The organism is Dorea sp. AM58-8 (assembly GCF_003464045.1).
Classification (GTDB): domain Bacteria; phylum Bacillota; class Clostridia; order Lachnospirales; family Lachnospiraceae; genus Claveliimonas; species Claveliimonas ammoniilytica.
Genome location: NZ_QSDM01000001.1, coordinates 1 through 57,671, shown reverse-complemented (window position 1 = coordinate 57,671; position 57,671 = coordinate 1). Strand labels below are relative to the sequence as shown.

54 protein-coding genes and 5 pseudogenes (1 of these 59 running past the window's edge) are annotated in these 57,671 nt (G+C 38.8%); 7 read left to right on the top strand and 52 right to left on the bottom strand.

What is annotated here, in order from left to right; genetic code table 11:
* The 8 genes and pseudogenes from DXA18_RS00290 to DXA18_RS00250 form a co-directional block, all read right to left on the bottom strand.
* Positions 1–52 carry the beginning of an ATP-binding protein gene (locus tag DXA18_RS00290; RefSeq protein ID WP_118382187.1) on the bottom strand. The gene continues 764 nt to the left of window position 1, outside the view, so 52 of the gene's 816 nt are visible here — the first part of the coding sequence; it begins with the start codon at positions 50–52; its stop codon lies beyond the left edge, outside the window.
* Positions 52–578: pseudogene (locus DXA18_RS00285) on the bottom strand (replication initiator protein A). The gene DXA18_RS00290 and the pseudogene DXA18_RS00285 overlap by 1 nt, the downstream one beginning before the upstream one ends.
* Positions 579–1,557: 979 nt before the next feature.
* Entirely contained in the window at positions 1,558–2,235 is a 678-nt protein-coding gene (locus DXA18_RS00270) for a sensor histidine kinase (protein ID WP_243006973.1), read from the bottom strand.
* Complete coding sequence (locus DXA18_RS15915; protein ID WP_243006972.1) at positions 2,219–2,581, bottom strand: hypothetical protein; 363 nt, start codon at positions 2,579–2,581, stop codon at positions 2,219–2,221. Before DXA18_RS15915 ends, DXA18_RS00270 begins: the two co-directional genes overlap by 17 nt.
* Positions 2,578–3,255, bottom strand: coding sequence for a response regulator transcription factor (locus DXA18_RS00265; protein WP_055228678.1), 678 nt, complete (start codon positions 3,253–3,255; stop codon positions 2,578–2,580). Before DXA18_RS00265 ends, DXA18_RS15915 begins: the two co-directional genes overlap by 4 nt.
* Before the next feature lie 19 nt (positions 3,256–3,274).
* Positions 3,275–5,203: an ABC transporter permease gene (locus DXA18_RS00260; RefSeq protein WP_330424348.1), complete on the bottom strand. Its 1,929-nt coding sequence runs from the start codon at positions 5,201–5,203 to the stop codon at positions 3,275–3,277.
* Between the two features lie 133 nt (positions 5,204–5,336).
* Entirely contained in the window at positions 5,337–6,104 is a 768-nt protein-coding gene (locus DXA18_RS00255; RefSeq protein WP_117900524.1) for an ABC transporter ATP-binding protein, read from the bottom strand.
* 649 nt (positions 6,105–6,753) lie between these two features.
* Positions 6,754–7,299: a hypothetical protein gene (locus DXA18_RS00250; RefSeq protein WP_147345555.1), complete on the bottom strand. Its 546-nt coding sequence runs from the start codon at positions 7,297–7,299 to the stop codon at positions 6,754–6,756.
* Between the two features lie 236 nt (positions 7,300–7,535).
* Here DXA18_RS00250 and DXA18_RS15490 point away from each other — a divergent pair, with 236 nt between their 5' ends.
* Both DXA18_RS15490 and DXA18_RS00245 read left to right on the top strand, forming a co-directional pair.
* Positions 7,536–7,892, top strand: a complete 357-nt coding sequence (locus tag DXA18_RS15490; protein WP_147345554.1) for a hypothetical protein — start codon at positions 7,536–7,538, stop codon at positions 7,890–7,892.
* A 12-nt stretch (positions 7,893–7,904) separates the two neighbouring features.
* Positions 7,905–8,681: an ATP-binding protein gene (locus tag DXA18_RS00245; RefSeq protein ID WP_118382184.1), complete on the top strand. Its 777-nt coding sequence runs from the start codon at positions 7,905–7,907 to the stop codon at positions 8,679–8,681.
* Between the two features lie 490 nt (positions 8,682–9,171).
* Here the strand turns inward: DXA18_RS00245 and DXA18_RS00240 are convergent, their stop codons facing one another.
* The 20 genes and pseudogenes from DXA18_RS00240 to DXA18_RS17220 all read right to left on the bottom strand — a co-directional run bounded on the left by DXA18_RS00240 (position 9,172) and on the right by DXA18_RS17220 (position 35,196).
* Entirely contained in the window at positions 9,172–12,030 is a 2,859-nt protein-coding gene (locus tag DXA18_RS00240) for a DUF6650 family protein (RefSeq protein ID WP_118382183.1), read from the bottom strand.
* 892 nt (positions 12,031–12,922) lie between these two features.
* Positions 12,923–14,458, bottom strand: a complete 1,536-nt coding sequence (locus DXA18_RS00235) for an ATP-grasp domain-containing protein (protein ID WP_243006971.1) — start codon at positions 14,456–14,458, stop codon at positions 12,923–12,925.
* A 259-nt stretch (positions 14,459–14,717) separates the two neighbouring features.
* On the bottom strand, positions 14,718–17,768 hold the full coding sequence (locus tag DXA18_RS00230) for a DEAD/DEAH box helicase (RefSeq protein ID WP_118382182.1): 3,051 nt from the start codon (positions 17,766–17,768) through the stop codon (positions 14,718–14,720).
* Entirely contained in the window at positions 17,765–18,571 is an 807-nt protein-coding gene (locus tag DXA18_RS00225; protein ID WP_118382181.1) for a Hachiman antiphage defense system protein HamA, read from the bottom strand. The genes DXA18_RS00230 and DXA18_RS00225 overlap by 4 nt, the downstream gene beginning before the upstream one ends.
* Before the next feature lie 14 nt (positions 18,572–18,585).
* The gene (locus DXA18_RS00220; RefSeq protein ID WP_118382180.1) at positions 18,586–20,073 is read right to left on the bottom strand and encodes a hypothetical protein; all 1,488 of its coding nucleotides are present in this window, start codon (positions 20,071–20,073) and stop codon (positions 18,586–18,588) included.
* Positions 20,074–20,076: 3 nt separating this feature from the next.
* Positions 20,077–21,921: a DNA-methyltransferase gene (locus DXA18_RS00215; protein WP_118382179.1), complete on the bottom strand. Its 1,845-nt coding sequence runs from the start codon at positions 21,919–21,921 to the stop codon at positions 20,077–20,079.
* Positions 21,921–22,127, bottom strand: a complete 207-nt coding sequence (locus DXA18_RS00210) for a hypothetical protein (RefSeq protein WP_009243564.1) — start codon at positions 22,125–22,127, stop codon at positions 21,921–21,923. The genes DXA18_RS00215 and DXA18_RS00210 overlap by 1 nt, the downstream gene beginning before the upstream one ends.
* Positions 22,127–23,734: a hypothetical protein gene (locus tag DXA18_RS15910; protein WP_243006970.1), complete on the bottom strand. Its 1,608-nt coding sequence runs from the start codon at positions 23,732–23,734 to the stop codon at positions 22,127–22,129. Before DXA18_RS15910 ends, DXA18_RS00210 begins: the two co-directional genes overlap by 1 nt.
* 119 nt (positions 23,735–23,853) lie before the next feature.
* Positions 23,854–24,996 carry a DEAD/DEAH box helicase family protein gene (locus tag DXA18_RS15905; RefSeq protein ID WP_243006969.1) on the bottom strand — a complete coding sequence of 381 codons (1,143 nt, stop codon included), beginning with the start codon at positions 24,994–24,996 and terminating at the stop codon, positions 23,854–23,856.
* A gap of 74 nt (positions 24,997–25,070) precedes the next feature.
* Positions 25,071–25,961: a Fic family protein gene (locus DXA18_RS00200; protein ID WP_118382178.1), complete on the bottom strand. Its 891-nt coding sequence runs from the start codon at positions 25,959–25,961 to the stop codon at positions 25,071–25,073.
* A gap of 309 nt (positions 25,962–26,270) precedes the next feature.
* The gene (locus DXA18_RS00195; protein WP_243006968.1) at positions 26,271–26,513 is read right to left on the bottom strand and encodes a TnpV protein; all 243 of its coding nucleotides are present in this window, start codon (positions 26,511–26,513) and stop codon (positions 26,271–26,273) included.
* 20 nt (positions 26,514–26,533) lie between these two features.
* On the bottom strand, positions 26,534–26,659 hold the full coding sequence (locus DXA18_RS16275; RefSeq protein WP_278337050.1) for a hypothetical protein: 126 nt from the start codon (positions 26,657–26,659) through the stop codon (positions 26,534–26,536).
* A gap of 393 nt (positions 26,660–27,052) precedes the next feature.
* Positions 27,053–28,870, bottom strand: a complete 1,818-nt coding sequence (locus tag DXA18_RS00185) for a DUF6320 domain-containing protein (RefSeq protein ID WP_118382177.1) — start codon at positions 28,868–28,870, stop codon at positions 27,053–27,055.
* A pseudogene (locus tag DXA18_RS00180) lies at positions 28,867–29,815 on the bottom strand (alpha/beta hydrolase). The gene DXA18_RS00185 and the pseudogene DXA18_RS00180 overlap by 4 nt, the downstream one beginning before the upstream one ends.
* A 143-nt stretch (positions 29,816–29,958) precedes the next feature.
* Positions 29,959–31,107 (bottom strand): beta-aspartyl-peptidase, encoded by a 1,149-nt coding sequence (iadA, locus tag DXA18_RS00175; protein ID WP_118382373.1) that lies wholly within the window; start codon positions 31,105–31,107, stop codon positions 29,959–29,961.
* Positions 31,108–31,139: 32 nt separating this feature from the next.
* Positions 31,140–32,660: a putative basic amino acid antiporter YfcC gene (gene yfcC, locus DXA18_RS00170; protein WP_118382176.1), complete on the bottom strand. Its 1,521-nt coding sequence runs from the start codon at positions 32,658–32,660 to the stop codon at positions 31,140–31,142.
* 241 nt (positions 32,661–32,901) lie between these two features.
* The gene (locus DXA18_RS00165; RefSeq protein ID WP_118382175.1) at positions 32,902–33,276 is read right to left on the bottom strand and encodes a desulfoferrodoxin family protein; all 375 of its coding nucleotides are present in this window, start codon (positions 33,274–33,276) and stop codon (positions 32,902–32,904) included.
* 31 nt (positions 33,277–33,307) lie between these two features.
* A complete protein-coding gene (gene rbr / locus DXA18_RS00160; protein ID WP_118382174.1) occupies positions 33,308–33,850 on the bottom strand; it encodes a rubrerythrin in 543 nt (180 codons plus the stop codon).
* A gap of 22 nt (positions 33,851–33,872) precedes the next feature.
* On the bottom strand, positions 33,873–34,913 hold the full coding sequence (locus DXA18_RS00155) for an alcohol dehydrogenase (protein ID WP_118382173.1): 1,041 nt from the start codon (positions 34,911–34,913) through the stop codon (positions 33,873–33,875).
* A 178-nt stretch (positions 34,914–35,091) separates the two neighbouring features.
* A complete protein-coding gene (locus DXA18_RS17220) occupies positions 35,092–35,196 on the bottom strand; it encodes a DUF4130 domain-containing protein (protein WP_243006967.1) in 105 nt (34 codons plus the stop codon).
* Between the two features lie 111 nt (positions 35,197–35,307).
* On the opposite strand from DXA18_RS17220, the gene DXA18_RS00145 reads away from it, so the two are divergent.
* Positions 35,308–36,375, top strand: coding sequence for a P1 family peptidase (locus DXA18_RS00145; protein WP_118382172.1), 1,068 nt, complete (start codon positions 35,308–35,310; stop codon positions 36,373–36,375).
* A 24-nt stretch (positions 36,376–36,399) separates the two neighbouring features.
* Here the strand turns inward: DXA18_RS00145 and DXA18_RS00140 are convergent, their stop codons facing one another.
* The gene (locus tag DXA18_RS00140; protein WP_118382171.1) at positions 36,400–37,416 is read right to left on the bottom strand and encodes a macro domain-containing protein; all 1,017 of its coding nucleotides are present in this window, start codon (positions 37,414–37,416) and stop codon (positions 36,400–36,402) included.
* A 268-nt stretch (positions 37,417–37,684) separates the two neighbouring features.
* Here DXA18_RS00140 and DXA18_RS15570 point away from each other — a divergent pair, with 268 nt between their 5' ends.
* Both DXA18_RS15570 and DXA18_RS00135 read left to right on the top strand, forming a co-directional pair.
* Positions 37,685–37,840, top strand: a complete 156-nt coding sequence (locus tag DXA18_RS15570) for a hypothetical protein (protein WP_158567060.1) — start codon at positions 37,685–37,687, stop codon at positions 37,838–37,840.
* Positions 37,841–38,010: 170 nt separating this feature from the next.
* Positions 38,011–38,568: a TetR/AcrR family transcriptional regulator gene (locus tag DXA18_RS00135; RefSeq protein WP_158567059.1), complete on the top strand. Its 558-nt coding sequence runs from the start codon at positions 38,011–38,013 to the stop codon at positions 38,566–38,568.
* Positions 38,569–38,635: 67 nt separating this feature from the next.
* Here the strand turns inward: DXA18_RS00135 and crcB are convergent, their stop codons facing one another.
* Entirely contained in the window at positions 38,636–39,001 is a 366-nt protein-coding gene (crcB, locus tag DXA18_RS00130; RefSeq protein WP_118382169.1) for a fluoride efflux transporter CrcB, read from the bottom strand.
* A gap of 168 nt (positions 39,002–39,169) precedes the next feature.
* Here crcB and DXA18_RS00125 point away from each other — a divergent pair, with 168 nt between their 5' ends.
* The gene (locus tag DXA18_RS00125; protein WP_118382168.1) at positions 39,170–39,535 is read left to right on the top strand and encodes a hypothetical protein; all 366 of its coding nucleotides are present in this window, start codon (positions 39,170–39,172) and stop codon (positions 39,533–39,535) included.
* Here DXA18_RS00125 and DXA18_RS17565 read toward each other — a convergent pair.
* The 20 genes and pseudogenes from DXA18_RS17565 to DXA18_RS00020 all read right to left on the bottom strand — a co-directional run bounded on the left by DXA18_RS17565 (position 39,532) and on the right by DXA18_RS00020 (position 56,147).
* Positions 39,532–39,759 carry a hypothetical protein gene (locus DXA18_RS17565; RefSeq protein ID WP_118382372.1) on the bottom strand — a complete coding sequence of 76 codons (228 nt, stop codon included), beginning with the start codon at positions 39,757–39,759 and terminating at the stop codon, positions 39,532–39,534. The two genes, DXA18_RS00125 and DXA18_RS17565, sit on opposite strands and share 4 nt — an antisense overlap.
* Positions 39,666–40,439 (bottom strand): hypothetical protein, encoded by a 774-nt coding sequence (locus DXA18_RS00115; protein ID WP_147345553.1) that lies wholly within the window; start codon positions 40,437–40,439, stop codon positions 39,666–39,668. The genes DXA18_RS17565 and DXA18_RS00115 overlap by 94 nt, the downstream gene beginning before the upstream one ends.
* Before the next feature lie 66 nt (positions 40,440–40,505).
* A pseudogene (locus DXA18_RS00110) lies at positions 40,506–41,032 on the bottom strand (O-acetyl-ADP-ribose deacetylase).
* Between the two features lie 371 nt (positions 41,033–41,403).
* Complete coding sequence (locus tag DXA18_RS00105; RefSeq protein WP_118382166.1) at positions 41,404–42,066, bottom strand: hypothetical protein; 663 nt, start codon at positions 42,064–42,066, stop codon at positions 41,404–41,406.
* A gap of 119 nt (positions 42,067–42,185) precedes the next feature.
* Positions 42,186–42,488, bottom strand: a complete 303-nt coding sequence (locus tag DXA18_RS00100) for a helix-turn-helix domain-containing protein (RefSeq protein ID WP_118382165.1) — start codon at positions 42,486–42,488, stop codon at positions 42,186–42,188.
* Positions 42,489–42,515: 27 nt separating this feature from the next.
* On the bottom strand, positions 42,516–43,199 hold the full coding sequence (locus DXA18_RS00095) for a 3'-5' exonuclease (RefSeq protein ID WP_118382164.1): 684 nt from the start codon (positions 43,197–43,199) through the stop codon (positions 42,516–42,518).
* A 9-nt stretch (positions 43,200–43,208) separates the two neighbouring features.
* Positions 43,209–43,733: a nitroreductase gene (locus DXA18_RS00090; protein WP_118382163.1), complete on the bottom strand. Its 525-nt coding sequence runs from the start codon at positions 43,731–43,733 to the stop codon at positions 43,209–43,211.
* Between the two features lie 58 nt (positions 43,734–43,791).
* Positions 43,792–44,922: a nucleoside 2-deoxyribosyltransferase gene (locus tag DXA18_RS00085; RefSeq protein ID WP_118382162.1), complete on the bottom strand. Its 1,131-nt coding sequence runs from the start codon at positions 44,920–44,922 to the stop codon at positions 43,792–43,794.
* Positions 44,923–45,150: 228 nt separating this feature from the next.
* Positions 45,151–45,562 (bottom strand): annotated as a pseudogene (locus DXA18_RS17215) (IS66 family transposase zinc-finger binding domain-containing protein); the annotation flags it as partial.
* Positions 45,539–45,754: pseudogene (locus tag DXA18_RS17560) on the bottom strand (HKD family nuclease); the annotation flags it as partial. The pseudogenes DXA18_RS17560 and DXA18_RS17215, both read right to left, overlap by 24 nt.
* A gap of 49 nt (positions 45,755–45,803) precedes the next feature.
* On the bottom strand, positions 45,804–46,265 hold the full coding sequence (locus DXA18_RS00070) for a YaiI/YqxD family protein (protein ID WP_118382161.1): 462 nt from the start codon (positions 46,263–46,265) through the stop codon (positions 45,804–45,806).
* Between the two features lie 295 nt (positions 46,266–46,560).
* Positions 46,561–47,496, bottom strand: coding sequence for a nucleoside 2-deoxyribosyltransferase (locus DXA18_RS00065; protein ID WP_118382160.1), 936 nt, complete (start codon positions 47,494–47,496; stop codon positions 46,561–46,563).
* Between the two features lie 297 nt (positions 47,497–47,793).
* Positions 47,794–48,423 (bottom strand): hypothetical protein, encoded by a 630-nt coding sequence (locus DXA18_RS00060; RefSeq protein ID WP_118382159.1) that lies wholly within the window; start codon positions 48,421–48,423, stop codon positions 47,794–47,796.
* A gap of 283 nt (positions 48,424–48,706) precedes the next feature.
* Positions 48,707–49,480: an NAD(+) synthase gene (nadE, locus tag DXA18_RS00050; RefSeq protein ID WP_118382371.1), complete on the bottom strand. Its 774-nt coding sequence runs from the start codon at positions 49,478–49,480 to the stop codon at positions 48,707–48,709.
* Positions 49,481–49,595: 115 nt separating this feature from the next.
* Positions 49,596–50,297 carry a hypothetical protein gene (locus DXA18_RS00045; RefSeq protein ID WP_118382157.1) on the bottom strand — a complete coding sequence of 234 codons (702 nt, stop codon included), beginning with the start codon at positions 50,295–50,297 and terminating at the stop codon, positions 49,596–49,598.
* A 51-nt stretch (positions 50,298–50,348) separates the two neighbouring features.
* Positions 50,349–51,182 (bottom strand): C39 family peptidase, encoded by an 834-nt coding sequence (locus tag DXA18_RS00040; RefSeq protein ID WP_118382156.1) that lies wholly within the window; start codon positions 51,180–51,182, stop codon positions 50,349–50,351.
* Positions 51,183–51,215: 33 nt separating this feature from the next.
* The gene (locus DXA18_RS00035; protein WP_118382155.1) at positions 51,216–52,076 is read right to left on the bottom strand and encodes a TrmH family RNA methyltransferase; all 861 of its coding nucleotides are present in this window, start codon (positions 52,074–52,076) and stop codon (positions 51,216–51,218) included.
* Positions 52,077–52,092: 16 nt separating this feature from the next.
* A complete protein-coding gene (locus DXA18_RS00030; protein WP_118382154.1) occupies positions 52,093–53,790 on the bottom strand; it encodes an acyl-CoA dehydratase activase in 1,698 nt (565 codons plus the stop codon).
* The gene (locus DXA18_RS00025) at positions 53,771–55,066 is read right to left on the bottom strand and encodes a 2-hydroxyacyl-CoA dehydratase subunit D (RefSeq protein ID WP_118382153.1); all 1,296 of its coding nucleotides are present in this window, start codon (positions 55,064–55,066) and stop codon (positions 53,771–53,773) included. Before DXA18_RS00025 ends, DXA18_RS00030 begins: the two co-directional genes overlap by 20 nt.
* Before the next feature lie 43 nt (positions 55,067–55,109).
* The gene (locus DXA18_RS00020) at positions 55,110–56,147 is read right to left on the bottom strand and encodes a YeiH family protein (RefSeq protein ID WP_118382152.1); all 1,038 of its coding nucleotides are present in this window, start codon (positions 56,145–56,147) and stop codon (positions 55,110–55,112) included.
* A 186-nt stretch (positions 56,148–56,333) separates the two neighbouring features.
* Here DXA18_RS00020 and DXA18_RS00015 point away from each other — a divergent pair, with 186 nt between their 5' ends.
* Positions 56,334–57,113, top strand: coding sequence for a DUF134 domain-containing protein (locus tag DXA18_RS00015; protein WP_118382151.1), 780 nt, complete (start codon positions 56,334–56,336; stop codon positions 57,111–57,113).
* A gap of 74 nt (positions 57,114–57,187) precedes the next feature.
* Here the strand turns inward: DXA18_RS00015 and DXA18_RS00010 are convergent, their stop codons facing one another.
* Both DXA18_RS00010 and DXA18_RS00005 read right to left on the bottom strand, forming a co-directional pair.
* A complete protein-coding gene (locus tag DXA18_RS00010; RefSeq protein ID WP_330424320.1) occupies positions 57,188–57,469 on the bottom strand; it encodes a hypothetical protein in 282 nt (93 codons plus the stop codon).
* A 108-nt stretch (positions 57,470–57,577) separates the two neighbouring features.
* Positions 57,578–57,671, bottom strand: a 94-nt coding sequence (locus DXA18_RS00005; RefSeq protein ID WP_147345552.1) for a zinc ribbon domain-containing protein, incomplete at its 5' end; no start/stop codon positions are given.

Sequence of the window (57,671 nt, the reverse complement as noted above, 5' to 3'; positions counted from 1 at the left end):
TACAGTATTGCAAACCATCACTGCCTACACATACAGTATCTTCTTCTCTCATCACAAACTCTCTCCTTCCCCATAGCAATAATTTACTTCATGATATTTATTTCTTTTATATTTCTCAGTTACTTTACTAGGTGCCACATTTCCGACTCCTGCACAGCCATTTTTACGACCAGATGAGGTTGCTTTTCCGACTCTGTTGCAACCATCTTTTCAACCGCCTTATTCTCAACCAGCTGTAAACCAATCTCATCAGATGGAATTTTTACATATAAATGATTGGGTTTTGAAAAACCACCAGATCTGCGAACCAATAGTCCCACATCATCTAATTCCTTCAATGCTGTTTTTACAGAAGATTTACATTTGCCGATTTGAGCAGACAATTCCTCTATCGGAAAAATCAGATAAACATTTCCATACTTGTCTATCCAGCTATTCTTTCTCGATATCCGTGCCCGGTCATACAAAATCATATAAAGAAATTTTGCAGTTTGGGAAATGCGCAGTTTGAGCAAAAACTTCGGAAACTGGAAGTACTGAAGCATCTGCTCTGACTCCTTCATGTATTCATATTTCATTCTTTTCTCGCCTCGTTTCTGTTTCTAATTGTTGTAAAAATCATTTTTATACCGGCTCAAAAATGTCCTTACACATATTCAAAAGATGAAGGGCATAAATACAGGTTCTTGATAAAAATTTTTTAAATTTTTCCTGTCCAAAATACCCTTACATAAAACGAAACGCTGAGAGGCATTTTTACAGCCCCCTAATGAAATTTTTTTAATTTTTTTGATTAATTGAATATTTGAAAACAAAAAAACACTCACCTATTCCAGGTGAATGCCTTATCAAAATTTCCTTATTTTGTTGTCTATGACGCTTATTCAGATATGCCTGCATATCTGCTAAAATGTAATTGCCAGCAATTATATTTTCACGTGGGTATGGGGACGTAATCCCCATCAAGTCTGCCACTCGTAAGTAATACAATATTGTCAAAATGACAATACTGTAATACACGGGTGGATCTTGCTCTGGTTGTAACGTATGAATTCATACAATAATAGGCCCAAATGGGCACTTTCACCATTTGAGCCTATATATTATATATGTCTTTCAAATGATAGCTTAAAAAATAGCTGTCTAGACGGTATGTTTTTAACGTAGAATTGATTTTATGGAAGACAAGGCATGGAATGCTTTGTACCTTTAATGGAAAAATTTAATGATATTTACCATGTACAAAAAAGAAACGACAGATAAAAAACATCACACGAATCCTTATCGTGCTGTAAACTATATAAGAGATGAGAACGGAAATCCTATATGCCCTAATGGACGTAAATTTCTTTTCAAACGAAAACAACATGTAAGATATAAAAAATATGGACGTACAGAAGAAATCTATCCAAGCTTATTAAGTGTACCCTTTTTACATAAAACAGTGACGATTTTCAAAAAACATATATTAATGTAAAGAAACGCCAGAACCAGCATTTGTCGGAACTAGCGTTTCTTTAGCAGAGACTTATTTTACAGCCCCGTTTTTTGCTTATATTATTTTCCTCCGTTGGATTTCAATTTTGGAAAGAAGATGACTATCTTAAAGCCCTTTTCCCACGGGGAAGCAGCTTCCAGACGAAGGTTTAGATCGTCAGCCATCTTCTTAACCAGGTAAAGCCCTATACCGGTAGCTTTCTTTCTGCTGTCAGTAGAATCCCCGGTAAAGCCCTTTTGAAAAATATACGGCAGATCATATTTTTTTACACCGATGCCATTATCCTCAACTGAAAGGACATCTGCGATCTCCGAATGTATCATAGAGATTGTTAGCATGGGACTATCGCTGCTATATTTTATGGCATTGCTCACGATCTGTCCCAACATAAACTGAAGTCCTCTACGGTCTGTATAGACTGTTTCAGATTGCAGTTTGTTGAGAATGACAAAATGCTTCTCTTCAAGAAGTGGGGCATAGTCCTCCAGAACTTCACCCAAGCAGTCATTCAAATTGACATCCTCAAATCGGTAATCCTTTGTACTGCTCTTCAACCGGGCATAGTACAGCATCTGCGTGACATCCTCCTGAAGCTGACTGCGGACATAATCCAGCTTTGCTTGCAGGGAAGGAGAGATTTCATCGTTCCGGTTATCCAAGAGCATGGTCAGCAACGATAGGGGCGTTTTCGCTTCATGTGCCCAGCCCTCCACGTATTCTTCATAGTCCCGTAGCATCCGCCATATTGTTACTCTCGTTTTTGTATTCCCGTAAAACCGAAGCCAAAAATCGGACAGATTCTCCTTCTTTCTGACTAATGGCACTGAGCAGCCGTTCTTCATTGCAGATGGTAGGATCACTGAGGAAATCTCGGAACAGTTCCATGTGGGTGTTCTCCCTCTTGTTTAGTACAAACAGAATCGCTGAAAACAAAAGGATGCTCGTCAGAACTACTAACCCGATCAAGGTTTGAAATACCTGAATGTCAGAAATCCAAAGAATGACAGCGCAAAAGCAATCCACGCCCAGCAGCAACAGAAGCCAGGGGTAGTACCGTTCTATCATGTGCCAAAGCTGCTTCATAGAGACACCTCCGCTTCCAAACGGTAGCCCATTCCTCGAACTGCAACGATTCGCTGCTTCATTTCAAGGGCGGACATCGTTTTTTTCAGCCGGGTTAGGTTAACCTGCAAGGCATTTTCATCTATGTATTCCGTGGTTCCCCATAGTGCCATGCAAAGCTGCTCCGTCGTGACCAGAGCATCGCCGCCGGACAAAAGAGCGACCAACAGTTTTCCCTGATTTTTTGGAAGCACCACAGAGGTATTATGAATATAAAGCGTGTAGGTCTGCTGGTCTAACAGGAAATCTGGTCCCTCTATGAGATTGGTACGGCCTTCATACCTTTTGAGAATATTGGATACCCTGGCAAGAAGTCGATCTTTTCTGCACGGCTTCGTCAAATATTCATCGGCACCCAACTGGAACGCTTGCAGTTCATCCTTTACCTGATCTCTGGAAGTCAGCACCAGGACGGGGATAGCAGTTTTATTCTTTAGCTCCTGGCAGATTTGAAAGCCACTGATCTCCGGCAAGTTCAGGTCTAAGATCACAAGGTCAGGGCGGAGGGCTGCCAAGAGCCGAGCGGCATCTTCAAACTCGGTAATTGCCTCCACAAGATAGCCGTCCTTTTGGAGCATATCGCAGAGTTCTTCCCGCATATAGACTTCATCTTCCACAACAGCAATTCTTTTCATGACAGCACCTCCTTCCAAATTATTCTTCTCTCTGCGGCTGCATCAGTGTCAGCAAATACCGATCACTGGAGCGCTTGACCACTCTCATATAAATATATTCTATCACGCAAAGTAGTAAAATCATAGCAGCAGATACAAGCAGCATTTCAGACACTGTCCCACGGGTTCGGGACGAGAGTATCCCTGTAAATAACGCCCTGACTCCAAACAGACTGCTGACAGCCGCAACCAATACAGGAAGTCCCATAAACCAGGTAATTTGCTTTCCAGCAGACTGGCAAAGGGTTTCGTAAGTAGCTCCCAGGCGGATCAGGGTCTGGTATCTGCGCCCGGTTTTCTGCTGACTCATCAGGAACTGAACACCCACGATGGTGTTGGCAACTACCAGGAAAACAATCGCAAGATAGAGGGTAATATAACTGGATGCTATGGTGTAGAAAAGCTGACGACCTATATTCTGAAGATAGCTTTCATATTCAATGCCAGTTTCGTCCAGCTTCTCGTTCAAATCCAAATATGCAGTCATAAGGCTATTTCCATCCAGAGCCTGCTCACTGAGCACCGCATTGACATAGGTATCATACATTCCCTGGCTATAATATAGGAATGCTTCATCCGGAAGAATCAATGCAAAGGACAAGGTTATAGAACGGTCCGTGACCAAATTCACAGACTGAACCTCTCCTGTAAGATGAATCGGACTACCATCCAGTTCCACCTTGGGCTGTCCGGCCAATACTTGGTTCAGCATTGTGGTACGACTTACCGTAGTAAACTCTGTATCAATATAGACAGCGGCCTCCTTTTCGCCTAATTGGAGAGCCGGTTTGCCGGACAATTCCAACAAACGATTATAGTCCGATAAACAAATCAAATATGGGTATGTGGCATAACCAAGATTGTTCAGAAGGACATCCCGGTCTTCCGACTGGGGCAGGCTCCGAAGAGAGTCCATAACAGCGTCCATGCTGTAGGCATTATCATAATCTTCTGTGGTGCGAATACGCCCAACCCTCATTTCAAAAAGCTCTGAAAATTGATTTTCCAAACCGTTTTCTTTCAGGGCTGCCTTTATATTCGGAAGAACCTGCGATGAATCTTCTGCAGTATGATCTTCAAAAGTATAGTCGATTACATGGCCAGAAGACAGGCTATTCGTTCCTGCAATTCCTACGCCCGCACCAAAACAACACAGCGCCGCCAGAATCAGCAGGGAGCTGATGGCCATGGAGGTTGACTGATGAATAACATTCTCCTGAATCTGCCGGAAGGTAAATACATGAAGCTGCTTATTTCCTTTTCCTTTCTTAACAATCAAAGCAATCAGCGCACGCATCCCATAGAAAAGCAGCATCGTACCAACTATGCCCAACAGCAAAGTCAGTCCCATCATACTTACCTTTGTCCATGCAATTCCCTGAATCGCCATGTAGTAAGCCACTGCCAACATCACACTTCCGCATATAGCAGCCAGTCCATAGATAACAGATGGCATTTGCTTTTTGGGGCGGTTCGTTGGCTGGGATAGCAAAGTACCGATCTCCTGGCGGCTGATTCGTCCACTCAAAATCAGAAGTGCCGTCAGCTTAATTGCCAGAAATCCTGCCAGCGTCCATTCAATTGCAGACCAGGATAAAGAAAACTGATGACCGATGATCCCCATGCCTACCAGCTTGGCGGTGACAAGACTGACAATTTCTGAAAGCACCACAGCCACAGGTAAGCCTATGAGCATGGCAAGAATACTGGTCAGGAAATCTTCCGCCAGAAGCATACCAAACAGTTTACTTCTACGCATCCCCAACATTAGATAAACACCAAACTCATGCCGTCTGCGCTCGAACTGATACTTGCAGGCAAAATAGATCAAAAAGAACAGAATACCGAGGGTCATCCCATAAAACGCAGGAATCAGAAGCAGGAGTTCGTCAACTGCGTCACTCTCCATTTTCTGCAAAAAGAGCATCACATCTTGAGTGGAGATGGAAAGAATCATGTAAAAGGCAACAATAGAAATCACCAGGGAGCTGAAAAACAGACCGTTTTCCTTTCGGCTGCGGTGGCTGTTCCGAAGAATGAGATTAGAGAACATTTGCGCTGCCCCCTCCCAGTTGCGCCATCACCTTCAGGATGCGCCCGTAGAACTCCTGCTGGCTTTCGTCTCCACGCCGAAGCTCATGAAAGATCACGCCGTCCTGGATGAACAGAATGCGCTTGCAAAAGCTGGCGGCATTGGAATCATGGGTTACCATCAGGATCGTAGCTTGTTCGTCACGATTCAGGCCGGACAGCTTCTCCATAAGACTTCTTGCGTTCTTAGAATCCAGCGCACCCGTCGGTTCATCGGCAAGGATCATTTGGGGATGTAAGATCAGAGCCCTTGCTGCCGCAACACGCTGACGCTGGCCGCCGGACATCTTGGACGGAAACTTATCCAGAACATCAGTGATTTCCAGATAGTCAGCCAACTGCTTCAGCCGCTGGCTGCTTTCTGCTTCGGATACCCCATGCAAGGAAGTCGGGAGCAGGATGTTTTCCCTGCCAGTCAGGTTGTCCAGCAATTCAAAGTTCTGGAATAGATAACCAACTTTTTTGCCACGGTACTCTGCAAGAGCCTTTCCCTTGAGGGATTGCAGAGTATCTCCCTCCACCTGAATGCTTCCACCTGTAGGCTGAATCACAGTTGCAATACAGTTGAGAAGCGTGGATTTGCCGGAACCACTGCTTCCCATAATACCGAGAAACTCTCCCGGCATGACCTGAAAAGTGATTCCGTTCAGTGCTCTCGTCTGGTTTGGCAACGTCCCATAGACTTTGGTAAGATTTTCAATATTCAAAATTGGTTTCATGTGAATGCCTCCTATCCATTTCTGGGTAAATGATAGCACAGAAGCACAATAAATAACACTTACAGTCGCTGTAAGGATTCTGTTCCTGTTTTCAGAACAAGAATGACGCATCAAGCGGAATAAGTATATGTTTTGTAAAAACGTCGGGTGACAATGAAAAAATATGCTGGACTACCGGATTGGCTAACTTGCATTTCTTTGTCAATTCTGGTAACCGCTTCAAACATGGAAGTTTCTGTTCTTACTTTTATTATACTCAATCAATAAAATCAACACGGTTCAGCAAATTTTAATTATTTCCAATATGACAAAATTGCTTCCTGTTATATTTATCTATTTCTTTATTTCTCTATTATTCCGATCCGTTCTTCCAAAGGTATAAATAAGGTGTAAATTATTCGTCAATCATCAAAAAATCCTTTAAAGCCTAGGCTTTCACAGCATCCATTAAACACTGCCGTGGCAAATAAAAAGCACTTTAATCATTATCAAAACTCCTTCAAAAATGAAATATTAGACGCGTTTTGTCACCGATTTTACGGGCCTCTGTACTACCGCTGACTGGTACAGAAATGGTCAAATACGGCAAAATGCTTCAAAGCGTAGACGTCAAAAGTAGTAAAAAGGTAATAAAATAGTCAGTGTTTTACTACCACCCGTTTGGAACAACCAGGCCTTCCTTCAATCCCAGATAGTTACCTATTTGTATTGCCAACTTTTCAAGTTGCGCATAAATTGATTCTTTTACAACCATATATTCTGCTCCAAGGATATGTTCTGTTAGTCCGAACATGATGTCGTCATGTAGCAAGTCCTTATTTTTCAGCGCAACTCCCAGTTTGTAATGCGCCATTGCATTTCTAAACTTATCATTCTTCCATTGGACATCTAGAATAAAGCAGGTACCTAACTTATCATTAATTTGAGGAATAACGTTAAGTAATGAATAATACAGCAAGTATGCGAATCGCAATTTAGCAGGCATCTCTTCTTTTATCCATCGATCAATGCAAAATATCAAAAAATTGATTTGGCATAGTATCGAGAAAAGCACAAATCTATCACTAAAATCATTGCCCACTGGAGATTTAACAAATCCTCCGTAATCACGCACATCAAAGTTTAATGTGTCATCTACCTGATATTCTCTTAATGCATTAAACAAAGCAATGTATCCACCGCCAATTTTAGCCATAGATTTTACATATTCACCGTTGTTACCATCATATTGAAAGAACAGTGAATAATATCTGCATAATATCGTATTTCCACACAGAGCCCCATTCACAGTATCAACACCATAAATATCATATAAATGTAGATTTTGGGCTATCGGTTTGCATATGCTTCCAAAATAGTGATCGCTTTCGGGACCGTTTTAAGTTTTGTGTAAACGCTAAAAACTGATATAAGATTTGTGAATAGTTACGAATGGGCAGAGCCGATTTTCCGGGTTTCTGCCCATATCTGCATTATACAGAAGTTTTTGGGCATGTCAATAAGACCTGCCCAAAACAAGCCATGTCGGAATTGATTGATCGAATCCTAAAATCTTCTAAGCACGAAGAGCAAGCATTCAATGCATGTGCCGGGATACTACATCGAGTAAAAGCAATCCCTAAAGGCATTGCAGAAGAAGCCGCTCGTAAATGCATTGAAATGAACTCCTGTCGCTACTCGACGTACAGGCAGGTGCTTAAAAAGATAGAGTGCGATGAGCATCCAGAATCATCACCGGAATCACTTCCATCTCATGAAAACATCAGAGGAAAGGATTACTACAAGTAAAGGTGAATGATTATGGCATACAGACAGAAAGAATACAATTATAACGACAAACTTACAAAGGATCAAAATCTTCTTATGGACAAACTCTATAAGATGCGTATGTCCGGCATGGCAGAAGCCTTTGAAAATCAACTTATGAATCCGAATTCGGGATTAGAGAGCTTTGAAACAAGGTTCTCTGAAATCATCAACCATGAGTGGTCAGGGAGAGAAAACAAGAAGTTCAATCGGCTTTTAAAACAAGCAACACTAAAATATCCGGCAGCTGACCTTGATAGTTCTCTTTATGATCCAGAGAGGCAGTTAAACACACATGTCATTGAATTACTGGCCCAAGGTGATTGGATTGATGAACCGAACAATCTTTTGATTACAGGTGGAGCAGGAGCTGGCAAAACGCATGTTGCATATGCACTTTGCGTCACGGCACTACATCAAATGAGGACTGTTAAACATATCCGTGCGAATTATCTGCTTCAAGAATCCGCCCATGCGCATAGTGAAGATAATTACTATGAGTATTCAAACAAGATGGCCGGTTATGATCTTCTTGTTATAGATGATTTTGGATTGATGGACTTAAATCTCGACAAGTGCCGTGATCTCTTTGAAATCATCGAAGCTAGAGATTGCCGAAAATCAACAGTCATCATCTCGCAGATGCCAGTAGTGAACTGGTACCAATTGTTTGGTGATAACACATATGCAGATGCATGCCTCAGCCGCATGACCTCTAAAGCATATCGATTAGACTTTCCAGGTCGCGATAGACGTGTAGAAAGCAAGTAACTTTATTAACCAACAGGGCAATGATCCGTTCCTAGCGGAACAGCGCTCCGCTCATGCGGAGCGAGTGCTCTGTTTTTGCGGAATATGCATCAGCGTACATACAAAGCAAAAAATATAACTATTACAAAGAAATGTCTCCCAGAAGAACTCCTTAATGAAATTGATTCTTCCCTTTTTGAAAACTAAAGTGATAGATTTGCTCTTTAATGAATAATTTTTGTGAATTGACGACTCCGTTGCCATCATACATAACACAGCAAAATGCATTTCAAATTCATTTTCTCATATAATAATAAGACGTGAGATTTCTCCCACGCCTTTACATTATTTCAGCTATTCCGATTCAATCTCCCAAAGGTATAAATTATTCAATAATTCTCAAAAAAGCCCATAAAATCAAGATTTTCGCAACGTTCTTTAAACATTGCCGTAGCACAATAAGAGTTCTCCACATACACTAAACAATACCTACATAAAAAGTTTCAAAAATCTACTCTTCATTTACACCTTTTTCAACTTCATCACAAACCATTCTAACAACGAAATTGGCATCATGTTTACATTTTGACATAACATACTCTTTTGTTCCATCAGTAATCCCTTTTATTTTGTGAAGATGTCGCATAATCAAATTTTTGATATATACACTATTAGAATCAATAAGATTCACCAACTGGTGGTTTACGATACCGCAATTCTCTGGATTCCGAGACATGGTAAGAAGAATGCGTGTGGCATTCCATCTGATATCTGTGTATTCAGAACGTAGCCACTGTAAAACATTCTGAAGGATAATCGCCTCCACTCTGGCTGGTAACATAACATCGTCTGAATTCTCCAAATATTTAATGATCAGTTGAGTTACTGCGATTGTTGTTGCAACATCGTCTTGAATATACGGCATCAACTCGAGGATATCAGTATATACATCTTTCCCCATAGAAATATATAATAATTGCAATCCAATCTTCAAGGAAATGCTATCGATATTAGATGAAATAATCGAATTTTCAGCAACTTCAATGGCCTTCTGCTGCTCAAACAGTTTCTCATATACATCTTTATTTCTTGTATAATCTTCGGGATATTTTATTGCAATGTAAATAAGCAGTGCTATCGCATCAAGTTTTGTGGAAATATCTTCCTTGGAAATCAAAAGGGTATCTGTAACTACGGATACAAGCGTGTCCATAATATCTGCATCACATATATATTCTTTTCCCAACAAAATAGCTCTAACGGTTGCAATTTCACATGTACCATGCCCGAAATACACGCCATCTTTCCCCTGCACTTCATTATTTTTTCTAATACGATCTACATATTCTCGCACAAATACAGGCATATCTTGTTTTTCATCTTCTGTAGTTTCTAATTTATAGATATCTCCATAATAGTTTGGTAAATATTCAGCTATCTTTTTATCCATTTCCTCTGTAAAAGTACGATTTTGCTTTCTAAGAACACATAAAAAGAAAGGAGAATAATTTATCTGCTTTCGTTCCTCTTCACTATCAAGCACACGATTAATATGCTCAATTAATGCTTTTGCGGAATCATTACTCATTTTTCGAAGATCTATGCAATTAGCGATGAACTCAAACATATCCATATACCAGCGACTATAATGCCTTTCAATGAATTGACAACATATTTCGCTCAGCGTATCTTGCGACATACGATAGGCCACACCTGAAAGACACTTGAATATGTTTTGACCTACAGACACAACAGAAGTATCGCTACTCAACCAAGATTTAATTTCGGCAACAATGGATTTTTCATAATAATCATAACGCTTATCATCCAGAAAATAGCCTACTGAACCAAATGACAGCAGTTGGCTGCTTAATCTTTGATGTTTTATTGGATAATTTAGACAAAAATCCATAATTGATGCTGCTTCATCAGCATTCAAGTTATTAAGAACCTCCGGATAGGAGTCCTGAATACCCTTAATTTCCTTTTCTTTTCCCGCAAAAATTGCAAGTTTGTACAAATTAAGTCTGAGATTCCAATCATCATATTTACAACTCAAATAAAATACAAAGTCCCTGATTTTCTCATAAATAAGCAAGATATGCGTCAATGAGCCATTATACATAGATACAATAAGCGAACTTGCAAGCATTTCACCATATTGATCTAAGTTATTGCCTATGGTGACTGCATAAGGTGATCCTGTTTTCTTTTTATACAAACCCTCTATGTATTTTTCATGTAGCGATTCATGGATGCGATCAAGAATCGGATAATAGAGTTCTTCACTACTTTCTGTTAATTCCTTTTGTGCCGGTGGATCAGAACACTCATTTCTTACAATGCAACGAGTCCAATGCTGATTGCGCAGATCCACCAGAATATCTTTTATGACCCAAGTAGGTTGATTTGTTTCTTTTGCACAATTTAAAGCCGTTTCAAGATACTCGATACATTTTTCGATATCTCCAGCAAAATATGCTTGAATTGCTTGCCAACGAATTTGAACCACTCGATAATGGTCTTCATCTTGTTGCGTTTTTAACGCATCCAGATACATTGCAATATTGAAGTGTTTAATAGATCTACCTTCAAATAATATTGGAAGAAACTGGATTCCCCATTCATCAAATTCGCTAGTTTTTTCCGTTTCACCTGTGTATCTACCTCGGGAATATCCAAGCACAAACTTCAACAAATAATCTCTGCATTTATCCACATTTTTTAATGTAGATTTAGGAATTGTAGGAAGCTGGTATTTTTCAGTACCAACAACATCTACCGCTTGAACTTCATCATTCTCGCCAGAGTTCAAAACTATTCTGCCAGTACAATAATAATGATATATAGCAATGATATCATCTATCAATGCTTGAGCTCCATCTTGGACTAATTCTTCAAAACGGTGAACGACTTTACTTTTGGCAAAATGTGCTCCCATTAAGCTTTGTTCAAGTGCCGTTTTTTCTTTTTGTATTTCATCACAGAAATAATACAAAGCCTTAATATTATGTTTTTTAACAGTGTCGATTTCTTTCTGTACTCCTGGCGTAATTCCGTCTTCATTATCTATTAAGAAAATGCAGATATCGCTATCTTCCAATGCCAATATATAGTGATCACCAGCTGGCAACGTGGACGCACCGTTACTCTCAAAAGTGTATACATCAGCTAACTGCGTACTTTCAATAGCACTTTTTAAGTCAGCTCGTACTTTATCATATTTCTCCACACCACATATTGAGCTGATAAAAACCTTTATTTTTTGCCCTGGTGAAATCATCAACGGAATATTTTGCTTCTCAGACTTAGTATATTCCCATGAAAGTCCACCGACAGGCGTGCTTATTCCTGTAACCCTAATCCCCATGACGTTTCTCCTTATCTTCGCTTACGCAACCTCTTTTAATTTCTTGATATCATTTTTACCAAACTCTTCACAGAACAGCATATCACATCATTCATTGCAAGTTCACTTGCAATAATAGAGATATAACACCTCATACGTAAAAAGGAGTGTGATACTTAACCACACTCCTCTAAGAATTTCTTTTAAAAAGAGTTTTCTGCTGGTTGTCAGCCTCGATATCCAGTTAAGATATCAATAACGACGTGGAAATCATTAAGTCCCCCACGTGGACTACAACTTCATCCAAGTTGCCAGGCTCGATATCCAGTTAAGACATCTAATGAGATGGAAGTTTATCCTGCTCCATCTGCAGCTCAACTTTTAACGATGCTCTTACATCGAGAACATTTCTATTCTTGCTTTTATTATACTCAATCATTAAAAAAATTCAACACAAACCAGCATATTCTAAATATTTCCAATGCCAAAATCGTTTCCTGTTAATTTGATCTATCTCTTTATTTTTTATGTTATTCCGATCCGGTCTTCCAAAGGTATAAATAAGGTGTAAATTATTCAATAATCCACAAAAGTCCAATAAAATCAAGGCTTTCACGGCATCCATTAAACATTGCCGTGGCAGATGAATAATACTTTTATCATTGTTGCATAACCTCGCATTTCTTAGTTTTTCTTGGTATTTCGGACTTTGTGAGCCTTTGTGAATGTTTACTTTTTGGCATAACCTGGTTTATTTTCGCATAATATTGTCCGCAAAAGGTGTAAAATAAGGTGTATGTTTTTATCGGAAAATTGGTTTTATAGAAGACTGTGTAGATTCTGATTTGCTAATACTTGGACACTTTATCTCTGTTCTAACACATACAAAAGCACTATCTTACAGCCACATTATTTATTCTAACTTAATCCACCATCCGTCTCCATCTTTATAGCCATACTTCTTCATAAAGCTTTCAAGCTGTTTGACAGTTCCGGAATTGAGCTGACGTTCTGCAAGAAGTCCTTCTTTCTTTGCTGCAACCATAATCTTTTTGTCGAGCAAATCCATTATTTCACCCCAAGCTTCCACAATTTCTTTTACTCTGATATACTCTTCGGATTCTTCTTCATAATCATACAAATCATCTTCAATATACCAGAACTTATTGTGTACCTGTACATAAACATCAACCAGTTCTTGAGTACTACTGATGCTTGCAATATCTAATTGCATTTGCTCAACTGACTTATCCGGCATTGGATCTCCAACCAATATTGCAGTTCCGTCTGTAAAAAGCTCTTTAGCCGAAATGCGTTCTTCTTGTTCAAATGATTGATAAAAATCCTTTGCTTCGATTTGCTGTAATCCAGAAACTTGACCATCACCAAATTCCATGATCATTAGCTCTCCGTCATCTTTCCGTGCTATATCAATTGTTACAAAGTTGCTTCTAACTTTTTTTGCAATGCATTCTATCCAACTAATTTCAGCGTCGGATAATCTTACATCCTCTTTTTCCGTCCAGTAGTTATCCATTATCAGAATTTTTCCAGCGTAAACGAATATTCTATATTCTTCTGATATAGGCATTCCACTTCTTTCATGAAATCCAATTTGATGTAAGTCCATAAATTTTCGTAGAACGATTCCGCCTACCAATGAATCACCTTGACGTTCTACAAAATTTCTGATTACTCTTGTTGTATTCGCAATATCCGAAATATTTTTTTTAAAACATGCATCATACCATTCATGTTTTCTGCTCTTAACATAGTCTTTTACAATATAAGGACCATTTAATTGTTTAGCCTTCAACAATATATTTTCAACATTTCCCTCAGCCTCCCATACTGACTGCGCAGTTTCTTCTGCAAAGTCATCATACCATCCAGGTAACGTGTGATACCTCTCATATTCCTCTGGAGTATTAATCAGATAAATTCCTTTCTGTTCCAGTAACTTATAGAAATCCGAATACATTTCCGGCTTCATCATCCAACCACGATAAATTGTAAGACCAGATATCTCTTCTCCAAACAATGAAAGCTTACCTCTTTCCATGTCTTCATAGCTGAATAATGCACAAGAGTGATGTAACCCAGCCTCTTGATACTCATCTTCATAGTCTTCATCAACTTTTCTTTGATACAGCGGATGATTACAAAAAATGAATTTAATCTCCTTCAGATTTTTAACAAGTATATTTCCAAAGGGATCCTCGCCGTTTATTTGCTTAAGCATTAATCCAAGAGGCATATCTTCAAAAGTCTTTCCTTCCGGTATCTTTCTTCTAAACATTTCGATTCCACTAACTTCAAATCTATTTCCCCTAAGATCAGACAGAAGATCTCCCATGTGAACATTTGCACCTTTACTGATTTTTACTGTATAAATAACGCCATGGCCTGTTATTTTAAATCGATCTACTATTCTTAATACATCACCCATAATATATAAAATGTCCTCTTCATTCAATCTATTATAATTAACTTCTGAAAGAATGCTATTAATAGCGTTACGATACTCTTCGTTCTTACGTAAAATAGCTAAATTCTTCCATATGCGGGTTCGTATATCAGCTAATTCATCAGTGTACCCAAGTGTCATCCTTACAAAATTGACAGATCTGCTATTTCTAATTTCTTGTGTAAAAGAAATTTCTATTTTTAATGCACATTCAGCAATCTGTAAATACAGTATGCTACCTTTATTTCATCAACACAGATAATCTATCCTTGAAATATTCCGGATACGAATCAAGACAACTAAAGATTTCTTCACTATGAGCTTTCAACATATTAAGTATCTTGTCCGTTCCAATATTCGCATCAGATAAAATTTGAGCTAATTCTATAGCTAATAGACGATCATTAAAAATACTCTCACAAATAGAAATTGCTGTCATATTTGGAACGCCATATTTTACTTTCTTTTGTAACAATGTCAAGATGTTCCTTTGATCAACTTGCTCCTCATTTTCTTCGTCAACTTCTATCAGATCACAGATATTGCCGATAAGAAAATTCATTTCATATGAAATTCTTTTATTACATAATGATTCTACTTCTGCAATTCCAATAGTTTCTTTGTTGTTAATTTCCGTTGGAGTCTGGCCATCAATCCATTTTTTACAAATGCTTTGTATATGCTCTTGGTATCTAAAGTCTCCACAGATTTGCAGATACAATTCTGCAATAACAGATAACAGTTCTGTTTCTGTATATATCTTCTCTGTAAGTTCATTCTGAACAATCCATTCCTCTATTAGAGAAGACAAACCTATTCCTGACATTGCATTAGAATATCTGCTCAATTTTTCAACAGAATATTGTTGAATATTCTCTTCTATCTTCTGAAAAACTTTAATCAGTAATTCTTTCTCTTTTTCTGTTGCCATAGCATACGCCAATGTATTTGTACAAATATCCACAGCACTTTTCTTACTATCATTGACCAATGTTTCTGCGGAACGTACTAAACACAAATAATTTTCTATATTTGATATAATATCCTGACGCAATAATATTTCCTGCACAATCAGATTTTGTGTTCTTTTGGGATTGGTTTTTAAGTATGCTTTTTCTAACTTCTTTGCGTAATCAAGCAAGAAATCTCTTTCGTCAAGGTGATCTATCACTCTATCAATAAATTTCTCACCACTTACGGTCACATCATAATCTATGTTAAAATTCTGGACTAACGAAAGAATAGAACTGCCACAAGGTTCTGTCAATTTTGCATCAAATAGCTTCACACAATCATTCCATAAATATCCTCCACCATTTTTCCAGTTGGTACGGTTGTCGTATATTTTGCAATCCGTAATAATAATACTTCCTTCTGTGTATATACCTGCTCGTGCTGTTCTACCCATCAAGTTTTGAAAATCTCGAGCTTTTACTAATTGCAATCCATTTCGAATGCTGGTAACCAATAAATATTTTATCGGAATATTCACACCCTGTGCAAGCGTCGATGTACACACTACGCAAGAAACATATTTATTCTTCAACGCATGTTCAACAACAAGCTTAACTCCATTTTGAAGATTAGATGAATGAGGCAAAACACCCAATTCCGCTGCTTTCGTATAATAGTGCTCTGAACCATAATAGCTTTCTATAAATCCCTTGATTTTGGAAAGTTCTGCTTGATTTGTATTATCTTTTAATGCTTTCAAATCATAGTTTCTCTTATCCAAATTTATAATTCTTTCAAATACCGTTTTCATTGAACGCTGCTGCCCGAGATAGATAGCAACACCGCCGTTATGACACAACTTTATTGCATTATAAATGGCCACATCTGTAGATGATGATAAATCTGGAAAATATTTATTACTTCTTTCTCGGGGTAACTTCTTCAATTGTTCAACTCGAAGGATTCGGGGAATATAATAATCTTCATTTGATTTATCATCAGAAAAGAAATGAATATCCCTTTGTGTCGATGAAAATCCTATTGATTTAGGTGTAGATACAATACTATCATCTGTCGCCAAACAACCTCTATCCTCAAACAACCACTGTGCAATATCCCCTGAATTTGGCAATACCGCAGATAGCAAAACAAACTGCTGTTCGCTCGTTATGTTCTGACGTATATGTGTTACTAATAACTCATATGTTGCACCTCTACCTCCATCATCAAACATATGACCTTCATCAAACACAAATAAATCTATAGCACTTAAAAAAAACGGATCATGATGTAATACATAACTCAGTTTCTCTGGCGTACATATTAGTATCTGCCGTTTAATATCTTCAGAAAAAAAATTCCAAAAATCATTTTGAAGTACATCAGAAAACTGATTTATCGTGACATCATTTCCAAAAGCTTTGTACATATCCATTGTTATTTCGTTGCACAATGCTCTTAATGGTGCCACTATAATAGCAATATTCGCTCGTTCAGATAAAAAAGCTGCTCTAATAATTAGTTCAATACTTCTTGTCTTGCCTACCCCTGTCGGAAGTTGAACAATAGAGCTTTCTCCACGCAACAATCCCTTTTCGGCTATTAATCTTTGTGCTGGCCATAACATCTTTATTGACATCTTACTTTGTAGATATGGCTCCCATTCTTCATCCGGGATACCTGAACTACTCGGCAAAAGACTCCATGACGAATTTTCGCACGCCACAATAATAACTGCCACTAATATATCTACATAAAATATACTATCCGGATCTCCATTCTCGTATATTTCATTTCTATATACCCATAAGTTTGACTTTAATGCTTCTAAAGACTTACCCTTTCCAAAGTAATCCAAGAAAAAATTATTTATTCGCTCATAAGTATCTATAACTCTCAAATATGGCAAATACACTCCACCCAGAAGATAATTATAGAGATTCGTCAACAATTTCTGCGGAGATCGCTCCTCATCAATTAAATCAACTACTCTTGCTGTCAACACTTTAGCACTACCAAAATCTTTTCTTAGGAAGTAGGCAGATGCTCCAGATAGCAAAAAATCCCAATCATATTCTGGTCTATCTTTGGACTTAAAAGCTGAATCATAATATTCTGCAGTTGTAATCAAAAGTGACTCCAGCTCTTTTAATTCGTCATGATTATTTTCTATAATACATTCTGAGTATCGTGACAGCACATAAGTTGTTGGATACGATAATTCATTAGAATTCAACGGAAAATGTGGATACTCCTGCTTTGAAACATCGTATTCTACCATTTTGGCCTTTGCTTTTTGATATTTTAACATTAAGCCTGCATTTTTCCCAAAAATCATTTACAACACCTCTGGTAAATGTTATGAGCCAATTCCATCAACTTTTTACCATGTACATAAAAAATCAGTTCATTTTTTCTAATTTCAAGTTCTTCACCAGAAAAATCTAATTCTATGGCATCATCTACGTTTTCACGACTACTAACTCCTGCAGCTACATATGTAATACGATAATTATTATCTGGTTTAAATAAGAATCTCTTTACCTCTTCTGCCTCTTCTATTTTGCCCAGTTCTTTTAATCGCTTTCTGCAGTAGTTTACTGATCTTGCTAATCGATGTTCATCTTTTCTGGAATCGATAATTGCATTTTTGATTGGTGCGTACTCCGTATTAGAGAGGGTAGCTTTAACTTCTGCTGCTACCAATTCATCTTTATCATTTGGAGTTTTATCTTCTTTTTTGTACTTATATGCAATGACATCAGTTCCTTGTTGTGAATTGTTTTTCCCGGATCTGTTCTTCAATTTATATCTCGGAACAGAATACTGATGAACAAACTCTAATAAATCGGAAATTAAAATTTCTGTTATGTCTGCAGAACGTACCGTAGCTCCCAATTCTTCTCCTTTTTGTGGAATTACATAATCATGCAAATACTGTTCAACAGTCATTGCATTGTCATCTGCGTCTTCTTTAAGTTCAGTATCTTCTATGTAATTTCTTCGAATGTGCAATGCCCAGTCATCAAGAATACTTTCATCATCTTTATAATCAATTTTATAGCATTTTAGCGGTATGTCATCTTTAATTACAATACCAGTTTCTTCAACTATCCAATCGATGTATTGTGGCTTTTCCATGTAGTATTCCTTTCCTAACTTTTAACCTTTATACAGCCTTCAACAACATCCGGATTATTCTTAGATGTGATTTTATATGGTATCTCATCAATCTCATTTTTCACAAAAAGGATTGTCGGGAAAGCAACAGTTGTATTATGTTTTATATAATCTACTTTAAGCTTTACAATATACTTATCTTCACTTGAATAGAATCCATAACAAAACACATCTTTTATCTCATCAGTGAAATCATCACTATAATCCGGAACATATCCAGGCAAACCATATGAACGTGCTCCATACGAAGTTCTTCCATTTTGCTCTGATTCTGAATATTCAATATATTCAGATGTGCCTTCAATTCCGAACAAAATACTCATATCACAATCTGTAAGCAAATATCCCATCTCTGCATTATTAAACTTAGGGAATTCACCTAATGTAAGCAAGGATTCTTTTGGAACTTCAAACATAATTTCAGCATCTTCGTCAATGGCCTTACCACAATTCTGAATTGCTAATTTAATACAATTCATTCCAGAAAACGCTTTCTCAACCGGAGCCCATTCCAAAGCTTTAGAAATAGTTTCATGCAATCTTTTGATTTTCCAATATTTCTGCTTTTCTTCGGACGTTCCATTCAACTTAGGACCACTGAGTAGATTTGATGTTAAAGTATCTTGGTTTAAATTTCCAAGTTCAAAAAAGGAATCGGACAACTCACACTCCAGCTGTTCAGCCACAGCAGTAATAAACTCTTTCTCATCTTCATCTATGTCAACAGGGCTTGTAAATCCAGCAAAAAAAGTATTAGCTGTAACAGATCTACCACCTACATTCATATCAGAAATCTCCTGATACATATTCTTAATCGAAGTAATGTATTCTTTCATGGTAATCTCTGCATTTAACACGAATGGGCATACCACCGCTTCTTCAGTCAATCTTCCAGTTTCGTCAATACCTAATAACTTTAACTCAGAACGATATTCATTGGCTGTTTCACTTACCCTCTTTTCTGTCAAAAAATGCATGGAAAGATGAGCAAAAAACATCTTTTTAAATTCTTCGTCGGATGAATAAGTGAAATATATTCCTTTGTCTTTATATTTGTCACGGAATGCTTGTATTTTCTCATAGCCGTCACCATTTATTTTTGATGGTGGGATAGGCTTATCCGAAAAATACATAAACACTTGTTTTCCAGATTGAAGCATAATTTCAATTTCTTCTTCTGTTCCAGAACCATACTCATCAGTAGGTGAGCCAAATCTTGTCCAGAAAATCGCAACTGCTGCATCACATTTATTTACAAACTGCTCGTTAAGTAATGCCTGTGGTTTTCCTCCAGACTGAGCATAAGAACTCTTACTCCAATGGCGAGTTTTTATTGTGATTCCTAAAGTTTCAGCATATAATTCATTAAACTCATCTACTGCAGATTCAATCAATGTAACTTCTTCCTTAATATCACCTGGACAAGAAATCAAAAGGTTATATAATGTCACATTTTGAGCCATTAATTACACCTCCCAAACAGTTTCATCCCCACAAATGTTACGAATTTTAAGTCGGAGAGGTTTCTTTGTGCTGCGTATGTAACCATCCCAGAACTCCTTGGTTTTATTGCCGTCTACGATAACATAGCCATTTTTATCAATCTTGATTTCACTATCAGAATGCCACTCACCACCGTTCGCAGTGCAATCCAGGCTAAGGAATTCAATAAGTTCCAAGCCTTTTTCACTGATTTCAATCGATTTATACGGTTTCTTCGCAGAAGAATTAAGGAATGCTTTCTGATTGAATTCTGCAATTTTAGACAACACACGATCACTCATAAATTTATCAATAGCAACAGCATATCCGCCTGCAATTTCTTCTGCATGGAATTCTGCATAATCACCAATGACAACATCATCAAGAATTGATTTAAGATCACGCAATTCAATTTCTACAGTCGTACTGTCATCTTCTTTGATGAAATTCATAATCTCCACTTCATCAGTAATGTCGATATAGTAAACAATAACCTTTTTAATGTCATTATCCAATTCTGGAATCGCCTGATGAATAATACGGTTCATGGTCACTTTATCAAGAAGTTTGGATGCGCTGTCCATTAAATTTGGCACGTAAACAGGAATTGTACCAAGCTTGCTATCAGAGATAGCACCTTCCCAGAAAGAATCCAGAGAATCTTCATTTTTCAAGCCAGGAATCAAAGATTTAATTTTATCCATTGTCTGAACCGGATTACGATAAAGTTGAACTCCATCTTTAATTTCCAGCACATCGAATTCAGCCCCATCTGCGACAAGACGATCACGGGTTGTCTGAACAGAATTCAATCCAATATCACAATGAATAAATTTTCTGCCAAGTTTATTTGCGCAGACTGCAGTTGTTCCGCTACCTCCAAAAAAGTCTGCAACTATTAAATTTATATCCGAAGAAGCTTGAATTGCCCTTTCAATCAATGACTCTGGTTTTTGCGTAGCATATCCAACCGGTTCTTTTTTATCTGCAGGTTGAAGCATAGACATTCTCCAGACATCATCAATAGTCTTTTCTGATGATTCCTGGTAAATTACTCTACCATTTTCATCTTTTGCATTCACAAGCTTTTGAGTTTCAGAATCCCAAACCCTTTTAATTTGTTTAATAGTTTCATCTCTCTTTTCCTTAATGGGCGAGAAAATGTATATATCGCTTTTTGTATACAGAAAAATTACATCATGATTAGATGCAAATCTGTTTACATTCCCCTGCATTTTATTGTAGTAATGCCAAACAATTTCATTCAGAAAATGTGATTCTCCAAATACTTCATCCAATAAGATTTTTACATAATGACCTATATGCCAATCAAGATGAACATAAATAGATGCCGTTTCGCTCATTATAGACTTAATCGCCATAAGATTTTCGTACATCCAGTTCAAATATTTTTCTTTATCCCATACATCACCGTACATCTTTTCTTCAAAAGCTTTCAATTCATCAACATCCAACTCTTGTTCAGCCTGTGCAATAGCTTCTGCTACTTTCGGATTTCGACGAATATATACTTTCTTTGCATAGTCAGCACCACTGGCAAATGGTGGGTCAATGTAAACAAGATCAACCTGAATACCCTGCTCCTTCAGATAAGCGCAAGCAGAAACACATTCTCCACGAATAACCATATTGCCGTCAGCGTTTTCGCCCACGGTTTCCTGTTTTTCCATTTCATACAAAGGCATACCACGCTGTAATGTCATAGAAACATCGTCAGCGCCTTTATATCTCAATATTCTATTAAAATTTCCAAGCACAGCTTGTCCTTCCACCGGCTCCGGTATAAACGGTACATATTTAATTGGCATTATTTGATTCCTCCATTTTTCATATAACTTACAAATTGTTCAAAAGAAATTGCCATACTATATGATGTTATAAATTCTTGTGCCAATTTTGCTTTTTGTATGTCATCCAACTCGTCTAATGCCTTAATAAAATCAAGCAATTTATTTTTTGCATTAGTATATTTATCATCAAACTCTATGCCTACAGTAGGTCTAATTCCATTCATTACGCTTTCTCCTTAAAAAACTCACAGATTTTTTGATGTGTCTGTGTCAATCTATCTTTCTCTGGCATCGTATCTTCCAAATACAGGTAATCAAAACGTTCATAACCATACGCAGCATTATTCTGTTTTGAAAACTCTGTTTCCATAAAATTCTTCTTATCTTTAAAGACTGGATCTTTGGCATAAATCTGCCCCTTGGTTTCCACTACAATAACCTTATGGATAACGCCATCTTTTCGTTTAATGATAAGGAAGTCCGGTGTGTAAATACCAATGTAATTCCATTTTCCACTGGTTTTCTTATAGCACTTGATCTTAAACTCCGTCATAGCACGGTCGCCATTGTAATACACCTCCAGACCTAATTCTTCGATAATATCGAAGGACAGTACTTCTCTTAAAAATGTTTGTTCAAAACCACTGTCTGTACGATATGGCAAGTAGTGGAACGAACGATTCTTATTTGGGTGAGATGATACACGCTGTTGCAATTCCAAAACGATTCTATCGTTTCCAGTTTCTATAGCGAGATCAATTAACTGCTGTGTCTTTTTATCAACTTTCAATTTTCCCTTATCGTCAGCCATTATGTTTTCAACAACATTCTGTCTTGGATAGTAGTCATCCAGATTATCTGCATATATCTCAGAAGTAAAATTCGCAATATTCAACAAATTAGCTTCTTCTGGTACCAGTTCTTCTATTGTATTGAAATCCGTTTTGTCACAAAAAGCTTTGCGAATATTGGCTTCTATCAACTTTTTATTGTACTTCGAACTGAAATATCGTGAGCCACCTTTTTCGTATGTGATTTTTTCATATACTACTTTTAACTGCTCTGTATATGCATTTAATTCTGCCATGGAAAGTGTTCCAAATCCACTTCTCATAATGCCATAAATCCAAGAATTAAAGGTTGCATATTCTGTACCATATTCAGCATCATCCACCTGGATACTGATATTATTTACATTCATAGAAAGATCTGTTGTTTTGATAATATTACCTGCAATTTGCGCTGAATCAACAGATTTTTCAATAGAAACTTCAGGATTTGCCTTTTCCACAGTAAGTGTATCATAGCTGATTTTCAGCTGATAAAACTCTACTTTAGGCAACTTTAAATAAGCCGTACGATTATAACGTTTCAAAGTAGTCTTACTGTTGTCTGCAGAAGAAAATTCTTTAAGCGAAATATGGTGCTGCCGCTCAAGCTGCATATTTAATTTTTCGGCATTGCTTTCATTCAAATATATCAGCGCCGTTTCCTGACCGTTTTTAATCACCTGACGCAAGCATCGACAAGATGTCTGTAATACCATATTGGTTGGGCAGTCTCCTTCTTGAGAAAGAATAATACCTGTAAGACTTCGACAGTCCCAACCTTCTTTACCAATCTGCACAAGCAAAACAATACGAATTTTAGAAATAGATTTATCCAAGATATCAAACTGCATCTGACTATCAGCCGACATCTTATACTGTTTATTTCCTTTGTGGAATTTAAGTATAACATCAGTACCAAGGCCATATTCAGCTACAATACGGGATACCTGTGGATATACTGTTTCTTCTAATTTTTCGATAGTACCGCAATAAATACCCAATTTAGCTGTTAAACCATCTGCATAAACAGTGTCTTTATAAGTATCAAGAAATTCTCTGACACCCTTTTCAATAATAAGGCTGCTATCTGCAATATCTGCAATTTTTACAACTGGACGTTTTAGAAATTTCCTACACCGTCTATAAGTGGATAGTAATACACAATATTTGTGATTTCAGCTGTACCAATGGACAATGAATCTACAACTTTTATTTTTTCAACTTTGTCTAAATATGGAGTACCAGAAAAACCAATTACAGAATTGACTGTATGATTCTGCGCCCATCTTGTAACTACAGCACGAAGCTTAATTTCATCACTTACTGCATGATGAACTTCATCAATAAAGATAGACAATGATGGTAACTTACCAATTAAATTACGAAGTTCATTTGCCTGTCGGTCTTTATCGTCCTCGCTTTCTTCAAACATATTTATCTGTCCCTGTTTTTCCTGAATACGGTCAAGAATTACTTTTTCCGCATTAGTAACAGCAACAAGACCAAACAACTCAGAAAGCGGCTGATGATTAGCGATTTTCTGAACATTTGGATTTTTTATCTTATTTGATTTTTTTGCAGTTTTGCTTTGATCCAACACTTCAAAAGAAATCATCCTCTTGATGTCTGTTGCTGCCGGCTCCGGAAGAATCCATGATGGATTAAAGTTTTGTATTGTTTTAAGACTTGGAACCACTGATGATTTCAAACCTGATGGTGCAAATATGATAAAGTTATGTGCAAATGCTGGATTTGTTGGCTCGTTATAAGCAAAATATAAATCCAAGTAAATAAATGCCGCCATCAAATACGTTTTACCAGCACCCATAGGAAGGCTAAACAGATAATCCGTATAGGAAACACCATAAAACGCATTACGAAAGAATTCATTATAATCAATTCCCGCTGGCTCTTTCTTTATCTGTTTTTCCAGTTTTTCAGATACCTGTTCATCTTTATCATTTGTCAAACATGCATATTCAAACAATGCCGCAGCCGCTGGATTCTGAAACAAATATTCACGAGTGGATTTTGACAATTCTATCTCATTCAAATTAATAGAATTAAAGAATCCCTGTCTAAACAGCTGTGTCAACGGCTTACATTCACAGGCAATTTTTAGAAACAGATATACCTTAATAGCCTCAATCTGAGCATCACGCATCTGCCCTGCTTTCTCTATATACTCAATTATGCTTTTAACCGTACACCGTTCTGATTCATACCATTGTGTACACTTATTTTCTATCATTTTATAGAACATGTATTTACTCCTGTCTTTGAAATGTATATCATTATTTTTTCTCAAAGCACAAATTTTTTCACTTTGAATCACGTTTAATATACAATTCTAAAATAATCCAAATACGCTTTATACTTGTCCTGTGCGGTCAAGCAGGTATCTGTCAGATAGCCTTTTTCGTTGTCCCATTCCTTCAATCCACGATAATAGAACATCTTCAAATTGTCCTCAATAATGAACGGAACGATATTATACTTCAGACACTCCTTAAACATGATTAATCTGCCCACACGCCCGTTGCCGTCCTGAAACGGATGAATCCTCTCAAACTTCGCATGGAAGTCCAGAATATCCTCAAAGGTCTTTTCTTCTTTGGCGTTATATTCTGTCAGCAAGGCCTTCATTTTATCGCCAACTTCTTCCGGAAGAGCTGTATCCCTGCCGCCAACTTCATTCGGTATCTTTTTATAATCGCCTACGGCAAACCAATCTTTTCTGGAATCACTGGCACCGCTCTTCAAGATCAGATGAAGTTCTTTGATAAACTTCTCTGTCAGAACTGCCTTTGCATTATCAATAATCATATCAATACAGCGGAAGTGATTTACCGTTTCGATCACATCGTCCACATTCAGCACATCTTTTTCTACACCGATGGTGTTGGTTTCAAAGATATATCTGGTCTGATCATGGGTCAGGCGGCTGCCTTCAATATGATTAGAGTTATATGTTAAATCAATCTGTGTCTTATGATAAATACCACCGGAATACTTACTTACCTTCTGCTCCTGCAGAATATCCAGCAATGTAATTGGCTGCTCTTTCTTTTTATTGGAACGCTCCGGCTTTTCTGCATTTTCGGGAATATTCCAAGTCTTGCCGGTAAGAAACGCACCGTTTACTCGTCCCTGAGCACAGTAATTTCTGACACTGCGTTCCGATACATCCCATTTTTTCGCTATTTCAGTAACCGAAAGGTATCGCATCTGCTCTCCCCCGTTATAAATCGAATCTAAATTTATACTTTACTATGATATAGTATACTTCATTATCGGCAAAATATCAAATATTCGCAAGTAATATTTCTCTTTATTTTTGCCGTTTCCGGTATTTTTATTATCTACAATATCACCAGAAAATATATAATAGTGTGATACGAATCACATTTTTATAAATAATTATGTGTTTCTGATTCTTTTTGCTCAATTCCTTAAAGTAAAATTCTGTTTTTCAATTTTACCGGAAATTTTGCCGATAAAGAAACCAGCCCGTTTCCGAGCTGGTTCTATTTCAAATCATTCATAAATTACTTCTCTGACCACTACTTCCTCCGCCATCTCTTTCAACAGATTCATGTGCCTTACCAAAGCCATAGTGTCTGTTTCCTTATCCGGTTCCGGATTCTTTTCCAGCAATCCAGCCATTATGACTTCCACTCTTTTCTCTGCAATTGCCTGCACTTCATGTGGATACAACTCATCGCAAGTAGGTTTTACCTCTGATTCGCTTTTCTTCTTAAATATCTCAAACAGGCCCACATTCCAGTCTCCTTTGAGCATCAAACCTTGTTCAGTTCTGCTCTTGCAGCGTTCAGTTCCTCCATGCGAATCATCTCCTCCTTGGCATCTTCTAAGCCGAGGTGGATGTAGGTATTCATGGTCACACCGATGTCGGAATGACCCATTCACTCTTTCCGACAGGATCAATGGTTTTTTAATAAGATCTTCTTTTTTATAAACTCTTTTTCTGCCACCGGATATTCTAGCACCATCACAACTGTATACTGGTACCGATAGATTATATTGAAAGCTTCTGTTATTCCTTCTCAAGTGCGGTTTTGCTTCCAGATTACTGGTTGCAGTTATTTGCCCTATCTTTTCTGAAATGGATGCTACATACAACAATACCCATTCGTTATTGTGAATGGCGGCTTGTATTCTCCCATATAAACACCTCGTCTATCTTACGTATTATCTTACGCATTATCTACCTCTATTGTACAGAGTCTGTATTGAAATATCCATAATCATATTATGCCAGTTTTCATTTCAAACTTTTAAGTCTCATAAACTTGTTTTTATACGTGCAGATTTTTCTGCATCTCTTCTTTAAATTCTCTTCCTTTAAACAATATCAGTGCTACAAGAAACAGGAAACATATTAACGCTCCAAACATACTTACTGTTGGATTTTTCACCACTTTGCATAAGAGTAAGATTACCGGAATGATCAATCCGTATCCGGCAGCCATAATTTCGTAAATAAGATACTCTCGCACAGGGCTTTTCTGCACTTTGGCGGTTACAAACATCGCTGCAAGTGTAAATACACTCATGATCGGCAGCACAAAATCTACAGACCAACTGTGCCAACCGGTCTGCGCATCCCAGATAAAGCAGATAATGGTACCGATAAAAAGCTGCCACATCGCATTTTTCAGCAGGTTATAGCGTTTAAAAAATCCAATCGATGAGGCAATCCACATTGTCACAATGCCTCCGGCTGTAAATAAGGTCCAGCGAATTCTAGGATGGAAATCAAACTCCGTAACAAGCATTGCTGCAACAATTGCAATACACAGAAAGCTATAGATCTTATAGACTTTCATTTCCTGTTCGCTTGGCTTACCTGTCTTTGGAAATTCAGGTTTTACTTTTTCAGATGTAATTCCCTGTTCTTTTAACAAGCGATAAAAATTACGTTCAATATTCACTGTATCGTATCTGGATGTAAATGCAAATGATAATTTATCCTGGAAGGAACACAAACACAATTCAAGCTTCGGGGTGTTTGTATATACGCCAAATCGCTCAATATAAGGCACATAACTTGCAGGCATTTTAACCGCACTCATATTAGAAAAGATTGCTGTTGTGTTCTTCTCTGAATATTTTGCCCCAGCCTGAATACATAGATTTTTCAATTCCAAAGGTGCAAGCCTCAGAATCGGGTGTAATTCCAAAGCAAGCAACTCGCTGATATGCGCTGACATCTTTTCTTTTGTCAGTTCTGTCTCAAAAAATTCTTTCGTATATTTCAGTATTGCCTCAAAACTTTGATCTTGTGTGGTAAAATTATATCCTGGTTCAATCCAATTAAAAAAGTTCAACATCGATGAAGACGGAAAAAACTTTCTTAAGTTAACCGGAACCATTAACACGACCGGCTTTTTCTTTTGCATCTTAGACATTTCTTCATTTATTGCCATCATAAATAATGCTGTCAAAAAGATTGTCATAGATACACCGAGTTCCCTGCTCCGCTCCAACACTGCCTGAACTGAAACAACAGATTCATGAACATGCAGATGATTTCCGTCTTTCTTTTTTCTCCGTATCTGGAAAGCATGTAGTTTTCTTTTTTTCGGTCGTTTCTGATCTTTTGAATAATATTTCAAAAAACTATCATCTTCTTGATCTTGTACCGTCATATCTTCTGGTAACAATGAAACTTGTTCTAATCCATCTTCTTTGTGAATAAGATAGAGATAATTTTTTACCAGTTCTTTTAAAAATTCTGTCGCTCCTGTGCCATCTGTCAATACATGGAACACTTCGAAGTTGATTCGTTTTTTATAATAGGTTACTTCAAAAAGCAGGGTCTTCTTATCCTTTATATAGAGTCTGCTACAAGGCTCTTTGTACTCTTCCTTTACAATCGGCCGTAAATTACATGGCTCAAGATAATGCCAGAATAATCCTTTGCGAAGCACCATTAAAAATGTGGGAAATGTTTCTATCGTCTGATTCAATGCTTCCTGCAAAACATCAGGATTTACTTCTTCTTTCAATTCACAGTAAAAACGAAATACCCTCGTATCTTTTTTATTACTGGCAGCAGAATATAATTTTGCTGCATTATCTAATTTTCTCCAACGTGCTTTTTTCTTACTCACAGTGTTTCCCCTTTCAGAAATTCATTGATATAGGTGAAACTTTCCTGTACATGAAGCTGCTTGATCCCCAACGCAAAATATCCGTGTAGTGCATCTTTGATCCGATGTATCTCCACATGATTGCCAGCCTCTTTTAAGCGCTCCCCATACGCTTCCCCTTCATCTCGAAGCGGATCAAATTCACATGTAAGAATCAACGTATCCGGTTGATTCGTTAAATTTTCTGCTATGTATGGTGCAAAATAAGGATTCTTCTTATCCTCTTCATTTCTCGCATAAAGATTAATATAATCTTGCATTTTCCCAGCTGTCAGAAGATAATCTGTTCCATTTTCCTTAACAGATGGAAATGGTGAATTCTCCGTATAATCATTATATGTAGCCGGATAGATCAGTATCTGTCTGTTCGGCCTAAATTCTCCGCGATCTCTAGCCATCAAAGATAATGCTGCACAAAGATTCCCTCCGGCACTATCTCCGATCAATGTAATATTTTCCGGTTTTATGTTGAGCATAAAATCACCGGAATATAAAGCTTTGGCAACCGCATAACAATCTTCCAGACCAGCCGGAAATTTATCTTCCGGTGCCAGTCTGTATTCAACTGCAACTACATACTGTCCGGTTGCATTAGCAAGTCGAGCACAAATTCTTTCATAATTATCAATGCTCTCTGTTACCCAGCCACCGCCATGTATAAACAAAAGTAACTTTTTATCTTGAGTATTATGCTTCTTTTCTTCACTCTCACGAAAGCTCTTTTCAGTTGGAAAGAAAATACGAATCGGAACTGCATGACTCCCGTTATATATTTTCTCATCTATTTTTTATAAAAATCTTCATTGGATCCAATCTTTTTAAATCTGCCATATGACGAAATGCTTCCACTTCTACACCATCAAAGGATAATGCTTTTAAAATTTTCTTTGCAGTCTGATTGATCAATACTATATTCTCCTTATATTCATTCTTATGTCTATAAAAGACTACGAGCCTATTATATCATAAAGTGCTCTATATAGTGAATTTAATATTGAAAAAGCACCAGTCAACTAGATGACTGATGCTTCTTCTAACATCAATGGGTTTTATTTTTTATAAACTGTATTTCCTTTTGCAATTACTTCAACAAGATGAAGCTCTTGATCAAGAATACAAAGATCAGCATCATAGCCTTCTTCAATCTTACCTTTTCCTTTGAGACGAAGAGTCTCTGCAGGATTAGATGTGATCGTAGAAATAGCTATTTCTAATGGGATTTCTGCTTTGAACACGCATTCCCTTACTTCCTTCAGAAGGCAGCTGGACTGTCCAACGCCCATTCCAAGGAATTCGCCATCGCTACTGTACATCGGAAGGCTTCCCTGTCCATCAGAAGAAATGGTCATACGGTCAGGATTTACTCCTGCATCTAACATCCGTTTGATACCATTACATACACGTACCTCATCACAGATAGTTTCCCAATAGTCAATATCTTCATTTCCGGTAAAGTCTACTGCTCCGCCTTTCAACGCATACTCAATCGACTTGCCAAAAAGCATCTCATTTCGATTAATATGTGTTGGCAGTATTTGAGAAGCCGGTATCTCTGTCTCATCTACCACTCGTTCAATAAGATCCAAGCATCTTGGGCTGTTGCCAAGATGAACATTTACAATACCAGCTTTCCCGGAAAGGACACCGCCAAGTCTTGTATCTGCAACAACACGTGTAAATTCCTCAAAGGTTGGCTGTGAAGAACGATGATCAGAGATTGCGATTTCTCCAGTTCCAATGATTTCCTGAATCATCATAATATCTTTCATAATACTATCAGTCAACGTGCGAACCGGAATCTGATAACTGCCTGTATAACAGTATGCAGACATTCCCTGCTCATTCAATCCTTTTGTCTTTGCAACCAGTGCACATATATCACGACCGATTCCATCTGTTCCAAGACAGCCAACAACTGTTGTTACTCCAAACTTCGTAAGTCCTTCCATAGTTGCTTCCGGAGTACGATTGGCGAATCCACCTTCGCCACCGCCTCCGAGCACATGAACGTGACTATCAATGAATCCCGGAGTTAAAAGTAAGCCCTCTCCATTGATCATTTCTGCCTCAGAAAGAAATCCGTCTGCGGATATAGAACCTGCATCTTTGATCTTAACAATCTTATCATTGACTGTAAGTACATCTTTTTTTCCCAGATGCTGTGGGGCATAAACATCAATATTCTGAATTAATTTCATCATAAACCACTCCCAATTATCAAATGCATGTTTTAGAATCCAATTCCAACTGCAACAAGAACTGTAATGATTGCACCAATCATTAAGACGCCAAGGAATTTCCACATGAATTTAATCCAGTTAGACCACTCAATCTTTGCAATTGCAAGAGATCCGATCAGGCATCCGGATGTAGGAACAATCAGGTTTGTAAATGCATCACCGAGCTGGAATGCAACTACAGCTGTCTGACGTGAAACACCCAACAAATCTGACAGCGGGGCCATGATCGGCATTGTGATCGCAGCCTGTCCCGTTCCGGATACAACAAAGAAGTTGAATACGGACTGGAACAGATACATAAGTACTGCTGCAACTGCTCCGGAAACTCCAGACAGTGCATTTGAAATATTATACATAATTGTATTAATAACTGTAGGTGTTGTCGGATCAGATCCACCAAGAACCTGCATGATACCCTGTGCCATAGCAACAACAAGTGCAGCACCGATCAGGTCTTTTGCTCCATCTTTGAATGATGTTGCGATATCATTCAGTTTCATATCATTCAATTTAAAGATAACTCCGATCATACCGGAAACAATTCCCATAATAAAGAACTGTGTCGCAATCTCTGGCATGTAGTATCCCCGAGTCATAACACCCCAGATTACCCAGACTACTGTAACAGCCAGTGTCAGAAGAACTAAAATGTGTCCAAGACCAAATGAATGTCCTTCATCAATTCCTGTTTTTTCATTCTGCTCACGGAAATATGCATCCGTCTTATATGCGATTGAGATTGTCGGAGTCTTTTTGATCTTTGATGCATAGAACATCGTCATTCCACAGCCGAGCGCTGTAAATACTACCCACATTACCATACGGAATCCTGCTCCGGAAAATACATCAACACCTGCAATACCCTGTGCAATACCCACAGAGAATGGATTCATCCAGGATGAACCAAATCCAATCTGTGTTGCAACATAAGTAACAAGAACTGCGATAACAGAATCATATCCAACTGCTACAAACAACGGACAAAGAATCATAGTAAACGGAAGTGCTTCTTCTCCCATTCCGAAAACTGCTCCGCCAAGAGAAAACAGTACGAAAAGTACTGGAATCAGCAGTTTTTCAGCGCCCTTTGCCTTACGGATCAATCCGATCAATCCGGATTCGATCGCACCGGTACGGATCATGATACCAAATGCACCACCTACTACCATAAGGAATGCGATAATCTCGATTGCAGAACTATTTACGATTCCGTTATACATATAGTTAAAGAATCCTGTTCCACCATCTCCGCTAAAGAGTGCTACTCCTTCTGTTACTACATTTCCTGCATCATCTGTCAGATACTGGAAACTTCCGTCTTTGATTACTGTACGGGTTTTCTCAACACCATTAATCATGTACGAAATATCCTGTGTTTCATAAAATCCCTTTGGTACAAGGAAAGTCAGAAGCGCCGCGACAACAACTACTAAAAAGATGATAATGTAGGTGTCAGGCACTTGAAATCCTTTGTTAAAAGACTTTAACCCTTTTCCTTCTTTTTTGCTCATTTTTGAGTCTCCCTCCCATTTTTGATATACCATAATTAGTGTACCATAGAATACTTAAAATCCAACTAAAATTTACATATTTTATGTCATTTTCCTGTATTTTTATATACCCAAAGATAGGATTAGCTCTAGTAATGCAAAAATATAACGCTCCTGTCATAAAAACAAGAGCGTTATACTACAAAATCAAATACTATTTCTATCAAATCCATATTATAATGCTACTCTATCAAATAACCTGTCAGGCTTTCCACAAACCATGAAGATTACAATAAGCATAAACTTCTTCTGCCTTTTCTCCGTCACACAGGAAGAAATCAGCAGCTGGTTTCTGTTCTGGTTTAAGATGTTTTCTGTAAACACCTTCTGTCGTATTCAACGTAATCCATTCAATATAATGAGCTTCAATCATAGGATGCTCTGTCTCTCCAACAGCTACATGAACATGATTACCTGCAACTGTATATACAGGCACATGTTTTTCAACAGCAGCATCTGTTTTACCTGCTATAAGTTCCTTCATAGGTTCTCCACAACACATTACCGGAACACCTTTGTCAGTGATCTTCTCAATAATATTTCCACAATGCATACATTTAAAATATTTAACTGTCATAACAAACCCTCCTTGTCATAAACCCATCCGATTAATAGTTCTCAGCGTGTACTTCAAAATAACTCTGTGGATGATTGCAGACTGGACAGACTTCTGGAGCACTTGTCCCGACTACAAGATGTCCACAATTACGGCATTCCCAAACTTTCACTTCGCTCTTTTCAAATACCTGTGCAGTCTCAAGATTCTTAAGAAGTGTTCGGTATCTTTCTTCATGATGCTTCTCAATCTCAGCTACTGCTCTGAATTTTTCAGCCAGCTCCGGAAATCCTTCCTCCTCTGCTGTCTTTGCAAATCCTGCGTACATATCTGTCCATTCATAATTCTCACCTTCAGCAGCAACTGCAAGATTCTCCTTTGTGTCGCCGATTCCAGCTAATTCTTTGAACCACATCTTTGCATGCTCTTTTTCGTTATCAGCTGTCTTTAAAAATAAAGCTGACATCTGTTCATAGCCTTCCTTCTTCGCTACAGATGCGAAATAAGTATACTTATTTCTTGCTTGTGATTCTCCTGCGAATGCTTCCTGTAAATTCTTCTCCGTCTGTGTTCCTGTGTACTTATTTGTTGCCATTTTAAAACACCTCTCTTTTCTACTAATGCCAACATTCAACAGCTACTTTTATAACACCATCTCTCTTATTCTCAAAGAGATCATAAGCCTTTTCAATCTTACTTAGAGGATAGGTATGCGTAATAAGTGGTTCTGTATTAATCTTTCCTTCGGCAATCAGTTTCAATGTCTCTTCACAATCGCAACCATCGACTCCTCCTGTTTTAAATGTAAGATTCTTGCCATACATATCCGGAAGCGGTAAACTCTGTGCTTTATCATAAAGTGCAACAATTGTTACAATCGCATTCGCTCTTGCACATTCCCAAGCCAGATGAAAAGAAGATTCTGCTCCCGCGACTTCAAGAACCACGTCTGCGCCACCATGATCACTATGCTCACGAACATAATTGACACATTCTTCTGGTAGAACCGTCAGTATCTTCGGATAATGTTCCTGAATAAACCGGATACGTTCTTCATCTTTTTCACATACAATGATACGCTTTGGATGTTTTAGCATAACAGAAAGCAGTGTACAGATACCGGTTGGTCCGGCTCCGATTATAAGTACCGTATCTTCTTTTGTAACTTCTGAAATGCGTGTTACCCAATAACCTGTAGCAAGAACATCTCCAACTAATAGAGCCTGTCTGTCTGTAACCTCTTTCGGAATCTTATTCAGTCCCTGATCTGCGAACGGTACACGCACATACTCGGCCTGACCGCCGTCAATACGGCACCCAAGAGCCCATCCTCCATTCTCGTTTATGCAGTTATTCACATAACCGTTCTTACAGAAAAAGCATTCTCCACAAAAAGTCTCTACATTAACCGTTACCCTGTCCCCAGGCTTGACATGAGTTATGGCACTGCCAACCTCTTCCACTATCCCAACCATTTCATGGCCGACCGTTATGCCTGGAACTGCACGAGGAACACTGCCATGTTTGATATGCAGATCACTTGAGCAGATACTTGCAAGCGTTACCTTTACTATAGCATCTCTTTCCTGCATGATTACCGGTTTCGGTTTTTCTCTTAATTCAAATTTTCCTTTTGATACATATGTATAAGTCTGCATTGTTTCCCCACCATTTCAAATAATATAAAGCGATTTACTCTTTCGGATTATCTCCATCCTGATAAGGAACCGTGACCGCCGGAACAACCGCCGAAGCTGGTTCTATATAGAATCATGCATCAATCACATCTTACTTACATTATATGTTTCCATCTTACGAGTTACAAGTGAAATTTTTTTAATTCCACTGTGTGTTTTCTTTTCCACAACGGAAATAACTACGCTGACATACATAATTCTTTCGTTCATCTATCGCAATCGCACGAAAGAATGTCTTCCACATATCCGTATACTTAACATCATTAAACCGCTAATTTCCCACATCCTTTTTATTTCTCAAAAACTATGATACAATCATTAGAAATAGCCACCAAGATCCAAGGAGGAACACAACGTGAAGAAAAAACGGATTCGAGACTTTGGAATTGTACCCGGAAGAGTGAAAACAGGAAAAAGAAATACAATTACGGATGTACCTGGTGTACTGGTAGGACATTGTACTGTGAACATGGAAGAAAATCATACCGGTGTGACCGTGATCGTCCCTGGACCGGACAATGCATTTGCACATCACTATACGGCAGCAGCCTATGTCCACAATGGATTTGGAAAAAGTGCCGGTCTGGTACAGTTAGAAGAACTTGGGATCCTTGAAACACCGATTGCCCTTACAAATACGTTAAATGTTGGAAAGGTTTGGGATGCTCTTATCGATATCGTAATCGAGCAGTGCCAACACGATGGGCTGGAATCTATGAGCATCAATCCTGTCGTTGGCGAGTGCAATGATTGCCGGATCAACCAGATCCAGAAACGTGCAGTTGGTGAAAAAGAAGTGCAACAGGCTTTTGCGGCTGCTGCTGAGGAGTTCGAAGAAGGAGATGTAGGCGCCGGTACCGGTACCATCTGCTACGGCATGAAGGGTGGAATCGGATCTGCATCTCGCGTGATCTGTATTGGTGAAAAGGAATACACCATCGGTGTTCTGGTTCAGTCAAACTTTGGTGCGACCGAAGATTTTATACTGAACGGAGAAGCTGTTGGTCCAAAAATTCTGGAATGGAAGCAAGAAAAGAATGATATGGCTGCCTCCGAAGAAGACAAAGGTTCCATCATGAGCATTCTGGCTACTGATCTCCCCTTGACAAACCGTCAGCTCAAACGGATTTTGAAAAGAACAGGGGTTGGCATTGCACGAACCGGCGGTTATACAGGACATGGAAGCGGAGAAGTCATGATCGGATTTACAACCGCAAACAGGATTCCGTCCGGTTGTGAGGAAGAACTGCTTCAGCTATCAGCAATTCCGGAGCATGTGATCAATCGAGCTTTTCTCGCTGCAGCAGAAGCCGAACAGGAAGCAATCTTAAATTCCATGACGGCTGCAAAACAGACACGTGGAAGAAAGGGTGAGTTGTATTACAGCCTTGCAGAATACCTTAACGATAGGAAGCCAGAATGAATAGTCTGATGATATGCGACATTTTTATGCGCCAATAAGCGGCTGGTCAAACGCAAACAGAACTTCGTTCAGTTCAAACACATTATAATTCCTGTTTACCAGGAAATACTCCACAATCACATCAAACTTACTGCTGTGAGAAAGGGCAAAGCCTGCTCTGCTAATAAAGTCTTTTGTTTCATCAACATCCAGTTCCAGTGCAAAGGCGAATGCCAGTGCAGTTGTCTTAGATGGCCTATAGTCCATATTGTTTCGGATTTTTGAGAACAGCTTTCTATCCACATTTGCCTTTTTGTAAATTTCAGAGTCCTTCTTTCCGGTACGGTCAATCAGTTGTAGGAGTGTTTCAGAAAAGCCTGCATCCAGATCGTTAATCAGCTGCCCCCAATCATCAGAATCCATCGGTATAGCTGCTCCTACAGACATATCAGCGCATTCCTGTTCTCTTATACGCCTTGCTTCAAGACGAGAACCATACATGCTTTCCGTTCCATATTCATCAAGCTTTTTGCTGCGGATATAGTTTTCGTCAATGTAACTGTTAACGGATTTGAACAGTTTTTCCGAAAGGGCAAATGCTTCCTTGCCAAACACAACCAGGTAAACCTGCATTTCATTTTCCAGCAGGAAAGTACTGATCTCACGAACCGCTATTTGCAGAGCGAGAGGTTTCGGAAATCCATAATTGCCTGTAGCTATCAAAGGAAATGCAATAGATTCGCACTCATGCTCCTTAGCCAATGTCAGAGAGTTCCTATAGCACGAAGATAAAATCTGCTCCTCTCTGTGGCTGCCATCCTTCCAAACAGGTCCTACGGTATGGATAACATACCTGGCATCCAAATCAAATCCTGGGGTAATAGCTGCATCACCAAAATCAATACAGCCGATTTTCTGTCTTGCCACCAACAACTCGTGTCCGGCTTTTTTATGTATTCCGCTGTCGACGCCAGAGCCGATGACAGGATTGGGATTTGCAGTGTTTACCACCGCATCTACTTGCATATTTACAATATCATTTCGTACTATTTCAAAAGGCATAGATGACCTCCCTGTTCAGAAGCCTGTTTTACTGTCATAAACATAGATTATCGCTCCAATCTAAGATAGAGTATACTTCTTTAACGGAACAATATCAATGATAACGGAATAATACAGCGTGAACAATGAATTCTGATTCTGCATTTTTGGACAGATTCTCCAGATTGTCTGTTTTAGGACAATTCAGACAATCTGGATATATGATAAATACCACCTAAGTCTTATTATAATAATAACGAATAGAGATTCTCGAGAGGAGGAAAAAGATATGTCAGATTATAGTGAAATCGAGAAAAAAGTAGGTACGAAAGTAGTAGAGGTTCATCCAAAAGCTGATACAGAAGGTGTTTATACTGTACTGTTTGAAAACAACCTTGAAGAAGAGTGGACATTTAAGGATGGTCACTGGGAGTTCATTGCATAATGTTTAGCTTAATAGAAAAATTCCTGCTTACATAGAGAGCAAAGAGCCTCTATGTAAGCAGGAATTTTTTCTATGTCATAAATGTCATATATTGATATGGACAAAATCTTCAAATAGGCATATTCTATAAATGTGTGGTACTAAAGAAGATGCATCAGGAGGAATTGTCTATGTCTATGTTAACGATGAAAACAATCATGCAAACCTTTAGCGAGATGATCGAAGAAATGCCTTTTGACAAGATTACTGTGCTGGCTCTTGTTAAAAGGTGTGAAATCAACCATAACACTTTCTACTATCACTTTCAAGATTTATATGAGTTGCTTGATAAATGGATACAGTATGAAATAGATAAACTGGTCAAAACACTAGAAGATCCAACAGATTTAAAAGCCGAAATGAAAGCGGTATTTCAAGCATGTAAGGAATACCCTAAGATTATAAATCATATTCTCTCTTCGCTATCCAAAGAACAACTAGAATACCACTTCTTTATTAAAACAGAGGATTCAATCAGCAAATATATCAAAAAGCAGTTGGAAGATGCAGGAAAATATCTTTCAGACGAACAAATCCAATCTACGGCCGAATTCTGCAGATTCGCATTAGCCGGATATTTCCTTAAATTTAATTACATGCAGCCTAAACCTGACGTAGATGAATATGTTAATCACTTCGAGTGGATATTCGATGATCTTGTCCACTGGACACTTGAATCGCGAGAATAGTTGTTTTCTTTTTGATAACTATAAGCTACGGAATACACACCGTTTTCTCGGTTCAAATCATATTCTGTTATCTAATAAGAGCTGATAATTTTTTGCCACACAGTACTCCCAATATGCAACTACAACAGCTTAATAATACATACACTCCTCCAGCTGTATATTGATTATCATCAAACAAATTGTATGCTTCTAAAGAAAATGTTGAAAAGGTTGTAAAACCACCACATACCCCTGTTTTCCAAAACAATATCGTGTTTTCCGATACCTCATTCTTACCGCTTGCAATACCCACAACAAATCCTATCAGAAGCGCTCCCATAATATTTGTCGCCAACGTCAGAAACGGAAATCCGCTTTTAACAGGTATAAGGCTTATCGCATATCGGGCCATTGCTCCTACAGCTCCACCCAGGGCTACAACTAAGAATTCCATTTGTTTCACATCCTCCTCATATAATTAAGTCTTTTTGTTAAAATCACAGGCTTTTCAGCCCTTTAAAATTTCGTTTTAGGTAACTATAGCATCTTCTCTCTTCACATGCAAATCCATCAGACCTATGGTATAATAAATGCAATAATTTCACACAAAAGGAGTATCTATATGAGTAACATTGAAATAAACAGAAAAAATATCGCCGATATGCTTTTGGGTCTGTATGAAAAAGAACCCTTCTCTATGAATACAAATGTTGAAGAACTCGAATGCAATGTCTGGGGTGGCTATTATGAAATGGATATGACCACGGCTCAGATATCCTTCAATGACAATAATTCTCTTACTGCCTATGGCAATTTCATCACTGAATTCATCAGCGGCTGGGCAGAACTTCTCTCCAGAAAAGACTCTATATCCGAAGAACTTTTTCAGGAAGAATTCGCTGCCTGGAAAACCGAGATTTTCGAAAAAGCCGAACAACTCGATACCATGGAGCGGATTCGAAATACAAAGAATGCGGAGACTATCTAAAATCTCCGCAAATATTTACCATTTTTCCAAATGCCTTTCTTTTTTCCACCCGTATGAAAATAGTACACGCCTTTCCCTTCAAATGTACCATTCATAAAAGCGCCTTCATAATGATCTCCATTCGTATAGTTCAGCACACCCTGACCTTCCGGCTTGCCATGCCGAAATTCTCCCTGATATTTATCACCGGAAGCATACTGTAACACACCAGAGCTGCATACCATTCTGCTTCCGTGATATGCATTGTTTCCTGAAGAAATGCTTTCGCCATATCTGTCAATTCTTTCTGCCAGCCAATCACGTAAGCTGTCACATCATCCACATACAGCACATTGGAACACATAATACTTCCGCCCAGGTATCGTCTGACTTTTTCCTTTACAAAATCCGTATAATACAAATCACAGGCACCATATAAATGACAGATCTCATGGATAAATGTATTGCATTTTTCTCCATAAAAGACTGTGGCATATTCTTCGCCCTCTCCCAGCGCAACCTGCCTCGAGGCAAAAGACCTCTCCTCATATCGGAATAGAAAAATCACAGCTACATCATCAAATCGTTTTTCATTTTTAAAGTGATTACGCAATTCTGTGATTGATGCATACTTCGTATTCTGCATCACCTGTTTCACCCAGGCATTCGACATACCAAGATCTACATGCACATCGCTCTTACTGCGAAATACAAAATTCCGGATATTCAATGTCACATTTTTCTTGCCCACTTCCTGCATCAGCCAGGATGAGGTCTGGCGAATCGTATTGACCACCGCATTTTCATCCGCAGCACTCCACCGCCCTGCCTGTTCATCCACAAGAATATAGCAAAATGCCACATTACCCCTTAACTCCTTATTAATTCCTTTGTTTTTCCCTTTTAAAAATATACTATTATCCAACTATCTTATACTCCGCTTCGAATATTTCTAGTACCATTTATAATTGTAACACTTTTTAAGTTACATTTATAAAATAGTTCTTTCCCCTATCACTTTTTCATATTCCGCCAGTACATCTGCGCTAAACAACACAAACCTCACAAGTTCTATCTTGCCAGGATGCTCTCTGATAAATTCCTTCACTGTATCGACCGCAACAACTGCTGCCTTATCTATCGGATAACCGTAAACACCTGTTGAAATAGCAGGAAATGCGATTGTCTTAATTCCATGATCTACCGCACATTGCAGCGAATTGCGATACGCATTTGCTAACAGCTCCGGCTCACCATCATTACCTCCATACCAGATCGGTCCAACTGTATGGATTACATATTTACAAGGCAGTTTATATGCTTGGTAATCTTGGCTTCCCCTGTATCACAACCATGTAAGGTACGACATTCTGCCAGAAGATCCGGACCAGCTGCCCGATGAATCGCACCATCCACGCCGCCACCGCCAAGCAAACTGTTATTCGCTGCATTCACGATTGCTTCCACATCATCAACTTTTGTAATATCTCCCTGTACTGTCTGTATACAACAATTCATACACAATACCTCCTTGCATTCATCATAATGCCTTATCCTATTATAGCAAAAGCCGCAGCTTCCGCCACGGCCTTTATTCATCTTATTGCCTGCATTACAGCCATGAGGCTGATCCCCGGTCAATTAGTTTAACACCTTAACCTGTTTCATGGATTTCAGCATATCTTTATACCTGAAGAAAAGTTGTCCATTCACACATAACCATTCAAGAACAAAATCATTAACGATTCACAATTCAAAGTTTAAACAAAATCCAAAACAATTAACAGCTCTTATACTATCCATCCTAATAGAATTTGCATATTCTTCACGTAACTTAACCCTGTTACAGGGAAACTAAGTTCGGAATTTTCGTAATGCAGGCAATATGATTATGCTATCTCGATAAATGTGGTTGCATTGGACACTTTGATCTGCGTATCCAGTTCTGTGAGCAGAATATTCCGCTTCTCTTCCAACATGTCGACCTTCTTCTTTACATCCAAAGGATCCACAAGTTCAGTCGTATTCTCCTTCATATATGCATCAACCACGCCTAACGGCTTGTCATCCTTTGCTTTCGCATCGCGCCCTAAAATGCTCAGACGCATACTCTCGGCTGTGGACTGAAGCTGTCCGTTCTTCATATCACAAAATTGAACCCGTTCAGAATATTCATTATTCAATTTGTTCTTCAGTCTTCCTTCAAAGTCCGCCTCTCCATCATAAGCATCCATTCCACGAAGTCTGCTTCTGAGTGAAATAGCTCCTGCAACCGTGAATGTTCCATAGGAAGTATTAACTTCTGTCTTCGCATTGGACTCCACAATAGCAGCGTCGATCAATTGAAAGCGCCTGATCAGATCGTTGATCTGCTGGTATGCAGCTTCTGCTTCCTTTGCATACTCTGCTTTATCAATTCTCTTTGCATATACCTTATCCTCATTCGGCTTAATCGTATCTACAAAGCTGGCCTTCGCAATCTTATCATTGATCTTCTTCACTAACAGATCTCTCTCATCTAAAGCCTGTGTTACTAACATCTTCTCGCTCATAAAAAATCCTCCCTCACAATCATCTCTACCTGCTTCATAGAAATCATTGTAAGGGAGAATGTCTCACTTGTCATTGAACTTGTAGTATAAAAGCATTTGCCGTACTCTCTCCGACAAATTTATGCTGCTTTATTAAGTCTTTCGTAATAAGCACTAATACGTTCACATTGTGAATCAGACTTATACGCAAAAACATTGTCCCTGTTCCCACACACCAAATCATCTATCGGCATCTGAAACAATTCACTGAGTGCATACAGATTATCAATCGTCGGCATGCTAAGTCCATTCAGCCAATGATAGACACTCTGAACACTTCCGAGTTCCAGATACTGCTGGACATCTTTTACAGATAATCCACGCTCGTCCATAATTCTTCGCAATCTGATTCCGGTTCTTTTTCTGTCAATAATTGGAAACATAGCTCGCCCTCCTATTTTTGATGTATTCTATATGTTTTCTGTATGTCTGCACTTCGGGAATCCTGTACATCCCCAGAATTCACCAAACCTGCCATTTCGCCTCTGCATAGGCAAATGACATTTCGGACAAATCCTGGTATTATTTTGCACCTTCAACTGCTTACCTGCAAGCTCTTTTCCCAAATATTCAAATATTTTCTGATTCATCCTGCAATCGGCAAGCGCTCTGTGTGCACCTTCCGTAGAAATCCCATAATACTCCGCAAGATCGGATAATCTTCGATGCTTCCAATCCGGAAAGACTTTCCTGGCAAGTCGGAGCGTATCTATGTAATCATTGGAAATGGTCTTTCCCAGATAACGTTCACAATCTCGATATATAAACGGCATATCAAAACTGCAAATATTGTGTCCGACCAGAGTATCATTCTCTATGAAATTCACGAAATATTCCAACACACGGTCAAAATGAGGTGCATTTCTCACCATCTGATTCGTAATATTATTCACCATACTTGCCGCATACGGAATCGATTTACCCGGATTAACCAGATGGCTGAATTCATCTACTACCCTGCCATTTCTGACCTTCACCGCCGAAATCTCAATCACCTCATCCGTATTACGCGAAATGCCTGTAGTCTCCAGATCAAACAACACATAATCAGGTGTGTAATTATATAACTGCTTTCCTTTTGTATTTCCTAACATCCGTATTTTCTACCTTACATAATAAACGTAATTATCTTTTCTTGGCGCAGGCGCATTGGCTGGTGCAGCTGCGTATCCAATAGCACAATGTCCGATGCCTTCATAATTGCCTTCAATGCCAAGATCAGCAAGAATCTTCTTACCAAATTCTGACTCAAACTCTTCCTTCGCTCTGTGAACCCAAATGCTGCCAAGTCCGAGACTCGTCGCTGCATTCATAAGATTCCCCATCACGAGTGAGCCGTCATACTTATAAGTCGGAATATCCTTATTCGCAAGAACAACCAGAATCACTGGTGCTCCATAAAACGGATCTGTATCCGCTCCCATAATCTTCGCATTCTCTGCAGATAACTGATCTCTTAATTCCTTATTCGTTACCGCAATAATAATAGAACTCTGTCTTCCCATGCCAGACGCAGCATAGGTTCCGGCTTCGATAATCGCCTGAATGTCCTCTTCGGATACCATTTTATCGCTGTCGAAATTTCTACAACTTCTTCTAGATTCTAAGATTTTTAATGTGTCGTTCATTTGTTGTGCTCCTTTTCTAAATATACATCCCATTTAAAATATCCAAAAGTATTTCATCTTATTTTGTTTGAAACGTCAAAGTATCTATAACAATTTCTCCTTTACTAAGTATTCTATCAACCGACGAACACATTGTATCCGTCATTTGTAAATATTCATTTAATTCAGAGATTAGCGTTGTAATTGCTTTATTTAATCTTCTCTCCATTCCTAAACATACTTGTGATTTATCTATCAACCCCTCAATACTCGCCTTAGATCTATAAATTGCATCTTGCATTCCTTTTAAACTAATCATAGAATCTTTTAAATCATCAATATTCTCCTGATTTTGTGCATACTGAGTATCTAATAATGAAAGATAATTGTTTTCAACTATATCCCAATATTTAGATACATTAGTTACATGACCTTTTAAATTTCCCGCAAACTTATCTATAGGAATAGACAATTTTCTACAAATATTTCTCACAAAATTTGCATCCACATTATTACCTTGAGAATTTGAACGTTCAATTTCTTTTGTTGACGCATTGATAGATATGTTCATATCATTTAACTCATCACACATGGAGCTAATTTCCTCCGTTATTTTTGTTGAATTATCTTCAATTTCCGCAATATAATCAAAAAATCCATTATCATCCAAACTGTCATTTTTGTTATTAATCACATTTTCTTTACTATCATTGTCCAGACAAGTCATTTCTTCTATGCTATTGCTTGAAACGAGTAATATATCATTTTTATAGAAATCAGGAATGTAATCGGAAACAGGATTTCCATATGTGATATTATTATTTATTGCTCCATATAGCAATTTTCTGATCTCATCAACCAATTTTTGTATTTTATTAAACTGTAGACTATATTCATTCGCACGATACGATTTTATATCAAATGGCAACTCACCAAGATCTTGCGTAATAATAATCACCTTTTTATTCATAGCATGAGCTAAACCTAATTCATAAAACACATTAGGATTCAATCCCGTAAGATCAGCAATGACAACATCTGCTTGATAAATACCTTCCACTATATCCTGTAATACATTCTGTTGATTATCTAAATCACCTGCATTTGTAAATACAAATTCTCCTTCAAAATCTTTTTTTAATTTGTCATATAATGCCAAAAAACTATCATTAAATGGCATAATTACAAAAACTCTTGGCTTATTCTCCATTTTCATACTCACCTTTTCTTTCAAAAACTATCTATTGACTTAAATATATCTCTTCACTGTTTATAATCACTGAAAATAATTTAGCATTTCCAAATAACCTACTTTTCCTCTTTTTTCTCTACCTCCTCTAGTGCATTAGAAATCACTTCATTTAACCTATTTGAAACAGGACTTTGTTCCGAAAAAATTCCTCCCAACAAACCTCCAATTACGTTAGCAGTCATTTGACTTCTGGTACATTACCCAGGCAACCGTTCCTGCAGAAGCCATTCCATAAAGCATATGGGCTCTGCCATCTTTTCCTTTTTTGATGACCGGAATATCCTGAAGCCTGCACTGCGGACACTCATAGTTCTTGCTGTAGTATCCATATACTTTCAGTTTTGCCGGTACAAAGACCAGTTCCCGGCGGACAAACTCTTCCCCGATTTCTTTCAGTGGGGTACCACAGACAGGGCAGAATTTCTCTTCCTCAGAAAGTTCCAGATACTTTTTTCAACAGGAACTCCCTTAAAACGTTCCGCATCTGTAGCTCTTGATTTTCGTTTTTTTGCTGTTTTTCCGGAAAGAGTGCTTCAAGATCCTCTGTTTTTGCAGCTTCTGGATCCTGTTCCAGTTCCGCCTCATTCAATGTCTGCAGAAGCGGAGTGATACCACTCATTGTAATAAATGCCACACTAATCTGAAATCCATCACATGACAAAAGCTCATCCTCTATAGATGAGAGTACTTTCTTTCCTTCTTTATGATTATTGGATACAAACTGTGGTCGATATGTACTACTTGAAACAACCGATCCGTCTATATATGCCGTTTCAAATCCTACTCTCATTTCGTTAATTTTACTCATATGTTTCACTCCGTTTTATATAACTGAATAATTATACCGTTTTATCTTCTGCCAGTGCCTTCCGAATCATCTTCTCAAACGATTCTTCAAACCTCTGATCATCCATTTCCGTTCTCTTCGCTGGACCTTTCAGATGATTCTTTCTACTACTTCGTCTCGCCTTTTTCGCCAAATGACGCTCCATCAGCATTTGATCAATATTCTCGTTTGTGTACCATTTCCCACTCTGATGAATCGCATAACATCCTTTTCCAAGTGCCATAGCTGCAACTCCATAGTCTTGAGACACGCAGATATCTCCACGATGTAACAGCGAAATCAATTTAAAATCCACCGCATCCGCTCCAGCTCCCACAACAATCACATCACTGTAGTCTGAACGCAATACATGATTCGTATCACAGAGTAATTTGCAAGGTATCTCATATTTCTTAGCGAGTTTTTCCACAATATGAACTACGGGACACGCATCAGCATCTACAAATATTTTCATCTAACTCAACCCTTATCATAATTAAGATTTTCTCTTTTGTACTTTTATATATAGTATATCATATCTTTTTCCATATATCGCACTTGGTTGCCACTACACATAATATAAATGAACACAAAAATCAGAATTGCCTTTGTAGATATGACTTTTCTCGTAAAAAGCTGAAATACAGTTAACCTCAAACTTCTCATATTCTTAAAAAGACTCGAAATACTGATTTTAAAAATGGTGCTGAGAATAAATCCCACCACCAATTTCTTTTACAGTTTAGACTAGCAAACGTTTTAATACTCACTTACTTTTTAGATTTATTAGCTATTTCAGCAATTTGCATTAAATTTTGAAATGACTCTGGATTCTTAATTAATTCAGGTAACAGCATTTTAATCATAACAGCATCCGTAGATTCCTCTTTTTTTGCACTATTTAAACTTGTTTGCATGATTGTTTGTATAGTTTCTGTATCCTTTTTATTTACTTCTTCTTTCAATTCATTAATAGAATCTAGAATTTGATATAACATAGGAATAATACCTTGTGCAAATAGTGTTTTACTTGCTTCCTCACCTTGTTCTAAACTATCATCTTGCTCACTGAAAGAAAATGCTGCTATTGCTTGCTCTAAACGGTTTTTAGTTGCTGCAACATTATCCAAATCAGTTAAATCATATTCAAAAGTCCTTACCGTATTCACATCAAATGGTATACTTTCACCTTTCTTTTTAAGGTGAATAATAGGTTTATCTGTACATTTTCTATACCCCATTTCGTAAAAGACATTCGGATTATGTCCAGAAATATCAGCTATAACAAGTTCTGACGATAACAATTTATCAATAATTGTTTGTGTAATCGAATCAGAATCGTTAATTTGATCTACTCGTACAGGTTCAAATCCGCATTTTTCACAAACTGGGCTAATAATATATTTAAATAACTTATCTGCACTATCTCTTATTTCACTTCCCTCATCTCCAATAGGAGATACCACAAAACATGTTTTCATAAAACCTTCACCTCCACAATTTTGATTAATTTTATAAATTCCTCTATCCACTTTTTCGATAGATTTGTTTCTAAGCATTGTATTTATTGAACCTGAAAATTGCCCCTCTGAATAATCAGAAACCCCTACCTGCTGTAAAAATGCTTTTATTTCTTGAACAGTATGAGGATATCCATCTGCAAGAAATCTTGTGATATTTTCTTGTATTCTTGCACTTTTCGTCATTATACCACGTCCTTTCTTATTACATTCTACCACTTTTCTTGTATAATTCAACATCTTTTTTTGCAAGATTATATGATTTTCTTGCAATCATCGCAATTATCGTAGGATAAAAAGTATTTTAATGCTTGAATTTACGATAATATCATCTTATTTATAATTTTGGAAATGCTAAATATCAAGTTTTCAACTTTTATTAAACTATACATTCCCAAATAATTCGTAAGCGATCTCATTATACGAAAAGTAGCTATCCAATAATCTGAACAGCCACTCTGATTGCATTATTATTTTTCATTTTTAATTATTTATTATTTGACACATTTTTTCTCTTATTTTGAAATCCCAACGCCAAGGATGCCTTAAATCTTTAACAGCAGGATAAATACATCTCGAAATAACATCCACAAACTTTAACAATTGTATGTCAGTATAATTACTTGCCTGTTCTTCTACAACACATTCTTCGGCTTGCAATTCATTATAAATATAATTGATTTGCTCTACAGCATGTTCCATTGGACCAATAAAGTTTTCTGCATAAAGTAGACTATTTACATTATCCAGTTCACGTAAATATTGTTTAAAATATATTTTAATTACAACTTCTCTTGGAATTTTCTTGGTAGAATATAACAAGTAATCATCTTCAATAATTTCATTTTGAATTTCCGGAAAACAACATTCCAATTTTTCTTTAATCGTTTCATAAAAATCATCAAATCCTGTATCTGTCCCAAAAAAATCATGATTAATTTCAATCTCGACAATTCTGCATAATGAGCATACAAACCGTTGGGATGCATATTTAAATGATTCATATACCTCATACTGTTTTGTCAAAGATTTGTGCCTTTCACTTTCCGAACTATAAATCTTTAATACAATTGCAATTAAACAGATGTGAGTAAAAAAGTTCTCAAATCCCAAATTCCATCTATCCATGATTTATATTTATTCAGAAACAAACCTATTGGAATAACAATTAGTTCAAAAATAATACCACACATTATAATAGGGATAATATCTTTCATATACCATATAATCCGCTTGCCAAATCTTAGGATGCGTTTGAGCATTAGGTAAACCCTCAATACATTTAATTCTATAGATTTTTTACTTAAAGGATGAAACTCCTTTGATTTATTTCTAATATGTACATTCTTTTTCATATTTGTTTATATTTAATGCAATTCGTTATTCTTCTATTCCCCTACTCATGCTCTTCCAGCTTAAATGTCGGCATTAATTGCAGTTTATGCAGGTTAATCGCATGCATCCGGTCAATCTTCTTCTTTATCTCTTCGTCTTCGCACTCGCCGGTCAGTACATAATGATCCAGTGTGGCGTATGTAAATCCGATCTTATCCTCATCGGTCATTCCGCTGAGTCCGTCAGACGGTGCTTTCTTGGTCAGTCTCTCTGGGATTCCAAGTACTTCACCGATCTGGATAACTTCGTGTACAAGCAAATTTGCAAGGGGGCTGAAGTCCCCGGCAGCATCGCCGTATTTGGTAGAATATCCAATATAATCTTCGGAACGGTTACAGGTATTTACCACACGCCCACCATTTGGAAGTGCCTGAGCAATTGCGTAGAGTGTGCTCATCCTGAGACGTGGCGGCATATTGATCATGGAATCCCGAGAAAGTTCATTCGTATGAACAGTGTCGCTTTCTGCAAGTGCTTTGTTTACTGCACCTGATAATCCATCTGCGCCGTCCTTGATATTAACAGTTACATTTTTTATACCTAATAGAGATACAATCTCCTGTGAATCACTGATGTCACTCTGTACTCCATTTGGCATCATAACGCCGACTACACGGTCTTTTCCAAGTGCCTCTGCCAGAAGCGCTGCAACCACGCTGGAGTCTTTTCCGCCGGACACACCAACAACGGCATCACAGTCTGGACCGTTTTTCTTGAAATAATCTCTTATCCATTCTACAATTTCATTTTTTGTCTGTTCAGGATTTTTAAGCATTTTCGTAGTTCCTTTCTTTAACCTCTCATTATTATCTGAATCAATTATACCAGAATTTCTAATATATTTCCGCATGCATTTCCTATTTTCTATCTGCAGGATACCGTCTGTATATTTACGTATATTTCTTTCTCGACAGCCATTTCTGGTCGATACATTTCACTTCGCCGTCAAACCGGATATGCAGATGTACACCGCCGGATCTCTGGTTGATCTTTTCTACCACACCGTTACCGAATTTTGGATGTGTAACGGTATCCCCAAGCTTATACTGAACAACCTCATCCTTCTGCTTCTGTGCAGTCTGCAGACGCCGATACGTATCACGGATCGGCACGGATTTGTCGTGGATCCGGTTCTTCAATACTTTATCATAATCGTGGTTCATCAGTGCTTCCCCGGCTTTGTAATAAGGCGTCGGCGCAGCACCTACAAGCGAACAGCAATATTTCCATGCGCTTCCGTGCGTTCCCGTCTGCCATTTATACTGTTCGGGTATCTGCATATTGTACTGCATATAGTGTGCATACTCGTGTTTGAACAGATCTATACGGTCTTCTTTGGGCAGTGGATTCTTGACTCCATATGCAATGAAAAGAAGTGAAAAATGAAAATGTTCCTTTTCATGGGCACTCCGTCTGGTATAGGAGCCCAGACTGTCCGTATCAAATCCAAATGTCACCGGCACTTTCGCTCCGTTCAGATGGAACTTTTTATCCAATTCTCCATATAGATTTTTGATCAACGCGGTAAGGATCGGGATCTCTTTCTGCAGACGCTGACGCAGAAACTGGTCTTCTCTGTCATAATATGTCATGTTCTATTTTCCTTCATGTTCGATTCTCTCTATTATTTTCCGGCACATGGATCAACCCACGCTATATGCCCACAATGCCTGTATCTGTGATGCCAGTTCTGCATAATCCCATTCTTTATTACTGTTTGCTTTGCTGTTAGGATCATGTAACAGTATCTTACCGTCCTGCGATACACCTGTCAGCACCATAAAATGTCCATTATCGGTAAATGTCCCAGGCCCGACGACACAAATGATTGGCTTACCTGCTGCAAGTTCCGCTTTTATCGTATTTTCATCCAGCATGATGGATTCTGAGTGAAGTCCCAGTTCGCCGGCAAATGTCTCCATGATCGTCCACAACGAGCCTTCTCCATTCACATAATAGCCTTCTGCATCCGCTCTTTTTGCGACCTCATAGGGATTCATATCTGTCTTTCCTGTCAGGCCACTGTAAACCATAGACAGGCAGGTAGGGCCACAGCCTGTGACTGCCATAAAATTATCGCCATACTGTTCGTATCCCCAACGCTTATCCCATTGCAGGAACAGCGGAATCGTGCCCTGCTGAACCTCTGCGGAAATGTCTCTGTTAACAGAAGCGCTGTCATAATCAAGATAGCCTTTGACAAAATCGATGGTCTCCGGATTGCGCTCTGCAAGATCCAGCAAAGTCTCCGGACAGCCGGCTGCTGCCAGCTTCTCCCGGTCAAATGTATCTTTTTTATCGGACTTATCTTTCTTAGACTTGTCCTTCGCTTCTTCCACTTTCTTTGCCGCTTCCTGTGCCTTGTTCTGTTGATTTTGCCACAAAGCCAGACTGATAACGGAAGCCACAATCACCAGCATCAGAATTGCAACTCGTTTTTTTCTCTCTTTTCTTTTCTGGCGGTTTTTTATCTCCATGAACTACTCACCTCTATCACCTATCCAGGTATGTTACCTCTTTCCCAGCTGCCAGAATGCCACTGCACTGGCTGCTGCCACATTCAAAGAATCCACGCCTTGTGCCATCGGAATCTTAACCGTATAATCACAGAGCTCCATCGTCTCCTGCATCAAGCCGTCACCTTCTGTGCCAAGGATCACCGCAAGTTTCTCTTCCTGCATCAGGTTCGAATCATCAATGCTGACCGAATCATCCGTCAGTGCAAGTGCCGCTGTCTTATATCCCATCTGTTTCAATTCAGTGATTGCCTGCTTAGGCCAGAGTATTTCCCGCTGACATCGGATCTCATTCTCATCCTGAATGGACGTCCACGGAACCTGAAATACCGTTCCCATACTAACTCTGGACGCTCTCCGATAAAGTGGATCACTGCACCCTGGTGTCAACAAAACTGCTTCCATATGAAGGGCTGCCGCTGACCGGAAAATGGCTCCCACATTGGTCGGATTCATGACATTTTCCAGAATGGCAATTCTGCTCTTGCCCGCACACAGTTCCAGGTAATTCTGAAGTGGTCTGCGACGCATTACGCAGAGCATTCCGCGGGTCAGTTTGAATCCCGTGAGCTTCTCAAGCACATCAAAATCTGCTGTATAGATTGGAATATCCGTGTTCTCATATCTTCTGAGGACCTGTCTGGTTTCGTCATTTTCTTCCAGCTGTCTCTGTTCCACCAGCACTGACACAGGTGTATAACCTGCATCCAGTGCCCTGCCGATTACCTTCGGGCTTTCCGCAATGAACATGCCATCTTCCGGATGATCTTTATTCAGAAGCTGTGCTTCCGTAAGTCTTGCGTACACATCGAGCTCCGGCGCGTTAAAATCTTTGATTTCTATTATATTTAGCATAATTTACTCCAAAAGTCTATTCTCCGGCGGTACATTTCTCATAGGCAAATAATGCTGCTCCCAGTGCACCGCAGAGCTGTGCTTCATCGCAGATATAAAGTTTTGCTTCGAGTTTTTCCTCCAGCGCATTGATAATGCCCTGGTTCTTCGCCACACCGCCGGTCATCATATATTCTCCCGGATTCTTCTTTCCAAGACGGGCTGCAAGTGCACCTACCTTGGACGCAACGGATACATTTAACCCATGGATAATATCTGCCACATTTTTATTCTGTGCTACTAATGATACCACTTCTGACTCTGCAAATACAGTGCACATGCTGGAAATTACAATATTTTCTTTCCATTCCAGTCCTTTGGTGCTCATTTCTTCTAATGAAAGTCCCAGCGTTCTTGCCATCATTTCCAGAAAGCGCCCTGTTCCTGCCGCACATTTGTCATTCATCAGGAAATTCGTTACCGCACCATGCTCGTCAATACTGATTGCTTTGATGTCCTGACCGCCGATGTCAATGATCGTCCGCACATTCGGATTCAGATAATGCGCACCCTTTGCGTGGCAAGTGATCTCCGTAATGCTGTCATCTCCACTGTCAATATAAGCGCGTCCGTATCCGGTCGTTACGATCCGCACGATATCTTCTTCCTGTATTCCGGCTTTTTCTACTGCCGCTGCAAGACTCTTCTCTGCACTCATCATTGCCCCGCCACCGGTCGGAATGATCATCGTTGATTTAATCTTACCATTCTGATCAAGAATCACCACATCGGTACTTGTGGAACCGCTGTCGATTCCCGCTACATAATAAACTCCTGATTTCATCTTCTTTCTTGCCTCCTCGCTGATGCCTGTTCCCGGATCCATATCTTCCGATCCTTCAATTGTTTCTGAAAATGCCTGAATTCTGGTCAGTAGCTGTCCTGCGCTCTGACTCGTGAAATCAGTTTCTATCTTAAGAAGCGGAACCTTGATATTTTTCTTGATACTTGCATATTCAAATCCATAATAATCACAGAATTTAATCGTATGGTAAATGATTCCTTTCAGATCCGGATCCAGATACAGCTGATTTCTTCTGGTGCTGTTATTCATTCGGAAACATGGCATCTGTGCCAGAAGTGCATCCGCATATGCAAGAAACATGGCATCTTCGTCCATGGTCTCCATCTCTTCCGGCAGCACGGCCAGTCTACGACCGCCTGTACAGGTCAGGTTGTCAACCTTCATCTGGATGTTGTCCTGTATCATGTCTTCCAGCACACCACTGACACGCACACCCAATACACCGATATATGGTTCTCTCTCTTTCTCTGATTCCGCAAATGATCGGAGAAAGAGCTCTTTATCAAACTGCTGTCCGGAATATGCTTCATATGCATCCTTTAAACGGTGAATCGCTCCGGCGAATTTGACCTTTTCGCATTCGTTATCTTCATGCGGAAGATCCAGCATGTATAAGAATTTGCATTTACCGGTACTTGCTACAATATCATATACCCTGCGCATGGAATCGCAGCAATTGACCAGCACTAACTGATCTGCTTTTCCTTCCAATACCGCCTGTATCACAGATTTACCAAATCCACACAGATTCGCATGTGCGATCTGGTCTGACATTTCAAAATTCTCCGGCATTTCTTCCAGAACTGCACATTCTTCTCCGAATCCCTTAAAAAGTTCGATCGGAGTATATTTACAGACGTAATGTATCATGCTTTTTCTCCTCCTTACCTTCTTCTAACATTTCCACAAAGGCCTGAAGTCTCGTAGATACCTGACCATCACTGGTATTAGCAGGGTTACATCCATCTCCATCCAGGATCATAGTCGGAAGTCCGGCTGACTCCAAAGAGTTTTTAATCAGACTGGATGCACCGATGGTTCCTTTGCATCCCCAGTGTGCAAACAGGATTCCGCCGTCAGCTTCTGTCTCTTTGGCAAGTCGTTCCGCCATCTGAATCCGCTGACTCACATCACCATTGTAAATGCAATAAACCATCTTTTCTGCCATGGCTTCATACGGATCCTCCGCATGCATCTCCCGAAATCCGTCTGCCACAAAATCACAGGCGCTGATGTGCATCTTTTTACTATAATTAAATACATCCTTCACCGGCTGCTGAAGAAACGGCATAATATGCATCCAGAGCACATGAAGTCCCTCGCCTTTTGGTGCTTTCTTCACATCCTCAAGTAACATTTCCGTGTATTTCACAGAGGCCTCTGAGCCAGATAACAAGTGGCACATAAAGATAGCATACAATTCATTTGTCAGGGATGTCACAGGATCATGATCTTTGCGCAGCACCAGCTGTCTCTGATAATTTGCAGCTGCCTTTTTACTGTTAGCAACTGCCTGCTGCACCGCCTCCTCGGAGATCTTTTTTCCGGTTACATTTTCCAGAAATTTCTTCATATCCCGCAGCTGATCTGCTACGTATTTCACAGAAGCCTGATTTTTTTCATAAGGCACATCTATATAAAATCCAGGTAATTCGTTCTTCTGTTTCAGATAAGGAAATGTCATCATATTGCCATCGCAGGCAAGGTTGGTATAAATAGTGCACTTTGGTGTCGGCACAAGACCGGTCAGGGCGGCTCCCAAAAAGACTCTGTGATAAGAGCACATGGTCTCCGGGAAGCCTTCTTCCTCTGTTCTTCGCAAGAATGCCTGCTCACATCTGGTTCCAGCTATGAAGCATGACAACGCCTCTACCGAATACGGCGTCAGTCCTGCTGCCGTCAATAGTTCTCCCGGCACAAAAATGCTTACCATCGCTGCATTTTCAGGCTTTGCAAGCGCCTGGATAATATTACGCATTACAACTCTTGCTACGTACTGACCAGACGATGGTAACCCTTTATCCGGAAAGAAGCGTAATCTTTTTTCCTGCAGACGATATCCTGTCAGGAGAAGTCTGCGTGCCTTCTCCGGATCTGTCAGGGCTTCGCTCCCTACCTTATCTCCAAATTTCTTAATAATATCCATTCTTATTCCTTCTTTTCTGTCTTATATTTCAAGCAAACATAGCTTACCAGATTCCCATCACATGCTGCATGATCAGACTTACAACGGTAATACCTGCCCAGCAGGATGCTCCAAGAATGATCGGCTTACCACCAGTCTTAATCAGCTCAATCACATTACTGTTAAGCCCGATTGCTGCCATTGCCATAATGATCAGGAACTTGGACAGCTCTTTCAGTGGTGCGAATACATCCGCACTCACACCCATATGGATACATATAGTTGTGATGATTGCTGCAATCACAAAGTATAAGATAAACATTGGAAATGCTCTTTTTAGGCTAAATCCGTTTGTCTTCTGATTATCTTTTGCTGCCTGCTTTGCCCTGATCGCGGATAATCCTAAAGTAATCGGAATAATTGCAAGGGTACGGGTAAGCTTTACGGTTACTGCTTTATTCAGTGTCTCACTTCCGAGATTCCACATACTGTCCCATGTCGATGCAGCCGCTGTTACGGAAGATGTATCATTGATCGCTGTTCCGGCAAAGATTCCAAATGCTCCTCCCGAGGTGGTATCGAAGCCGATGACTTTTCCTAATATTGGGAAAAATATCGCTGCAAGTACATTAAAGAAGAAGATAACGGAGATTGCCTGCGCTACTTCATTATCATCCGCATCAATGACCGGTGCTGTTGCCGCAATTGCAGATCCGCCACAGATAGACGATCCCACGCCTACCAGAATTGATGTATTGGACGGCACATGAATGACCTTGCGAAGAATCCACGCAATAATCAGCGACGTACTGATCGTACACACAATAATCGGCAGTGACTGTTTACCAGTCTGGAGAATGACTCCCAGATTCATTCCAAATCCAAGCAGCACAACCGCTGTCTGGAGAATAATTTTAGACGTCCATTTAATACCAGTCTCTGCATTTCCCTTATTTTTCCATACCATCGTAATCAGCATGCCAGCGAGAATCGCAATCACAGGACCGCCGATGATTGGAAATGTCTTACCGAGAAGCCAGGACGGTACTGCTATGATAAAGCAGGTTAATATGCCCGGCAGTTTTTTCTTTATAGATTCCATCATAAATACCTCATTTCATTTTAGATCTCTTTTTTTGCAACATTAGGATTATATCACTGGACACCAACAATTTGAATACTGATAATAAAATATATAGTCACTCATTTTTTCATAGTGACTTGTATTTCTATCATATATAAGTTATACTATTTTCGACATATGACGGAAATATTTTGGAGGACTGATATGGCAAGACCAAGCAAATGTAGAAAAATATGTTCGGAACCTGTATACGATAGTTTTAGACCCGAAGGATTCCCTTCCGATGGTACAATCTGCCTGACACTGGATGAGTTTGAAGCTATACGCTTGATTGACCTGGAACGTTTTACACATGAAAAATGTGCAAAACAAATGGAAATCTCTCGTACAACCGTTACAGAAATCTATGAATCTGCCCGATACAAAATTGCAGACAGTCTGATTCACGGAAAAACTCTGCTGATATCCGGCGGACATTATCGCCTGTGCCAGGGTGATACTTCTTCACATTGCTTTACTCGATGCACATCAGCGTACGATTCCGTCGCAACATCAATCATTGAGAAAAAGGAGAATGGAGCTATGAGAATTGCAGCAACTTATGAAAATGGTATGATTTTCCAACATTTCGGACACACTGAAACCTTCAAATTGTACGATATTGAAAATGGACAGATTACAGGAACACAGGTTGTATCTACCAACGGTCAGGGACATGGTGCATTATCCGGATTTCTGTCACAGGCTCAGGTTGATATCTTGATCTGCGGAGGCATCGGTGGCGGTGCGCAGGCTGCACTCGCTGAGGCAGGGATCAAATTATATGGCGGCGTATCAGGCTCTGCCGACGAAGCAGTCACTGCATACCTTGCTGACGAACTGAACTATAATCCTAATGTTCAATGTTCTCACCACAGCCATGACCATTCCTGCGGTGAGCATCACTGTGGTGAAAATAAACACGGCTGTTCCGGTAACCACTAGACGCCTTGGAGTCGATATCATAGAGAACGGCGTCGCGATGGAGCGTAGCAACCTAAATAATCAAATATAATTTTTTATAAAATTTCAAATACCACGATCCGCTCCCTCGGATCATCCCCTGGGAAAAGATCACGACAATCGATTTCATCTACAAATGACAACTCGTCTACTGTCATCAGATATGCAATATACTCATCTGATGGATAATAGAAAAACAACTGCATGGATCTTGGACATGCATAATATGACTCCAGGATCCGTGCAATGACTTTCTGAAGTATCTCTACTGAAAACGGATTAAAAAAGTAAGCACAGTCTACCGACTCCGGCACCTGATAATATTCCGCATTCGCCAAGTGAACTACCCATTGTCTAAAGCCAATGGGCTTCCTGCTTCGCAGACCTCGTAACCTACTATCTCCACAGGCGTTAATTCGGGCAGTCCCTGCCCTATATTGTTATTTTTATGCTATTTGTCTTAATCCTTCTTCCAGTATATTCTTTGCTGCATTAATATCCCTGTCATGATTTGTTCCACAGACAGGACATATCCATTCC

Bases quoted from the DNA above. Each gene is read 5' to 3' on its own strand.
- DXA18_RS00270 (WP_243006973.1), bottom strand. From the start codon at position 2,235: ATGCTACGGGACTATGAAGAATACGTGGAGGGCTGGGCACATGAAGCG.
- DXA18_RS15915 (WP_243006972.1), bottom strand. From the start codon at position 2,581: ATGAAGCAGCTTTGGCACATGATAGAACGGTACTACCCCTGGCTTCTG.
- DXA18_RS00265 (WP_055228678.1), bottom strand. From the start codon at position 3,255: ATGAAAAGAATTGCTGTTGTGGAAGATGAAGTCTATATGCGGGAAGAA.
- DXA18_RS00260 (WP_330424348.1), bottom strand. From the start codon at position 5,203: ATGGAGAGTGACGCAGTTGACGAACTCCTGCTTCTGATTCCTGCGTTT.
- DXA18_RS00255 (WP_117900524.1), bottom strand. From the start codon at position 6,104: ATGAAACCAATTTTGAATATTGAAAATCTTACCAAAGTCTATGGGACG.
- DXA18_RS00250 (WP_147345555.1), bottom strand. From the start codon at position 7,299: ATGGCTAAAATTGGCGGTGGATACATTGCTTTGTTTAATGCATTAAGA.
- DXA18_RS15490 (WP_147345554.1), top strand. From the start codon at position 7,536: ATGGGCAGAGCCGATTTTCCGGGTTTCTGCCCATATCTGCATTATACA.
- DXA18_RS00245 (WP_118382184.1), top strand. From the start codon at position 7,905: ATGGCATACAGACAGAAAGAATACAATTATAACGACAAACTTACAAAG.
- DXA18_RS00240 (WP_118382183.1), bottom strand. From the start codon at position 12,030: ATGGGGATTAGGGTTACAGGAATAAGCACGCCTGTCGGTGGACTTTCA.
- DXA18_RS00235 (WP_243006971.1), bottom strand. From the start codon at position 14,458: ATGGGTGATGTATTAAGAATAGTAGATCGATTTAAAATAACAGGCCAT.
- DXA18_RS00230 (WP_118382182.1), bottom strand. From the start codon at position 17,768: ATGATTTTTGGGAAAAATGCAGGCTTAATGTTAAAATATCAAAAAGCA.
- DXA18_RS00225 (WP_118382181.1), bottom strand. From the start codon at position 18,571: ATGGAAAAGCCACAATACATCGATTGGATAGTTGAAGAAACTGGTATT.
- DXA18_RS00220 (WP_118382180.1), bottom strand. From the start codon at position 20,073: ATGGCTCAAAATGTGACATTATATAACCTTTTGATTTCTTGTCCAGGT.
- DXA18_RS00215 (WP_118382179.1), bottom strand. From the start codon at position 21,921: ATGCCAATTAAATATGTACCGTTTATACCGGAGCCGGTGGAAGGACAA.
- DXA18_RS00210 (WP_009243564.1), bottom strand. From the start codon at position 22,127: ATGAATGGAATTAGACCTACTGTAGGCATAGAGTTTGATGATAAATAT.
- DXA18_RS15905 (WP_243006969.1), bottom strand. From the start codon at position 24,996: ATGTTCTATAAAATGATAGAAAATAAGTGTACACAATGGTATGAATCA.
- DXA18_RS00200 (WP_118382178.1), bottom strand. From the start codon at position 25,961: ATGCGATACCTTTCGGTTACTGAAATAGCGAAAAAATGGGATGTATCG.
- DXA18_RS16275 (WP_278337050.1), bottom strand. From the start codon at position 26,659: ATGGGTCATTCCGACATCGGTGTGACCATGAATACCTACATCCACCTC.
- iadA (WP_118382373.1), bottom strand. From the start codon at position 31,107: ATGAAATTAATTCAGAATATTGATGTTTATGCCCCACAGCATCTGGGA.
- yfcC (WP_118382176.1), bottom strand. From the start codon at position 32,660: ATGAGCAAAAAAGAAGGAAAAGGGTTAAAGTCTTTTAACAAAGGATTT.
- DXA18_RS00165 (WP_118382175.1), bottom strand. From the start codon at position 33,276: ATGACAGTTAAATATTTTAAATGTATGCATTGTGGAAATATTATTGAG.
- rbr (WP_118382174.1), bottom strand. From the start codon at position 33,850: ATGGCAACAAATAAGTACACAGGAACACAGACGGAGAAGAATTTACAG.
- DXA18_RS00155 (WP_118382173.1), bottom strand. From the start codon at position 34,913: ATGCAGACTTATACATATGTATCAAAAGGAAAATTTGAATTAAGAGAA.
- DXA18_RS17220 (WP_243006967.1), bottom strand. From the start codon at position 35,196: ATGTGGAAGACATTCTTTCGTGCGATTGCGATAGATGAACGAAAGAAT.
- DXA18_RS00140 (WP_118382171.1), bottom strand. From the start codon at position 37,416: ATGCCTTTTGAAATAGTACGAAATGATATTGTAAATATGCAAGTAGAT.
- DXA18_RS15570 (WP_158567060.1), top strand. From the start codon at position 37,685: ATGTCAGATTATAGTGAAATCGAGAAAAAAGTAGGTACGAAAGTAGTA.
- DXA18_RS00135 (WP_158567059.1), top strand. From the start codon at position 38,011: ATGTCTATGTTAACGATGAAAACAATCATGCAAACCTTTAGCGAGATG.
- crcB (WP_118382169.1), bottom strand. From the start codon at position 39,001: ATGGAATTCTTAGTTGTAGCCCTGGGTGGAGCTGTAGGAGCAATGGCC.
- DXA18_RS00125 (WP_118382168.1), top strand. From the start codon at position 39,170: ATGAGTAACATTGAAATAAACAGAAAAAATATCGCCGATATGCTTTTG.
- DXA18_RS17565 (WP_118382372.1), bottom strand. From the start codon at position 39,759: ATGGTATGCAGCTCTGGTGTGTTACAGTATGCTTCCGGTGATAAATAT.
- DXA18_RS00105 (WP_118382166.1), bottom strand. From the start codon at position 42,066: ATGAGCGAGAAGATGTTAGTAACACAGGCTTTAGATGAGAGAGATCTG.
- DXA18_RS00100 (WP_118382165.1), bottom strand. From the start codon at position 42,488: ATGTTTCCAATTATTGACAGAAAAAGAACCGGAATCAGATTGCGAAGA.
- DXA18_RS00095 (WP_118382164.1), bottom strand. From the start codon at position 43,199: ATGTTAGGAAATACAAAAGGAAAGCAGTTATATAATTACACACCTGAT.
- DXA18_RS00090 (WP_118382163.1), bottom strand. From the start codon at position 43,733: ATGAACGACACATTAAAAATCTTAGAATCTAGAAGAAGTTGTAGAAAT.
- DXA18_RS00085 (WP_118382162.1), bottom strand. From the start codon at position 44,922: ATGGAGAATAAGCCAAGAGTTTTTGTAATTATGCCATTTAATGATAGT.
- DXA18_RS00070 (WP_118382161.1), bottom strand. From the start codon at position 46,265: ATGAAAATATTTGTAGATGCTGATGCGTGTCCCGTAGTTCATATTGTG.
- DXA18_RS00065 (WP_118382160.1), bottom strand. From the start codon at position 47,496: ATGACGAAAAGTGCAAGAATACAAGAAAATATCACAAGATTTCTTGCA.
- nadE (WP_118382371.1), bottom strand. From the start codon at position 49,480: ATGCTTAAAAATCCTGAACAGACAAAAAATGAAATTGTAGAATGGATA.
- DXA18_RS00045 (WP_118382157.1), bottom strand. From the start codon at position 50,297: ATGACATATTATGACAGAGAAGACCAGTTTCTGCGTCAGCGTCTGCAG.
- DXA18_RS00040 (WP_118382156.1), bottom strand. From the start codon at position 51,182: ATGGAGATAAAAAACCGCCAGAAAAGAAAAGAGAGAAAAAAACGAGTT.
- DXA18_RS00035 (WP_118382155.1), bottom strand. From the start codon at position 52,076: ATGCTAAATATAATAGAAATCAAAGATTTTAACGCGCCGGAGCTCGAT.
- DXA18_RS00030 (WP_118382154.1), bottom strand. From the start codon at position 53,790: ATGATACATTACGTCTGTAAATATACTCCGATCGAACTTTTTAAGGGA.
- DXA18_RS00025 (WP_118382153.1), bottom strand. From the start codon at position 55,066: ATGGATATTATTAAGAAATTTGGAGATAAGGTAGGGAGCGAAGCCCTG.
- DXA18_RS00020 (WP_118382152.1), bottom strand. From the start codon at position 56,147: ATGGAATCTATAAAGAAAAAACTGCCGGGCATATTAACCTGCTTTATC.
- DXA18_RS00015 (WP_118382151.1), top strand. From the start codon at position 56,334: ATGGCAAGACCAAGCAAATGTAGAAAAATATGTTCGGAACCTGTATAC.